Source organism: Streptomyces sp. NPDC102279 (genome assembly GCF_044766365.1).
Taxonomy (GTDB): Bacteria; Actinomycetota; Actinomycetes; order Streptomycetales; family Streptomycetaceae; genus Streptomyces.
Genome location: NZ_JBIWLU010000001.1, coordinates 515,138 through 570,708 on the forward strand (window position 1 = coordinate 515,138; position 55,571 = coordinate 570,708).

At 71.0% G+C, this 55,571-nt stretch carries 51 protein-coding genes (2 of these 51 running past the window's edge); 21 read left to right on the plus strand and 30 right to left on the minus strand.

Features of this window, described 5'->3' with window-relative positions; all coding sequences use genetic code 11:
* Positions 1–416: the 3' portion of an alpha/beta fold hydrolase gene (locus ACIRQH_RS02210; protein ID WP_388865507.1), read on the plus strand. The gene continues 403 nt to the left of window position 1, outside the view; the window shows 416 of its 819 coding nt (coding positions 404–819); its start codon lies beyond the left edge, outside the window; its stop codon occupies positions 414–416.
* A gap of 70 nt (positions 417–486) precedes the next feature.
* On the opposite strand, the gene ACIRQH_RS02215 is transcribed toward ACIRQH_RS02210, so the two are convergent.
* The 8 genes from ACIRQH_RS02215 to ACIRQH_RS02250 all read right to left on the minus strand — a co-directional run bounded on the left by ACIRQH_RS02215 (position 487) and on the right by ACIRQH_RS02250 (position 10,148).
* Positions 487–2,808 (minus strand): family 43 glycosylhydrolase, encoded by a 2,322-nt coding sequence (locus ACIRQH_RS02215; RefSeq protein WP_404223715.1) that lies wholly within the window; start codon positions 2,806–2,808, stop codon positions 487–489.
* A gap of 16 nt (positions 2,809–2,824) precedes the next feature.
* Positions 2,825–4,276: a sulfatase-like hydrolase/transferase gene (locus ACIRQH_RS02220; RefSeq protein ID WP_404223717.1), complete on the minus strand. Its 1,452-nt coding sequence runs from the start codon at positions 4,274–4,276 to the stop codon at positions 2,825–2,827.
* On the minus strand, positions 4,273–5,250 hold the full coding sequence (locus ACIRQH_RS02225) for an aliphatic sulfonate ABC transporter substrate-binding protein (protein ID WP_404223719.1): 978 nt from the start codon (positions 5,248–5,250) through the stop codon (positions 4,273–4,275). Before ACIRQH_RS02225 ends, ACIRQH_RS02220 begins: the two co-directional genes overlap by 4 nt.
* Before the next feature lie 60 nt (positions 5,251–5,310).
* A complete protein-coding gene (locus ACIRQH_RS02230) occupies positions 5,311–6,114 on the minus strand; it encodes an ABC transporter ATP-binding protein (RefSeq protein WP_388865499.1) in 804 nt (267 codons plus the stop codon).
* A complete protein-coding gene (locus ACIRQH_RS02235; RefSeq protein ID WP_358817424.1) occupies positions 6,111–6,917 on the minus strand; it encodes an ABC transporter permease in 807 nt (268 codons plus the stop codon). The genes ACIRQH_RS02230 and ACIRQH_RS02235 overlap by 4 nt, the downstream gene beginning before the upstream one ends.
* 31 nt (positions 6,918–6,948) lie before the next feature.
* Positions 6,949–8,265 (minus strand): ROK family protein, encoded by a 1,317-nt coding sequence (locus ACIRQH_RS02240; RefSeq protein WP_404223721.1) that lies wholly within the window; start codon positions 8,263–8,265, stop codon positions 6,949–6,951.
* Positions 8,266–8,461: 196 nt separating this feature from the next.
* Positions 8,462–9,454, minus strand: coding sequence for a formylglycine-generating enzyme family protein (locus ACIRQH_RS02245; protein ID WP_388865495.1), 993 nt, complete (start codon positions 9,452–9,454; stop codon positions 8,462–8,464).
* 85 nt (positions 9,455–9,539) lie between these two features.
* Complete coding sequence (locus ACIRQH_RS02250; RefSeq protein WP_358817426.1) at positions 9,540–10,148, minus strand: ATP-binding protein; 609 nt, start codon at positions 10,146–10,148, stop codon at positions 9,540–9,542.
* 220 nt (positions 10,149–10,368) lie between these two features.
* Between ACIRQH_RS02250 and ACIRQH_RS02255 the strand changes: the two genes are divergently transcribed.
* Positions 10,369–10,965 (plus strand): TetR/AcrR family transcriptional regulator, encoded by a 597-nt coding sequence (locus tag ACIRQH_RS02255; protein ID WP_404223724.1) that lies wholly within the window; start codon positions 10,369–10,371, stop codon positions 10,963–10,965.
* Between the two features lie 109 nt (positions 10,966–11,074).
* On the opposite strand, the gene ACIRQH_RS02260 is transcribed toward ACIRQH_RS02255, so the two are convergent.
* A complete protein-coding gene (locus ACIRQH_RS02260; RefSeq protein ID WP_358817428.1) occupies positions 11,075–12,733 on the minus strand; it encodes a sigma-70 family RNA polymerase sigma factor in 1,659 nt (552 codons plus the stop codon).
* Positions 12,734–13,198: 465 nt separating this feature from the next.
* On the opposite strand from ACIRQH_RS02260, the gene ACIRQH_RS02265 reads away from it, so the two are divergent.
* On the plus strand, positions 13,199–14,614 hold the full coding sequence (locus tag ACIRQH_RS02265) for a DEAD/DEAH box helicase (RefSeq protein WP_404223727.1): 1,416 nt from the start codon (positions 13,199–13,201) through the stop codon (positions 14,612–14,614).
* 106 nt (positions 14,615–14,720) lie between these two features.
* On the opposite strand, the gene metG is transcribed toward ACIRQH_RS02265, so the two are convergent.
* The gene (metG, locus tag ACIRQH_RS02270) at positions 14,721–16,244 is read right to left on the minus strand and encodes a methionine--tRNA ligase (RefSeq protein ID WP_404223729.1); all 1,524 of its coding nucleotides are present in this window, start codon (positions 16,242–16,244) and stop codon (positions 14,721–14,723) included.
* 472 nt (positions 16,245–16,716) lie between these two features.
* Between metG and ACIRQH_RS02275 the strand changes: the two genes are divergently transcribed.
* Positions 16,717–19,080 (plus strand): discoidin domain-containing protein, encoded by a 2,364-nt coding sequence (locus tag ACIRQH_RS02275; protein WP_404223731.1) that lies wholly within the window; start codon positions 16,717–16,719, stop codon positions 19,078–19,080.
* Between the two features lie 83 nt (positions 19,081–19,163).
* On the opposite strand, the gene ACIRQH_RS02280 is transcribed toward ACIRQH_RS02275, so the two are convergent.
* Positions 19,164–20,183, minus strand: a complete 1,020-nt coding sequence (locus ACIRQH_RS02280) for an aldo/keto reductase (protein ID WP_404223733.1) — start codon at positions 20,181–20,183, stop codon at positions 19,164–19,166.
* Positions 20,184–20,367: 184 nt separating this feature from the next.
* Between ACIRQH_RS02280 and ACIRQH_RS02285 the strand changes: the two genes are divergently transcribed.
* Positions 20,368–20,958 (plus strand): TetR/AcrR family transcriptional regulator, encoded by a 591-nt coding sequence (locus ACIRQH_RS02285; RefSeq protein WP_358817433.1) that lies wholly within the window; start codon positions 20,368–20,370, stop codon positions 20,956–20,958.
* Positions 20,959–21,046: 88 nt separating this feature from the next.
* On the opposite strand, the gene ACIRQH_RS02290 is transcribed toward ACIRQH_RS02285, so the two are convergent.
* Positions 21,047–21,700 carry a TetR/AcrR family transcriptional regulator gene (locus ACIRQH_RS02290; RefSeq protein WP_404223736.1) on the minus strand — a complete coding sequence of 218 codons (654 nt, stop codon included), beginning with the start codon at positions 21,698–21,700 and terminating at the stop codon, positions 21,047–21,049.
* A gap of 74 nt (positions 21,701–21,774) precedes the next feature.
* Between ACIRQH_RS02290 and ACIRQH_RS02295 the strand changes: the two genes are divergently transcribed.
* Positions 21,775–22,542 (plus strand): MBL fold metallo-hydrolase, encoded by a 768-nt coding sequence (locus tag ACIRQH_RS02295; RefSeq protein ID WP_388865479.1) that lies wholly within the window; start codon positions 21,775–21,777, stop codon positions 22,540–22,542.
* Positions 22,543–22,615: 73 nt separating this feature from the next.
* Here the strand turns inward: ACIRQH_RS02295 and ACIRQH_RS02300 are convergent, their stop codons facing one another.
* Positions 22,616–23,392 (minus strand): polysaccharide lyase family 7 protein, encoded by a 777-nt coding sequence (locus tag ACIRQH_RS02300; RefSeq protein WP_404223738.1) that lies wholly within the window; start codon positions 23,390–23,392, stop codon positions 22,616–22,618.
* Positions 23,393–23,894: 502 nt separating this feature from the next.
* Here ACIRQH_RS02300 and ACIRQH_RS02305 point away from each other — a divergent pair.
* Entirely contained in the window at positions 23,895–24,356 is a 462-nt protein-coding gene (locus tag ACIRQH_RS02305; RefSeq protein WP_404223740.1) for an SRPBCC family protein, read from the plus strand.
* An 8-nt stretch (positions 24,357–24,364) separates the two neighbouring features.
* Here ACIRQH_RS02305 and helR read toward each other — a convergent pair whose 3' ends face one another.
* The 3 genes from helR to ACIRQH_RS02320 form a co-directional block, all read right to left on the minus strand.
* Complete coding sequence (helR, locus tag ACIRQH_RS02310; RefSeq protein ID WP_404223742.1) at positions 24,365–26,521, minus strand: RNA polymerase recycling motor ATPase HelR; 2,157 nt, start codon at positions 26,519–26,521, stop codon at positions 24,365–24,367.
* A gap of 336 nt (positions 26,522–26,857) precedes the next feature.
* The gene (locus tag ACIRQH_RS02315; RefSeq protein ID WP_388865473.1) at positions 26,858–28,438 is read right to left on the minus strand and encodes a cation acetate symporter; all 1,581 of its coding nucleotides are present in this window, start codon (positions 28,436–28,438) and stop codon (positions 26,858–26,860) included.
* A gap of 290 nt (positions 28,439–28,728) precedes the next feature.
* Positions 28,729–29,523: an SDR family NAD(P)-dependent oxidoreductase gene (locus ACIRQH_RS02320; RefSeq protein WP_388865471.1), complete on the minus strand. Its 795-nt coding sequence runs from the start codon at positions 29,521–29,523 to the stop codon at positions 28,729–28,731.
* 244 nt (positions 29,524–29,767) lie between these two features.
* Between ACIRQH_RS02320 and ACIRQH_RS02325 the strand changes: the two genes are divergently transcribed.
* The 5 genes from ACIRQH_RS02325 (at position 29,768) to ACIRQH_RS02345 (ending at position 32,970) form a co-directional block, all read left to right on the plus strand.
* The gene (locus ACIRQH_RS02325) at positions 29,768–30,241 is read left to right on the plus strand and encodes a carboxymuconolactone decarboxylase family protein (RefSeq protein ID WP_358817441.1); all 474 of its coding nucleotides are present in this window, start codon (positions 29,768–29,770) and stop codon (positions 30,239–30,241) included.
* 130 nt (positions 30,242–30,371) lie between these two features.
* Positions 30,372–31,295 carry an RNA polymerase sigma-70 factor gene (locus ACIRQH_RS02330; RefSeq protein WP_388932083.1) on the plus strand — a complete coding sequence of 308 codons (924 nt, stop codon included), beginning with the start codon at positions 30,372–30,374 and terminating at the stop codon, positions 31,293–31,295.
* A 224-nt stretch (positions 31,296–31,519) separates the two neighbouring features.
* A complete protein-coding gene (locus ACIRQH_RS02335; protein WP_388865465.1) occupies positions 31,520–32,149 on the plus strand; it encodes an AAA family ATPase in 630 nt (209 codons plus the stop codon).
* A complete protein-coding gene (locus ACIRQH_RS02340; protein WP_358817444.1) occupies positions 32,146–32,388 on the plus strand; it encodes a hypothetical protein in 243 nt (80 codons plus the stop codon). Before ACIRQH_RS02335 ends, ACIRQH_RS02340 begins: the two co-directional genes overlap by 4 nt.
* Before the next feature lie 153 nt (positions 32,389–32,541).
* Positions 32,542–32,970, plus strand: coding sequence for an HGxxPAAW family protein (locus ACIRQH_RS02345; protein ID WP_388932086.1), 429 nt, complete (start codon positions 32,542–32,544; stop codon positions 32,968–32,970).
* A 14-nt stretch (positions 32,971–32,984) separates the two neighbouring features.
* On the opposite strand, the gene ACIRQH_RS02350 is transcribed toward ACIRQH_RS02345, so the two are convergent.
* From ACIRQH_RS02350 to ACIRQH_RS02360, 3 genes are all read right to left on the minus strand, one after another.
* On the minus strand, positions 32,985–33,497 hold the full coding sequence (locus ACIRQH_RS02350; RefSeq protein ID WP_404223747.1) for a MarR family transcriptional regulator: 513 nt from the start codon (positions 33,495–33,497) through the stop codon (positions 32,985–32,987).
* A gap of 181 nt (positions 33,498–33,678) precedes the next feature.
* Positions 33,679–33,939 carry a hypothetical protein gene (locus tag ACIRQH_RS02355; protein ID WP_358817447.1) on the minus strand — a complete coding sequence of 87 codons (261 nt, stop codon included), beginning with the start codon at positions 33,937–33,939 and terminating at the stop codon, positions 33,679–33,681.
* Between the two features lie 113 nt (positions 33,940–34,052).
* Positions 34,053–34,895 (minus strand): alpha/beta fold hydrolase, encoded by an 843-nt coding sequence (locus ACIRQH_RS02360; protein WP_388865462.1) that lies wholly within the window; start codon positions 34,893–34,895, stop codon positions 34,053–34,055.
* Between the two features lie 70 nt (positions 34,896–34,965).
* Here ACIRQH_RS02360 and ACIRQH_RS02365 point away from each other — a divergent pair, with 70 nt between their 5' ends.
* Positions 34,966–35,445 carry a MarR family winged helix-turn-helix transcriptional regulator gene (locus ACIRQH_RS02365; RefSeq protein WP_388865460.1) on the plus strand — a complete coding sequence of 160 codons (480 nt, stop codon included), beginning with the start codon at positions 34,966–34,968 and terminating at the stop codon, positions 35,443–35,445.
* Positions 35,446–35,491: 46 nt separating this feature from the next.
* Here ACIRQH_RS02365 and ACIRQH_RS02370 read toward each other — a convergent pair whose 3' ends face one another.
* A complete protein-coding gene (locus tag ACIRQH_RS02370; RefSeq protein WP_388865458.1) occupies positions 35,492–35,899 on the minus strand; it encodes a YrdB family protein in 408 nt (135 codons plus the stop codon).
* Between the two features lie 127 nt (positions 35,900–36,026).
* Between ACIRQH_RS02370 and ACIRQH_RS02375 the strand changes: the two genes are divergently transcribed.
* The gene (locus tag ACIRQH_RS02375; RefSeq protein WP_358817451.1) at positions 36,027–36,560 is read left to right on the plus strand and encodes a GNAT family N-acetyltransferase; all 534 of its coding nucleotides are present in this window, start codon (positions 36,027–36,029) and stop codon (positions 36,558–36,560) included.
* A gap of 38 nt (positions 36,561–36,598) precedes the next feature.
* Here the strand turns inward: ACIRQH_RS02375 and ACIRQH_RS02380 are convergent, their stop codons facing one another.
* Both ACIRQH_RS02380 and ACIRQH_RS02385 read right to left on the minus strand, forming a co-directional pair.
* A complete protein-coding gene (locus ACIRQH_RS02380; protein WP_388865456.1) occupies positions 36,599–37,792 on the minus strand; it encodes an MFS transporter in 1,194 nt (397 codons plus the stop codon).
* A gap of 205 nt (positions 37,793–37,997) precedes the next feature.
* A complete protein-coding gene (locus ACIRQH_RS02385) occupies positions 37,998–40,601 on the minus strand; it encodes a PA14 domain-containing protein (protein WP_358817453.1) in 2,604 nt (867 codons plus the stop codon).
* Between the two features lie 159 nt (positions 40,602–40,760).
* Between ACIRQH_RS02385 and ACIRQH_RS02390 the strand changes: the two genes are divergently transcribed.
* The 5 genes from ACIRQH_RS02390 (at position 40,761) to ACIRQH_RS02410 (ending at position 46,535) form a co-directional block, all read left to right on the plus strand.
* On the plus strand, positions 40,761–41,774 hold the full coding sequence (locus ACIRQH_RS02390; RefSeq protein WP_358817454.1) for a LacI family DNA-binding transcriptional regulator: 1,014 nt from the start codon (positions 40,761–40,763) through the stop codon (positions 41,772–41,774).
* A 143-nt stretch (positions 41,775–41,917) separates the two neighbouring features.
* Positions 41,918–43,018: an ABC transporter substrate-binding protein gene (locus tag ACIRQH_RS02395; RefSeq protein WP_358817455.1), complete on the plus strand. Its 1,101-nt coding sequence runs from the start codon at positions 41,918–41,920 to the stop codon at positions 43,016–43,018.
* A gap of 1 nt (position 43,019) precedes the next feature.
* Positions 43,020–44,561, plus strand: coding sequence for a sugar ABC transporter ATP-binding protein (locus tag ACIRQH_RS02400; protein WP_404223752.1), 1,542 nt, complete (start codon positions 43,020–43,022; stop codon positions 44,559–44,561).
* Entirely contained in the window at positions 44,554–45,516 is a 963-nt protein-coding gene (locus ACIRQH_RS02405; RefSeq protein ID WP_388865451.1) for an ABC transporter permease, read from the plus strand. Before ACIRQH_RS02400 ends, ACIRQH_RS02405 begins: the two co-directional genes overlap by 8 nt.
* Complete coding sequence (locus ACIRQH_RS02410) at positions 45,513–46,535, plus strand: ABC transporter permease (RefSeq protein ID WP_404223754.1); 1,023 nt, start codon at positions 45,513–45,515, stop codon at positions 46,533–46,535. The genes ACIRQH_RS02405 and ACIRQH_RS02410 overlap by 4 nt, the downstream gene beginning before the upstream one ends.
* Before the next feature lie 107 nt (positions 46,536–46,642).
* Here the strand turns inward: ACIRQH_RS02410 and ACIRQH_RS02415 are convergent, their stop codons facing one another.
* The 5 genes from ACIRQH_RS02415 to ACIRQH_RS02435 all read right to left on the minus strand — a co-directional run bounded on the left by ACIRQH_RS02415 (position 46,643) and on the right by ACIRQH_RS02435 (position 50,197).
* Positions 46,643–47,272, minus strand: a complete 630-nt coding sequence (locus tag ACIRQH_RS02415) for a class I SAM-dependent methyltransferase (RefSeq protein WP_388865447.1) — start codon at positions 47,270–47,272, stop codon at positions 46,643–46,645.
* A 153-nt stretch (positions 47,273–47,425) separates the two neighbouring features.
* A complete protein-coding gene (locus ACIRQH_RS02420) occupies positions 47,426–48,010 on the minus strand; it encodes an HIT family protein (protein WP_404223756.1) in 585 nt (194 codons plus the stop codon).
* A gap of 76 nt (positions 48,011–48,086) precedes the next feature.
* Positions 48,087–48,290 (minus strand): cold-shock protein, encoded by a 204-nt coding sequence (locus ACIRQH_RS02425; protein WP_037622929.1) that lies wholly within the window; start codon positions 48,288–48,290, stop codon positions 48,087–48,089.
* Between the two features lie 404 nt (positions 48,291–48,694).
* A complete protein-coding gene (locus tag ACIRQH_RS02430; protein WP_388932101.1) occupies positions 48,695–49,381 on the minus strand; it encodes a lamin tail domain-containing protein in 687 nt (228 codons plus the stop codon).
* 363 nt (positions 49,382–49,744) lie between these two features.
* Positions 49,745–50,197: an iron chaperone gene (locus ACIRQH_RS02435; RefSeq protein WP_404223758.1), complete on the minus strand. Its 453-nt coding sequence runs from the start codon at positions 50,195–50,197 to the stop codon at positions 49,745–49,747.
* A gap of 164 nt (positions 50,198–50,361) precedes the next feature.
* Between ACIRQH_RS02435 and ACIRQH_RS02440 the strand changes: the two genes are divergently transcribed.
* Positions 50,362–50,970: a TetR/AcrR family transcriptional regulator gene (locus tag ACIRQH_RS02440; protein ID WP_358817463.1), complete on the plus strand. Its 609-nt coding sequence runs from the start codon at positions 50,362–50,364 to the stop codon at positions 50,968–50,970.
* A 36-nt stretch (positions 50,971–51,006) separates the two neighbouring features.
* Here ACIRQH_RS02440 and ACIRQH_RS02445 read toward each other — a convergent pair whose 3' ends face one another.
* Positions 51,007–52,245, minus strand: coding sequence for an MFS transporter (locus tag ACIRQH_RS02445; protein ID WP_404223762.1), 1,239 nt, complete (start codon positions 52,243–52,245; stop codon positions 51,007–51,009).
* 380 nt (positions 52,246–52,625) lie between these two features.
* On the opposite strand from ACIRQH_RS02445, the gene ACIRQH_RS02450 reads away from it, so the two are divergent.
* Positions 52,626–54,134 carry a hypothetical protein gene (locus ACIRQH_RS02450; protein WP_404223764.1) on the plus strand — a complete coding sequence of 503 codons (1,509 nt, stop codon included), beginning with the start codon at positions 52,626–52,628 and terminating at the stop codon, positions 54,132–54,134.
* Between the two features lie 18 nt (positions 54,135–54,152).
* Here ACIRQH_RS02450 and ACIRQH_RS02455 read toward each other — a convergent pair whose 3' ends face one another.
* Positions 54,153–54,914: a hypothetical protein gene (locus ACIRQH_RS02455; protein ID WP_404223766.1), complete on the minus strand. Its 762-nt coding sequence runs from the start codon at positions 54,912–54,914 to the stop codon at positions 54,153–54,155.
* A gap of 55 nt (positions 54,915–54,969) precedes the next feature.
* Positions 54,970–55,571, minus strand: the 3' portion of a protein-coding gene (locus tag ACIRQH_RS02460) for a TauD/TfdA dioxygenase family protein (protein ID WP_388865433.1). 271 nt of this gene lie beyond the right edge of the window; only the last 602 of its 873 coding nucleotides appear in the window; its start codon lies beyond the right edge, outside the window — the gene reads right to left on this strand; the stop codon is at positions 54,970–54,972.

Genomic DNA, 55,571 nt, shown 5'->3' on the forward strand with positions numbered 1-55,571 from the left:
ACAAGATGGCCGACAGGCTCCTGGCCGAGGGGATGGACGGCTACGCGGGCGAGGTCATCGGCAAGATGCTCGCCGCGTACAACGTCACCTCGATGCCCGACGTGGCCGCGCGCGTGCTGGCCATGATGCGCTCCACTGATCCCCGGGGTGCCGCGGCGGCTCTGCGCGGCCGGGCCGAACGGCCGGACTACCGCGACACGCTCGCCGCCGTCCGGTCCCCTGTCCTGATCGTCGTCGGAGCCGACGACGTGTACACACCGGTCGCCGACGCCGAGGCCCTCCGCGCCCTCGCCCCGCACGCGGTGCTGACCGTCGTCGACGGCGCCGGCCATCTGCCGGGCGCCGAGCAGCCGGACCGGTTCAACTCCGCGCTGCTGGACTTCCTCACGACACGGGTGATCGCCGCCGCAGGGTGAGCGGCACGGTCGTGCGGGGGTGGCGCGCTTCCCCACGGGGAGGCGCGCCACCATCGGTCGGACACCCGGGTCAGGGGGCGTACGCGTACGTGCGCAGATAGTCGAAACGGGCCGTGGCGCCCGCCGTGTCGAGCGAGACGAGACCGATCCTCAGCGTCTGCTCCCGGGGCAGCGACCAGACACCCGTCCACGTCCAGTGCACACCGTCGGTACTGGTGGCGGACCGCACCTCGTGTTCCGTGCCCGCGGTGTCGGCGTGGTACGCGAGCCGCATCCAGAGCGTGTCCGCGGCGGGCCCCCCGAACATCGGCCCGTAGGCCACCGCGGTCGGCGGCGTGGTGGTCGGCCGGGCACCCTCCTTGGCGAACTCGGTGACGTGGGTGACCTCTCCGGCCGTGTGGCTCAGCGGCAGTACGGCGTCCACGAGCTTGAAGTACCGGTCGTCGTTCCCGTAGAGGACGAGCCCCGCCTGCTGGTTGCCCGGTCCGTTCGTCAGTCGCAGCCGCGTCTCCACGACGAAGTCACCGGGCGGCGCGTCCCGGGTGAGGACGGAGGCGGTGTTCGTGCCGAGGTTCAGTTCGGCGTTCTGGGTCGGCCACGACAGGGCACCGTCGCCGGTCGTGACCCCGGCGGCCGGACCCCGTACCCAGGTCCAGGCCGAGGACAGGGCCGCCGACCCGAACTCGTCGCTGTACGCGGGCAGCGGCGCGCCCGGCAGCGGGTCGGCGACCCGCCGGCCGACCGGGGTGTAGAGGGGCGCCGCGCCCACGTTGTCGGCGGCGGCACCGACGCCCCGGGCGGTCACGCCCACCTTCCCGGCCCGGACCGCGGCGGCCGGAACGCTACGGGTCTGGGTGGCGACGGCGTCGTGCAGCCGGTCGGCGCTGACCTCGACGGTGAGCCGGGTGCCGCGCAGCTCGGCGGCGACGTTGCGCCACGCGCTCCACTGGAAACCGGACGGCAGCGCCGTGCTCTGCTCCCCCGCGCTGACGCCGTTCACGCGAACGTCGGTGACCAGGGCGTTGCGGTTCCGGTCGAGCCAGGCCACGACGTGGTTGCCGGTGTCCCGGTAGGCGAGGACCAGGCCCGCCGCGCCACCCGTGCCCGTCACCCTCAGGTCGGCCTCGGCGCGGACCTGGGCGGGGGCCTGGGCGGAGGTGACCAGGTAGGCGGGGTCGGTGCCGGTGGAGTGGGTGACGAAGGTGCCGGAGTCCTGTTCGGTGGCCGTGGTCCAGTCGGCCGTACCGGTGCCCTCGGGCTGCCACGCGCCGAGCGACCCGTCGTTGAAGGTGGAGCCGGCCACCCAGGTGGTCACCGGGGCCCGTTGTGCGGTGGAGGAGGGTCCTGCTCCGGCTCGCAGGACGGGCCAGCCGTCGATCCAGTCGAGCCGGTCGATCGCCATGGGCCGCCTGCTGAGCGTGCGGTCGATGCCGGGCACCGGGTCGAGGTCGGGGTCGTTAGCGGGGATGGCGTGGTAGACGAGCCAGTCCTGTCCGGCCAGATCGGTCTGGAGGGCGTTGTGCCCGGGCCCGATCCAGCGGTCGCTGCCGCCGACGACGATGCCGCCCTTGCTGACGGGAGACATCAGGTCGACGCCCCGGTCGTCGGTGAAGGGGCCCGTCGGACTGGTCGCGCGGCCCACTTTCACCTGGTAGCCGCTGTAGGCGCCGTCGCAGCAGCCCGCGTCCGAGTAGAAGAGGTAGTAGTAGCCGTCGCGTCGGACGACGAAGCCGCCCTCCACGCGGCGTCCCTGGGCGACCTGGGTGACAGCGCCCTCGACGCGGGTGCGGTCACCGTTCATCCTGGCTACGCAGATCGTGTCGTAACTGCCCCAGTACAGATACGGATCGCCGCCCACGTCGGTGAACTGGGCTTCGTCGATGTCGCCGGTCGCGCATCCGCTGTCGGCGGGCAGGACCGCGCCGCCGTCGGTCCAGGGGCCGGTGGGGGTGGGGGCTGTGGCCACACCGACGGTGTCCTTGCCCGGCACGGAGTAGAAGAGGTTGTAGTGGCCGTCGGTGTAGCGGATGTCGGGGGCCCAGAGCCGGGAGCCGCCGTGCCAGGCCGGCTGGGTCTGCGGGGTGAAGACCTCGCCCGCGTACGTCCAGTGCGTGAGGTCGGCCGACTTCAGGACGGGAAGGATCCTTTCGGCGGTCTGGCCCCGCGTCTGGAACACCGGGTTCTGGGTTCCGTAGGCGTACCAGTAACCGTCCTTGCCGCGGATCATGGAGGGGTCGGGGAAAGTGTCGACGGTGCCTGCGGTCACGGGGTTCGTGTAGGTCGCGGTCGCGCTGCCGGCGGCGGTGGCGGTCCCGGCGGGCGGGAGCACCGCGAGGAGGAGACCGGCGAGTGCGGCGGCGACGGCGGCGGTGCGGCTCGTTCTTCGGTTCACGGTCGGCGGGGCCTCTCTACTCGAAGGAACTCAGGGTCGGGTCGTGGTCGGAGGCACCGATGTCGAACATGGGCGTCATCCAGTGGTAGAAGTTGTCGCCGCGCTCCCGCAGCAGGTCGTAGAGCCGGCGCATCAGGCGCCTTCGCACGGGGGCGAGTTCGGGGTGCGGGTAGCGGTTGGTGAGCTCGTGCGGGTCGGCTTCGAGGTCGTACAGCTCGTTGACCGACTCGGGGTTGACGACGAGCTTGAACCGGTCGTCGCGGAGCATGCGCTGCGGGTAGGGGAAGTGGTGGCCGTGGAACTCGGCCAGCAACTCCGCCGGCCAGTCGGGGTGTTCGCCGCGCACGAGCGGCAGCAGGGTGCGGCTGTCGGTGGCGGGCGCGGTGTCGCATCCGGCCAGGTCGAGGATGGTGGCCGTGCAGTCGGTCAGGCTGACGAACTCGTCACGCACCTGCGGCAGTTGGCCGGGGACACGGATGATGCCGGGGATGCGGTAGATGTCCTCGTACATCGCGGGGCCCTTGTCGTGCAGGCGGTGCGCGCCGGTGAACTCGCCGTGGTCGGCGGTGAAGAAGACGGAGGTGTCGTCACCGAGGCCGAGTTCGTCGAGCCGGGTGAGGATGCGGCCGATCTGCTCGTCGACGAGCGTGACGTATCCCCAGTAGACGGCGATGAGTTTGCGGGTCACCTCCAGTGGCATGGTGTCGAAGGTCCAGTGGGCGCTGTAGTTGCGCTGCACGGGTGGTTTGCCCTCGAAGGTCTCGGCGATGGACGCGGGCAGCTCGACGAGTCCGGGCTCGTACATGTCGTAGTAGGTGTCGGGGAGCAGGTAGGGCAGGTGCGGGCCGAAGAAGTGGGTGGCGAGGTAGAAGGGGCGGCCGTCCGCCGCGAACTTGTCCAACTGCTCGATGGCCCGGGTGGCGATGTAGTGCTCGAAGGTCGCCTCGGGCGGTTGCCGGAGGCGGGCCGCGAGCAGGTTGCCGGGATTGCCGTTGGGTGTCGTTCCGCGTACGGGATCGGTGATGCGGTACGGCGGCAGCCCCCGTTCCTCCAGGTAGGCCAGGTAGTCGGGGTGGTCCACGGGGTTGTGCCAGCCGGGCAGGTCGGGGCCCTCGAAGCCGTAGGAGGCGGCGTTGCGACGGGTGCCGACGTGCCATTTGCCGACCAGGCCCAGCTGGTAGTCCCGTTCGGCGAGTGCGCCGGGAAAGGTGAAGGCGTCCTCGCGGAGGTCCTCCAGATAGCCCACGTTCCGCTCGTAGTTGGCGAGCAGCCGGTGCCGGAAGGGCGCCTGGCCGGTGAGCAGGCTGGCGCGGGCCGGTGTGCAGATGGCGGTCGGGGTGTAGAAGCGGTCGAAGCGGGTTCCGGTGGCGGCGAGCCGGTCCAGGTTGGGGGTGGCGACGTGCGGGTTGCCGTAGCAGCCCAGCGTGTCCACCCGGTGCTGGTCGGTCATCAGGAACAGCAGGTTCACGAGGCGGCCTTCGTGTAGGCGGCGCCGGCGTAGAAGGAGTCGGCGGCGGGGGCCTTCTTCAGCTGGCCGGTGCTGACGAAGAAGTCCGTCATGCCGTCGAGCCAGGTGCCGACCGTGCCGTCCTTGGTCTTGGCGGCCAGTTCGGCGGTGGTGAGGGCCTTCACGTGGCTCGCGTCCGCCTTGACCTTGTCCTGCGGGACCTTGAGGAGCTTCGCGGTGAGGGCGACCGTCTCGTCGGGGTGGGCGGCCCGCCAGTCGTTGGCCTCCTGGAGCACCTTGACGACCTTGGCGTCGGTGGCCGCGTTCGCCTTCGCGCCGGTGACGAAGGCGGTGGGGAAGGATCCCCCGATGTCCTCGGTGCTCGCGACCTCTACGAGATCGGGCACCTTCTGCTTGATGGTGTCGATCAGGGGGTAGTTGATGCCGGCGCCGTCGATCTGCCCGGAGGAGAAGGCCGAGACGATGGTGGGCGCGTCCATGGCGACCTTCTTGATGTCGTTCATGGTCATGCCCGCCTTGCGCAGCGCGAGGTTGAGGATCATCTCGCCGGAGGTGCCTTCCGGCACGCCGACCTTCTTGCCCTTCAGCCCGGCCATGGAGGTGATCCCCGGCTTGGCGATCACCCGGTCCGCGTACGTGAGGGTGTCGATCGCGACGATCCGGGCCTTGCCCGAGGCGGGCAGCCAGATCGCGCCGGGGCCGATGTAGCCGTAGTCGAGGTCGCCGCTGCCGAGGGCCTGGATCTGGATCGGACCGTTGACGAACGTCTTGTACGAGGCGGACAGGCCGTGCTTGCGCCACAGGCCCCGCTCGTCGGCGATGGCGAGGAGGCCGGCTCCGTTGTAGTCGGCTATGTAGCCGAACCGGATCGTCGTCGCATCCCCGTCGCCGCCGTCGGAAGAGCAGGCGGACGCGGCGAGCGTGAGGGTCGTCGCGGAAAGTGACGCCATGAAGGTACGTCGGGACATGCTCATGACAGATATGCCTTTCGAGGCGGGTGTGCTGTGCTGGGCTCAGGGGGGGGTGACCGAACGTCAGGCCGCGGGGCCGGACGGGGTCTGGTGGTACACGGCGTGCCAGACCTCGTTGCGCAGCCGGGCGAACTCGGGGGACAGCCGCAGCTCCTCGGTGCGCGGATAGGGCAGGTCCACGTCCACGATCCGGTGGATCCGGCCCGGCCGCGCGGCCATCACGACGACCCGTCCGGCCAGGTAGACGGCCTCGTCGACGTCGTGTGTCACGAACAGGACCGTCCGGCGTTCGCGGGTCCAGGTACGCAGCAGCTGGTCCTGGAGCTGCACACGCGTCAGGGCGTCCAGTGCTCCGAACGGCTCGTCCATCAGCAGCACTTCGGGATCGACCGCGTACGCCCGGGCGATCGCGCAGCGTTGCTTCATGCCGCCGGACAGCGTCTTGGGCAGCGCGTCGGCGAAGTCGGTGAGTCCGACCAGCTCGATCGCGTGGTCGGCCTTGCGGCGGCGTTCGGCGGCGGACAGCGAGGTGAGTTTCAGCCCGAACTCGACGTTGCCGCGCACAGTGAGCCAGGGGAACAAGGCGTACTGCTGGAAGATGACGCCGCGTTCCGGCCCGGGGCCCCGGACCTGCCTCCCGTCCACCAGGACCTGGCCCACGCTCGGCTCGGTCAGGCCCGCCGCCATGTTGAGCAGGGTGGACTTGCCGCATCCGGAGGGGCCGACGACGGTGACGAACTCGCGGTCGGCGACGTCCAGCGACACCCGGTCGAGGGCGGTGAACTCCCCCGACTTGAGGGGGAAGGACTTCCCTGCCTGCTGGAAGGAGATCTTGGTGGTCCCGGTGAGGACGGCTTCGTGGGTCATCGGCGCTCCTGCCAGGCCGTCAGGTGACGTTCCGCGCGGAGCAGCAGACGGTCCATCACGAGTCCGATCAGCCCGATGGTGATCAGTCCGACGAAGATCGTCGGCAGGTCGTAGTAGGTCTGCGCGTGCATCATCTCGTAGCCCAGACCCTTGTCCGCGGCGATGAGTTCGGCGGCGACCACCGTCGCCCAGGACGCGCCGAGCCCGATCCGCATGCCGACGAGCAGGAACGGTGACGCGGCCGGGACCACCACCTTGAGGAAGATCACGCGGTCCGGGGCGCCCAGCACCCGGGCCGCGTTGATCAGCGTGGCGTCCACGCCGACCACTCCCTGGAACGCGGCGACCACGCTGGAGAGGAAGGCGGCCAGGAAGATGACGAACACCTTCGGGGTCTCACCGATGCCCATGAGCACGATCGCCAGCGGGATGATCGCCAGCGGCGGCACGGTCCTGAAGAACTGGACGTACGGTTCGAGCAGGGCGCGGGCGAGCGGGTACCAGCCCATCAGGAAGCCCACCGGCACGGCGAGCAGGGTGCCGAGCGCGAAGCCGAGGAACACCCGGCGCAGACTCGCCAGCGCGTCGTCCACCAGGGTGCCGTCCCGCAGCATCTCCGCGGCACGGGACGCCACCGACAGCGGGCCGGGGACGTCGACCAGGTGGGCCGTGGTGGCCAGGGCCCACACGGCGACGCCGAACACGAGCGCGGCGAGGTTCAGCAGCAGTGGCCGTACGGTTCGGCGCTCCCGGCGCGGTGCGGATGCCGGCGGCGTCTTGTCGGGGGCGGTGATCACGGCCATGTCGGCCTCGGCGGGGCGGGGGCGTTCACGTTCACTCCACGGATTCCGTTGCGGGATAGCGGGTCAGCAGGGGCGATTCGTGCAGGACGAGCGCGATGGCACCGAGCGCGCCCGCGGCCTCACCGAGCGCCGCGGCCCGCAGGTCGAGGAGCGGCCGGGAGACCGGCATGAGGTGGGCGGAGAGGGCACGTTCCACGGGGTCGAGGAGGGCGCGACCGGCCGCGGCCAGTTCTCCGCCGAGCACCGTGACCTCCGGGCCGAGCGCGTTGCAGACGGCAGCGAGGACCGTGCCCACCTGGCGTCCCACGTCGTCCAGCACCCGGCGTGCGCCGGGGTCGTCGGGGAGGGCCGCGAGGAAGGCGGGCAGGTCGGCGGCAGAGGGGTGGGCGTCGACCACGGCACCGATCGAGGCGACCGTCTCCAGGCAGCCGTGCTTGCCGCAGGAGCAGGGCCGGCCGTCGGGGTCGGCGGTGATGTGCCCGAGCTCGCCGGACAGTCCGTGCGCGCCCCGGTGCAGGGCGCCGCCGACGACGAGGCCGCCGCCCACACCGTGGGACAGCCGTACGTACAGGACGTCCTGGACGCCGGCGGCGGCGCCCCAGGTCGCCTCGGCCAGCGCGGCGAGCCGGGTGTTGTTGTCGAGGAGGACCGGGACGCCGAAGCGTTTGCGCAGCAGGACCGCCAGGTCGGCGTGGCTTTCGTCGGCCGCCCGTCGGGTCACGAACGAGTCCCCCTGGGGCGGGAGTTCAGCCCCTCGGCCCGTTCCCGCGGGCTGCCGGGCCGCAGGCGTCGTCCCGGGCGCGGCCGGCGACGCGACGCCCAGCCGCGGTGGTCCGGCGTCCTGAACCGTCCACCCGGTGGCGGCGCGGCGCTCGTTCACCGGTCCCACGACGCCGACGCCGATGCCGCTCAGCGCTCCGAGCCTGAGCCGGCCTCCGGCCAGTTCGCCCACCAGCCGTTCCGCGAGGGCGACACGCTCCTCCCGGCCCAGGTCCGCCGCGTGCGGAGCGCTCGCCGAACCGATGACCTCGTGGGCGACGTTGACGGCGGCGACGTGCACCGCGCGCCGGGCGAAGTCGATGCCGATCGCCTGCCCCGCACCCGGGTGCAGGCTCAGCGCGTCGACCGGCCGCCCGCGCCGTCGCTCGGCCGCGGCGGGCGGTGTGGCGACGACGGCACCGCCGTCCACGAGGGCGGTGACGATGTCGTAGAGCGTGGTGCGGGACAGTCCGCTCAGCCGCCCCAACTGGCCCCTGCTGAGCGGGCCGTGCGTGCGCAGCAGGCGCAGGACGAGCTCCTCGTGGCCCCGGCGCAGCCGTGCCAGCGGGCCGTCGTGGTCGTGTGGCATGAGGCACAGGATGGAAGCGCCACACCTTTACGTCAACAGCCCGGAAAAAATCAGAACCAAGGCTCCGGACCGGGCAGAAGACGGGAAAGGCCAGGTCATCCCTGGTACAGCGGCTGCTTCCCGGTCCGGGGAGCTTTCATGAGGCTGCAATGTTCCGGTGACAACCGGCGGGCCGGCGGCGGCGTCGGACCGCTCGTCACGCGTCCCAGGCGCAGCGGAATCCGAGGTTTCCGGTACTGCTGTCAGGGGTGTTGGCGGTGCGGGCCGCGACGCGGTAGCGGTTGCAGTACGAGTGGTGGCACAGGTAGGAGCCGCCGCGCATGACACGGGAGGAGCCTTGGGACGGCCCCCTGGGGTTGGTGCGCGGCCGCTCGGAGTGCCGGGTGCCCCACCGGTCGGCACACCACTCCCAGACGTTCCCGGACGTGTTGTACAGCCCGTACCCGTTGGGCTCGAACGCGTCCACGGGTGCCGTACCCCGGAAGCCGTCCTCGGCCGTGTTCCTGGTGGGGAAGCTGCCCTGCCAGATGTTGCACCGGTGTCCGCCTCCCGGGGTCAGTTCGTCGCCCCAGGGGTAGCGGCGCTGTTCGAGTCCGCCGCGCGCCGCGTACTCCCACTCCGCCTCGGTGGGCAGCCGCGCCCCGGCCCAACGGCAGTACGCCGCCGCGTCGTTCCACGAGACATGGACGACGGGGTGGTCCGCGCGGTCCGTCACCGAGCTGCCCGGCCCCTCCGGTGCGCGCCACACGGCGTCCTGGACGCCGCACCACCACGGCGTCTGCGGCGGGCGGGCCGCGCCGCGCCGCAGCGCGGCGGGCAGGAATCCGGCGAACACGTAGGACCAGCCGAATCGTTCGGCCTCGGTGCGGTGGCCGGTGGCCTCGACGAACTGGGCGAAGCGGGCGTTGGTCACCGCGTGGGCGTCGATGCGGAACGGTGAGACGGTCACCTTTCGCACCGGGCCTTCGCCGTCCTCGGAGAACCCGTCCGTGTCGCTCGTCCCCATGAGGAAGGTGCCGCCGGGGACCAACAGACTGGTGTCACGGTCGCGTTCCGTGGTGGATCCCCGGCCTCCAGGGTGCGCGGTGTCGCCGCGTCGGGGATCGCCGGCCGGGGGCGAAAGGGAGAGGCCGGTACCGCGCGGGCCGGCCGAGGGCGCGCAACATCCCGTGGATTCCGCCTCGTTCACCGGGCCTCCGCTCAAGAAGTGATCATCACTTCCGAGGCTACGGCACCGGTCGCGTCCCTCCACGGCACGGGATGCGTCCGAGGTGTCAGGGGGTCTGCATGGGTATCTGGAACCACATGGTCTTGCCGGTGGGGGTGCGCGTGCTCCCCCAGGATTCGGCGAGGAGGTCCAGCAGTTCCGTGCCCCGTCCGCTTTCCGCGTCGGCGTCGACGACGCGGCGCACGGGGCCGGTGGGGTCGGTGTCCTCCACCTCGCACCGCAGGTGCGGGCCACGTCCGCACAGGTTCAGCCGCAGGGGTCCGCGCGTGTGGCGCAGCGCGTTGGTGACGAGCTCACTGACCAGGAGTTCGGCGGTGTCGGTGAGATCGTCCGCCTTCCAGTCGTTCAGCTGCGCCGTGACCAGGCGGCGGGCCCGGCCGGCCGAGGTCAGCTCGCGCGGCAGGGGCCAGGAGGCGTCCCAGGCGGTGGCGCAGCCGCGCGGGGCGTCGAGCGGGCGCAGCGGTTCCAGGGTGCGGGACCAGAGCGCCTGGTTCCGGGTGATCCACGAACTCGGCCGCTCCTTCGCGGGCAGATCCGGATCCTTTACGGGTGCCCCTCCGCTCTCGCCGACCGTCTCCTGGGATCGGAGACGGGAGAACCGGCCGAAGCGTCCGCGACGGGAGACCGTCGCGGGGCCGATGGCCCAGGGGGCCATGAGAATCAGTCCCTTCTGAACTGCTGGCTACCGCGGCCACCCGGGCTGCGGAGGTCCATCGCCGGCAGAGCCGGGATGAAGCGGGGGACGCCTGCGCGTAGCCTGTGCCACGTCTACGGATATACATGTAGCGCCCGCTACGGTAAATATTCGTATCAACAGTATTTAACCAGACATACGGAAACTGTCAGGTCTCCTCCTCAGATCTCCGGGAATCTTGATGCCACGCCCCCCTGACCAGGCAAAACGGCGAGACCTCCTGGACCGGGTCCGGGACTACGTGGTGGGCAACGGCCTGGCCGATCTCTCCCTACGCCCCCTCGCCAAGGCCCTGGGCACCAGTGACCGCATGCTGCTCTACTACTTCGGGACGAAGGAGCGGATGGTCGCCGAAGCCCTCGCGCTCGACGAGCGAAGGCCGCTCCGGCAGGCCCGTGAGTTGCTCGCGGGCGCGGGCTCTCCCGGCGACCCGGCCAGGGTCCGGCGCTTCATGGAGGCGATCTGGCGGCGGTTCGCCAGGCCCGATCTGCGCGCCGCGCTCCCCCTGTATCTGGAGATCATGGCCGCCAGCCTGCTCCACTCGGACCGGTACGGCGCCGTCATGCGCGACGTGCTCGCCGAGTGGACCGACCTGCTCTCCCGCGCCTTCCGCGACCACGGCATGACCGAGGCGCGGGCCGGGGCGGAGGCCGACCTCCTGGTGGACGCGTGCCTCGGCCTGCTCATCGCTCCGCTGGCCGACGACGACTGGGACCGGGCCGACGCGGCCTTCCACGCCCTACTCGACCGCCTCGAACCCGCCTGGCGCGTCCCCTGACGCGAGCGCACGCGGCCACGGCCGGCGCACGGAGGCAGCCTCCCCGGCCGGGATCGGCGCGGTCACCGGCCGGGACACGTCGTACGGGGACACGGAGGGACACGGAGCGTCACATCTTGGCGCCGAAGTCCTGCGTCCACCACGGGCCGCCCGCGCCCTTGTGCACGCCGACGCCGATGTTCTTGAACGAGCAGTTCAGGATGTTCGCTCGGTGACCGGGGCTGTTCATCCACGAGTCCATCACCGATTCCGGGGTCTGCTGGCCCCGGGCGATGTTCTCTCCGTACGTGGACCAGCGGTAGCCCGCGGCGGTGATGCGCTCGCCGGGGTCCTCGCCGTCGGGGTTGCTGTGGTCGAAGAAGTCACGGGCGGCCATGTCCTCGGAGTGGTCCAGCGCCGCTTCCTCCAGGTCCGCGTTCTCCGTGAGCGGGCCGCAGCCGGCAGCGGCGCGTTCCTTGTTCACCAGCGCGACCACCTGGGCCACGGTGCCCGACGGGGCCGCCTGGGCCCGGGGTGTGGCGGAGGCCTGCCGGGTCGTGGGCGCAGCGGACGTCGAGGCGGGTGCGCTCGGCTCCGCGTGACGGGGGGCCTTGGACGCCTTCGGCTTCGCCGGCTTCGAAGCGGAGGGCGACGGGGACGTGGACGGCGACGCCGACGCGGAGGGTGAGGCCGAGATGCCGTCGGCGCCCGGCGCCGAGAGGTCCATGACGGGGTCGCCCGCGGTCCGCGCCGCCGTGGCTCCCTCGTTCGACGTCCCGGAGTCGATCGCGAAGTACCAGAGTCCCCCGCCCGCCACGCACGCGGCGACGACGGCGCCGCCGACCGCCCGGCGCCTCACGCGACGGCGCCGGCGCGCTTCCAGGCGTGACGCCGATCCGCCACGGGGGGCCCGGTGCCCGGCGCCCCCTGCATGCGAGTCGCCGCGGCCTGCGGCGTCCCGCAGCCGTGACGCCGATCCGGCGGCGACCATCCCGTCCGGGCCGGGCCGCAGCGCCGCGAGCAGTCCGGGTGACGCCGCGATCAAGGCCAGGCCGGCCAGCAGTCCCTCGGCGGGCATCAGCCCGTTCCACAGCCCCGAGCAGCGGACGCAGCCGCGCGCGTGCCGGGCTATTCGCTTGCGCCACAGCGCCGAGGGCCGGCCGTTCCACGAGCCGAGCAGACCGTGCAGCTCCGAACAGGGCGGCTGCGCGTCGAGGGCCCGCACGACCACACGTGCCGTCTCCAGCTGTGCCTTCATGCGCTGCACCTGCACCGCCGCGTGCTGCGGGGACAGCTCCAGCGCATCGGCGACCTCGGCGCGGGTCAGTTCCCCGGCGCACTCCAGCCACCACAGGGAGAGCGCCGCACGGTCGTCGGGTTCCAGCCAGCGCGTGGCGAGCGCGGTCTCCCGGCGCTGACCGGACAGCTGGAGCTGCCACATGGTCAGGTCCACGAAGTCGGCGCCCGGGTCCGCGAGGTGCTCGGCCTCCTCGACGGCGCCCGGGGCGAGCTGCCGGTCCTGCCAGTGCGCGCGCACCTGGTTCATGGCGATCGCCACGAGCCAGGAGCGGAAGTTCTCCGGAGTGCGCAGCCCGTCGAGGCCGTCCAGGGCGCGGAGCATGGTGTTCTGCACGACGTCGTCCACGTCGACCGAGCCGTTCAGCGCGCGTCCGACGACGTTGTAGACCAACGGGAGATAGGCCCCGACCAGGGCGTCCTGGGCCTCCGAGTCGCCCGCTCGGGCGGCAGTGACCAGTGCCGCCGGGTCCACCCCGTGCTGTCTCCTCATGAAAACTTCCCTGTCCTCGACTCCGAACGATGCTGCCGTCACATGGGAGACCGCCCCCAGAGCCCCGGATAACAGTTCTTCGGGGACTCGTTCCGGCAGACACTCGCCGCCTCGGCCCACCGCCCGCAATGGAGAAGGTCACATCCGGCCGCCTCATCGAGAACGGGCGGGTGGGTATGGCGCCCTTGCCCGGATTGCACCATGGGCCGGCGCCGCTCGGCGTCCGCTGCGCCGCCGTTCGGCGGACATGAGAGGCGGGCGTTCGGGCGACCGTCCCGTCCACGAGCAGGGCTGCGCCCGAGGGCACGGGCCGGACGGGCAGTCCGATGTCCCGCGCCCGACCGGCCCGGGAAGCGCCGGGTCGTCCGCTGGTAAAATGGGGTTCACGCTTCGACGTCGCCGGGGCCCGTACCCAGGGGTACGGGCCCCGGAGTGTTTCGGGCGTCGGACTGAGGAAGGTTCCCCATGAACGCGAAGCCTCCGGCTTCTGGACGGCACCGCACCGGCGAGCAGCGGCCGGTGGCAGCGCCGCAGAGCGAGGTCGCGATGCCGCAGACGGTCACCCCCGGTCTGCCGCCGGTCACGTCCTTCGACGAGCTCGGACTGCCGCCGGAGCTGCTGACGACGCTGACCGGCCTCGGGGTGACGGAGCCCTTCCCGGTCCAGTCCGTGACCCTGCCGAACGCGCTCGCCGGGCGGGACGTACTCGGCCGGGCGCGCACCGGTTCCGGCAAGACGCTGGCCTTCGGGCTGGCCCTGCTCGCCCGGACCGCGGGACGGCGGGCGGAGTCCAAGCAGCCGCTGGCGCTGGTGCTGGTGCCCACGCGGGAACTCGCGCAGCAGGTGAGCGACGCCCTCGCACCGTACGCGCAGGCGCTGGACCTGCGCCTGACGACCGTGGTCGGTGGCCTGTCCATCAACCGGCAGACGGCAGCGCTCCGCACCGGCGTCGAGGTGCTCGTCGCGACACCGGGCCGTCTCGCGGACCTCGTCTCACGCCGGGACTGCTACCTCAACCAGGTGCGGATCGCGGTGCTGGACGAGGCCGACCAGATGTGCGACCTGGGGTTCCTGCCACAGGTCTCGGCGATCCTGGACCAGGTGCACCCGGACGGGCAGCGTCTGCTGTTCTCGGCCACCCTCGACCGCAATGTCGACCAACTCGTCCGCGAGCACCTGCACGACCCCGTTCTCGCCTCCGTCGACAAGATGGCGGCCTCGGTCACCACGATGGAACACCACGTGCTGAACATCCACGGCGCCGACAGGTACGCGACGGCGACCGAGATCGCCGCGCGGGACGGCCGGGTGCTGATGTTCCTGGACACCAAGACCGCCGTGGACCAGTTCACCCGTCACCTGCGGGTCAGCGGCATCCGGGCATCCGCCCTGCACAGCGGGAAGTCGCAGCCGCAACGCACGCACACGCTCGGCCAGTTCAAGGACGGTGAGATCACCGTCCTGGTCGCCACCAACGTCGCGGCACGGGGCATCCACATCGACGACCTGGACCTCGTGGTCAATGTCGACCCTCCTGCCGACGCCAAGGACTACCTGCACCGGGGTGGGCGCACCGCCCGTGCCGGTGAGTCCGGGCGGGTGGTCACCCTGGTCGCGCAGAGCCAGCGCCGCGACGTGAACCGGATGATGTCCGACGCCGGGATCCGGCCCAAGGTCACGCAGGTCCGGTCGGGAGAGGCGGCGCTGTCCGAGATCACCGGCGCGAAGCGTCCGCCGACTCCGCCGAAGGCCACCGGCAACGAGCCGTTCCGCGGCATGGGCACCCGGCCGGGACGCCCGGCGAAGGAGACCCGTAAGGCCGCCGACGCCCGGAAGGCGGCGGAGGCCCGCGCGGCGGCCCGAGTGCGCAAGGGCCGCTGACGCGCGTTCCGCGGCGCTCCCGTCGCGGAACACACAGCGCACCAGCCGGGCAGGTCCGGGCGCCGAAGGTGGAGTCGCCCTTCGGCACCGTGCGGTTCGCGCCGGACTACCCGCCCTCGCGGAGCTGGGTGAAGAGCGGTGACGCGGGCGGGAGCGTCCCGTTCGCGCTGGGTCCGACCTGTTCGGAGATCCGTGCGGCGGCACCGGGGACGAACGGCGCGAGTTCGTCGGCGAGCAGACGGCACGCCGACACCAGCGCGGCGAGGACGTCGTCCAGGCGCCCGCCCGCCGCACCGTCTCCACACCCTTCGGCACGCGCCAGTTCCCACGGGCGCGTGGTGTCGACGCAGCGGTTGGCGGCTTCCACGATCTCCCAGGCGGCGCGCACGGCCCGACGGAAGTCGTAGTCCTCCAGGGCGGCGTCGATCCGGCCGGGGACTCTTCGGCACACGTCTTCCAGGGGTGCCACCGCGGGCTCGACGCCGCTGGGGGCCGGGACCCTTCCGGCACGGTAGCGGTGGACCATGGTCACGACACGATGGACGAGGTTGCCCAGCCCGCCGGCGAAGTCCGCGTCGGCACGGGCGGTCAGGCGTTCCGGGGTGAAGTCGGCGTCTCCGACGCGGGGCACGTCCCGCAGCAGCCACCAGCGGACGGCGTCGGTGCCGTACGCGTCGGTGAGCGCGACCGGGTCGACGGTGTCCGGTCCGGATTTACTGATCTTGCGGCCGCCGACCGTGAGGTAGTCGTGGACCAGGATGTCCGTGGGCAGCGGCAGTCCGGCCGACAGCAGGATCGCCGGCCAGTGGACGGCGTGGAAGCGCACGACGCCCTTGCCCACCAGGTGGACGCGGCGTCCGTCGCCCGCCCACCACCGCTCGTACGCGGCCTCGCCGGTGCCGTATCCGAGGCTGGTGACGTAGTTGCCGAGCGCGTCCCACCAGACGTAGACGACCTGGCCGGGGTCGTCGGGCACGGGGATGCCCCAGCCACGGGCGCGGACCTGGGAACGGGAGACGGAGAAGTCGTGCAGGCCGCTCTCGATCAGGGCGAGGACCTCGTTGCGCCGGACGGCGGGTTCGACGCGCAGGACTCCGTCCGAGATCAGTTCGTGGAGTCGCTCGGCGTGGCGCGAGAGACGGAAGAACCAGTTCTCCTCGGCGACGAGTTGGGGCTCGGTGCCGTGCTCGGCGCAGCGGCCCTCAACCAGTTCGCCGGGGGTGTAGAACTGCTCGCAGCCGACGCAGTACAAGCCCTCGTACTCCCTGCGGTACAGGTCGCCCGCGGCGGCGCAGCGGCGCCACAGCCGTTCCACCCCGGCCCGGTGGCGGGGGTCGCTGCTGGTACGGATGAAGTCGTCCAGGGTGAGGTCGAGCGGGCCGCGCAGGGCGGCGAACGCGTCGGCGTTGCGGTCGACCAGCACCTGCACGTCGAGGCCCTCGGCCTCGGCGGCGAGGACGTTCTTGAGGGAGTTGTCGTCGGTGCCGCCGAGGAGGCGGACCTCGCTCCCCCTTCGGCGCCAGTGGCGGGCCAGTGTGTCCGCCTGGACGAGTTCCAGGGCGAAGCCCAGGTGGGGGCTGGAGTTGACGTACGGGATGGTCGTCGTGACGTAGTGGCGTGATGCGGTCATCGGTCCTCCTACCGGGGTGGGACCGATCCGCAGCGCACGTCGGGGCCCCGTCCCGGGGCCTCGGAATGCGGTACGCGTCCGTGCTCAGCAGCCCCGTGTGCGGGGCATCATCCGGTGCTGGAGCGAGGGCGTGATCATGTCGGCGATGCTAACAACAAGGGCTGAGCACGGGCATGCGATTTTTCGGCTCCCGCCGGGAGGAGACGAGCACGGGGCTTCCCCGTCCGCCCGCGGCCGCGCCGTGCGGTCGACGGGTGGGGACCCGGTCACGGGGCGCCTCGGTCCGCGGCGCCGCGTCGGTCGTGGCGCCCCTCCGGCGCTCTCCGATCGCCGGCTCACGAGGCCCCATCGCACGTCCGTCGATTATTTGCGGCGCTCTGTATCAATCTTGCGCACGTTCATAGACTTCCCTTGCCGTCGCTTCTAGCCTTCTTGCGTCCGCTCACCCCACGAGCCCTGAGGACGCACGCCTGTGAATTCATCCCCCAATGGCAGACCCCTGCGCCGAGGACTGGCGGCGACCGTGTCGCTGGCACTCGCCGCAGCCGGCACGGTCGTGGCCGTGGCACTCGCACCCAACGCCGTCGCAGCAGGAGTGCCGGCCCCTTCCCCTGTCGGCATATCCGGCCGCGGCGCAACCGTCCCGTTCAAGGAACAGGAGGCCGAATACGCCGCCACCAACGGCACTCTGATCGGACCGGACCGGCTCTACGGCCACCTCCCCTCCGAGGCGTCAGGCCGGCAGGCGGTGACGCTGGACGCGACGGGCGAGTACGTCGAGTTCACGCTGACCGCGCCGGCCAACGCGATGTCCTTCCGCTACTCGCTGCCCGACAACTCCGCGGGCACCGGACGTGACGCCAGCCTCGACCTGAAGGTCAACGGCACACAGCTCAAGAGCATCCCGGTGACCTCCAAGTACAGCTGGTACTACGGCGGTTATCCGTTCAACAACAATCCGGGCGACACCAACCCCCACCACTTCTACGACGAGACCCGCACCCTGCTCGGCTCGACGCTGCCGGCCGGCACGAAGGTGCGCCTGCAGGTGTCGTCCACCAGCGACTCCCCGACGTTCACCATCGACCTCGCCGACTTCGAGCAGGTGGGCGCGGCCATCGGCAAGCCGTCCGGAGCGCTGGACGTCGTCGGCGACTTCGGGGCCGACCCGACCGGCGCGGCCGACTCGACCGCCAAGATCCAGGCGGCCGTCGACGCGGGCAAGGCGCAGGGCAAGACCGTCTACATCCCCCAGGGCACCTTCCAGGTGCGCGACCACATCGTCGTCGACCAGGTGACGCTCGCCGGCGCCGGTCCCTGGTACAGCGTCCTGACCGGCCGTGACCCGGTGAACCGGTCGAAGGCGGTGGGCGTCTACGGCAAGTACGCCAACCAGGGCGGCAGCAAGAACGTCACGCTCAAGGACTTCGCCATCCTCGGGGACATCCGCGAGCGCGTCGACGACGACCAGGTGAACGCCATCGGTGGCGCGATGTCCAACTCCACGGTCGACAACGTGTGGATGCAGCACACCAAGTGCGGGGCCTGGATGGACGGCCCGATGGACAACTTCACCATCAAGAACAGCCGCATCCTGGACCAGACCGCGGACGGCGTGAACTTCCACATGGGTGTCACGAACTCCACGGTCACCAACACGTTCGTGCGGAACACGGGTGACGACGGTCTGGCGATGTGGGCGGAGAGCGTCCCGAACGTCAAGAACAAGTTCACCTTCAACACGGTGATCCTGCCGATCCTCGCCAACAACATCGTCACGTACGGCGGCAAGGACATCACCATCTCCGACAACGTGATGGCGGATACCATCACCAACGGCGGCGGCCTGCACGTCGCCAACCGCTATCCGGGCGTCAACTCCGGCCAGGGAACGGCCGTCTCGGGGACCACCACGGCTGCCCGCAACACCCTGATCCGGACCGGCAACAACGACTACAACTGGCAGTTCGGTGTCGGCGCGGTCTGGTTCAGCGGGCTCAACGAAGCCCTGGACGCGACGATCAACATCACGGACAGCGAGATCCTCGACAGTTCCTACGCCGCCATCATGAACATCGAGGGGGCGACGAAGGGGCTGCACTTCGAGAACGTTCGGATCGACGGGGCGGGCACCTACGCCCTGCAGATCCAGGCGACGGGCACGGCCTCCTTCACCAACGTCACGGCCACGCACATCGCCCAGTCCAACCCGATCCACAACTGCGTCGGTTCCGGCTTCGTGATCACGCGCGGCGCCGGCAACAGCGGCTGGTACGCGGACCCGCCGGCCTGCACCGGCAACTGGCCGGCCCCGCAGTGGACCAACGGCGGTGTACCCGGCGGGGGCACCACGCCGCCGACCGACCCGCCCACCGATCCTCCGACGGACCCGCCGACCGACCCGCCCACGGACCCGACCGTGAACCTCGCCAAGAACCGGCCGGTCACCGAGACGAGTCACACCGACGTCTATCCCGCCTCCAAGGCCGTGGACGGCAACGCGGACACTTACTGGGAGAGCGCCAACAACGCCTTCCCGCAGTCCGTCACCGTCGACCTCGGCGCCGCCAAGGCCGTCAAGCGCGTCGTGCTCAAGCTGCCCCCGGCGACCGCGTGGGCCACGCGCACCGAGACGCTGAGCGTGCTCGGCAGCACCGACAACTCCGCGTTCAGCACGCTGAAGTCGTCGGCGGGATACACGTTCAACCCGTCGAGCGGCAACACCGTGACCATCAACCTGACCGGCACTGCGACCCGCTACCTCCGGCTGACCTTCACCGGCAACACCGGCTGGCCGGCGGGGCAACTGTCCGAACTGGAGGCCTACACCGGCTGACGGCCCCCTTCCGCCCATCGATTCCTGGCGACCCCGCTCCCGACCTGACCCGGGGCGGGGTCGCCAGGCCACTTCCCAGGGCGTCAGCGACGGCGCAGCGCCGCGTCGAGCAGCGCGGGCGGGGTGTCGAACTTCTCGTGCGCCGCGAGGTCGGTCCCCGGGGCCACGATCGCGTCGATCGCGTCGAGCACGTCCGCGGAGAGCACGGTGTCCGCGGCGGCGAGCTGCGCGTGCAGGTGGTCCGGCGTACGGGGGCCGATGAGCGCACTCGTCACGGCGGGATGCGCGGTGACGAAGCCCAGCGCGAGCTGGATCAGGGTCAGGCCCGCCTCGTCGGCGACCTTCGCGAGCCGTTCCACGGCGTCGAGGCGCGCCTGGTTGGAGGGGACGGAGAGGTCGAAGCGCTGCGGCATGAACGCCGAGCGGCTGGTGGCGATCTCCCGGCCCGCACGGACCGCGCCCGACAGCCAGCCCGAGGCCAGCGGGCTCCACACCAGCACGCCGAGACCGTACTCCTCGGTGACGGGCAGGACGTGGGCCTCGACACCGCGTTGCAGGATCGAGTAACTGGGCTGCTCGGTGACGTAACGGCTCAGGTGGTGTTCACGGGCGGCCCACTGCGCCTGAACGACACGGTGCGCGGGGAAGGTCGAGGAGCCGAAGTACCTGATCTTCCCGACGCGTTGCAGGTCCGTCAGCGCCGACAGCGTCTCCTCGTCGGCGGTCTCCGGGTCCCATCGGTGGATCTGATAGAGGTCGACGTGGTCGACGCCGAGCCGGCGCAGGCTGTTGTCCAACTCGGTGATCAGCCAACGGCGTGAACTGCCACGGTGGTTGGGCTCGTCCCCCATGGGCAGGCCGGCCTTCGTGGCGAGCACGATGTCGTCCCGACGGCCGGCGATGGCCTTGCCGACCATCTCCTCCGATTCGCCGTCCCCGTACATGTCGGCCGTGTCGACGAGGTTGATCCCGCCTTCCAGGGCGGCGTCGACGATGGCGGTGGCCTCGTCCTGCGTGGTGCGTCCGATGCGGCCGAAGTTCATCGCGCCGAGCGCGAGTGAGCTGACCTGTACACCGGTACGGCCCAAGGTGCGGTACTGCATGACCTGACTCCTCGATCGCTGTGAAGCGTGTGTCACTGCGTGGCTTGGTCGACGGGCCGCGGTCTGCCATCATGAGCAAACGGAACCCCGTCCCGTTTGACGATACGGAACAGTGTCCCGTTTATCAACCTCGATCCGGAACGATGTCCCGTTCCGCTATTCGGCAGTGGAGGGAACGGCGCGGATGAACGACAGCGACGAGAGCGCGGCGCGGGCGCCCCGGGCCAAGCGTGCCGACGCCCGGCGGAACCAGGAGTCCCTGCTCGACGCGGCCGCGGCGATCTTCGCGGAGGCCGGCGTGGAGGCGCCCGTACGCGATGTCGCCGCACGGGCCGGTGTCGGGACGGCGACGATCTACCGGCACTTCCCCACGCGGGCGGACCTGATCATCGCCGTCTACCGGCACCAGGTCGAGGCGTGCGCCGAGGCGGGACCGGCCCTTCTGGCCGGCGGCACGTCCCCGCACGCGGCACTGGCGCAGTGGATCGACCTCTTCGTCGACTTCCTCGTCACCAAGCACGGCCTCGCGGCCGTCCTCCAGCCCGACAACACGGCCTTCGACGGGCTGCACACCTACTTCCTCGACCGTCTCCTGCCCGTGTGCACCCAACTCCTCGACGCGGCCGCGGAATCCGGCGAGATCCGACCGGACGTGAAGGCCTACGAGCTGATGCGCGGCGTCGGGAACCTGTGCATCGGCGCGGGCAGCGACCCGCGCTACGACGCGCGACGACTGGTCGCCCTCCTGATCGCGGGCCTGCGCCGACCCGAGTGAACCGCCGCAGGGTATGGCCGAAGGCCCCACGACGCCGGGGCGCCGGGCCGGGCGCCGCGCAGGGCTGAAGCGGGCCCGGCGCCCACGCTCAGTCGTGCCCGGGTGACGGCTCCAGGAGCGTGGCGGCGAGCAGGGCGGCGAGCCAGCCCTCGTAGGCCTCGGCGGACCAGCCACGCTCCGCGGTGAGCCGGGTGAAGGGGCCCGGTCCGGTCAGGGTCCAGACGGAGTCCGCGAGGTGGGCCCGGTCGGCCCCTGAGCGCACGACACCTGCTTCGGCGAGGTGGGCGACGAAGGCGGTGACGCCGGTCAGGCGTTCGCGTTCGCCGGCCTCCAGTACCTCCCCCACCGCGGGCCCGGCCTGCACGAGCAGCGCGAACAACGCGGCCAGCCGCTCGTGGACCCCGCGGACGAACGCCGCGTAGAGCCGGAGTTTGGCGTGCGGGTCGCCCGTCGCCCACACCTCCTGGAGCTGGGGGCGCTCTGCCACGGCCAGGGGATCGTCGTCACCGGCCAGGGTGACGTCCCAGAGGGCCTTGACCAGTCCGGGCTTGCCGCCGAACGCCTTGTACACGGTTTCGACGGAGACGCCCGCGCGGTCCGCGACGGCACGCAGCGTCGTCGCCTGATATCCGTCCCGGAACACCAACTCCCGGCAGGCAGAGAGGACTTGGGCACGGCTCCGGCGCGCGGCATCACGCCGGCGTCCGCCGTCGTAGGCCCGCCGGGTTGGGTCGCTCGCCATCGGACGCACTCCTCCTTATTCCGTTACAGTTGACTGTACCGAAATAGTTCCGCCGCTCGCCACCGGAGGACCGCATGCCCCGTCCCACCGCCCAGCAGGTCGCGCCGGGCGTCCACCGGCTCGGCGACCACGTCGTCAACTTCTACGTCGTCGAGGAGCCCGGCGGCCTCGTCCTCATCGACGCGGGGCTCCCCGCGCACCTGGCGGGACTGCGCGACCACCTGGCTCTCGCGGGTCACTCCCCCGCCGGGATCCGTGCCGTGCTCCTGACCCATGGCCACCCCGACCACACCGGCCTCGCCCGGACCGTCCAGCAGGCCGGCGCCGACGTCTGGGTGCACGAGAGGGACGCCGCCATCCTGCGCGACGGGCCGCGCAGCGCGCTGCGCCACGCCAGACCGGAGCGCTCCGCGGTCCCCTACCTGCTGCGCAGGCCCGGCGCGCTCGGCACCCCCGTGCACCTCGCCCGCACGGGCGCCTTCACCGCTCCCGCCGTTCCCGACGTGCTCGTCTTCGACACCGACCGACGGCTGGAGGAGGTTCCCGGCGCCCCCCTCGCGGTCGCCCTGCCGGGGCACACTCCGGGCAGCGCGGGCTACTTCTTCCCGGAGCGAGGCCTGCTCTTCACGGGCGACGCCCTGGTCACCCACGACGGCCTGACCGGCCACACCGGACCCACGCTGGTGTGCCGCGGCTTCACGCACGACAGCCGCGCCGCACTGGCCGCCCTGGACCGCATCGACGAGCTGGGGGCGACGGTCATGCTGCCCGGGCACGGTGCCCCGATCACCGGCGACCTCCGCACGGTCACCGCGCAGGCACGGCGGGCCGGCATCCGCTGAACGGCGACCAGGACGGGCCCCGTGACGGCGTCGAGGTCGCCACAGAGCCGCGTCCAGAGGGCGGGGTGACGCGTCAGCCGTGCGAGACGGTCAGACCGTAGAAGCCGACCCGCGCACCCTTCGTCGTGCTGTCGGAGGACGACTGGTTGTAGGAGCCCGCCTTGAAGTACTGCTTGTACGGGAAGAACGACGACGGTATCGGGTAGTGCGTCGTACTGCCGTTGACGGTGAGGTCGATGGTGTTCCCGCCGGACACGGCGATGGTGTAGGTCCACGTCTTGCCGACCGACACGTGCCCCACCGTGTGGGTCGTCTGGCCGCCCGACGGGGAGTTCTCGGTGCCGACGACGATGTCGCCGCTGGAGCGGTAGTAGAGCTCCACCAGCGGCTTCGTGGACGAGCCTCCCGAGCCGAGGTGGATCTGGCCGACGCACACGTTGGACGTCACCGACACCACCCTCAGCGTCGCGCTCAGCCGGTGACTGCCGCTGAGCGACCAGTCCGCCGCGCTGCCGCTGCGGTTCATCTCCCGCAGCTCGGAGCGCGCGTAGTTGGAGTTCGGCGTGGTGACGCCCTTCTCCGGCGCCCAGAACGTCATCGCACCGTCGCGCGTGTCGGTGTAGAAGTACGAGTCCTGGAAGCCGCTCGCTCCCTGCAGCCGGGACGAGGAGATCGTCGTCGGCGAGCCCGGCGAGCCCACCGGCTCCTGCAACTGCCAGACGGACAGGTCGAAGTTGCCGCCGGGCGCGACCTTCGGGTCGGCCGCGCCCGCGCTGGACGTGCCGAGCACGGTCACCGCGGTGACGAAACCGGCGACGGTCACCGTCGCGAGAATCCTGGAACGGGTCATGTTGACGTCCTTCGTCGATCGTCGGGAGGAGAGAGCGGTGCGGTGGATCGGCCCACAGGGGCGGCCCGTTGTCACTGCGGCCGCCGAAAGGGAGCGCCCGGCATCCGACAGCGGCGGCGCCACGGCAAGTCCGCTGCCTGCGGCGGACGTTCGGGTATGTGGTTGCCTCTTCAAGATGACGATCACGGCCTTTCGTCTGGTCGTGCCGAACAGACGGTGGGGGAAGGCATCGTTCACGTAGATGAACTTTAAGTTCACCTGTGAACTACGCGTGTCGCGACGTTAAAGGTCTGAACCACAGCCGTCAAGAGGGTGCGCCGCCGCGGCCCGTACGGAGGACCCGTCAGCGCCGCCCTCGCGCCGGACGTCCAACGCCCCTACGACGACGGGGTGTTGCTCGGACCGGGCGATGGGCTCCGGGGAAACGGCGGCCCCGGACGCGCGGCGCACGACACCACGGCCTGCCGCGCCTCCCCGGGCTCTCCTCTGTAGCCTGGATCGCGTGTACACGACGCGAATGACGGGGCGCGTGAACGCCCCACGAGCTGCCGTCTACCGGGCCCTTCTGGATGCGGACGCGGTCGCGCGGTGGCGGGCACCGCACGACATGCGAGCCGAGGTGCACGTCTTCGACGCCCGCGAGGGCGGCGCGTTCCGGGTGTCGCTCACGTACGACGCACCGGACGCCACAGGCAAGTCGGCGGGGCGCACCGACACCTATCACGGCCGTTTCGCTCAACTCGTCCCCGACAAACGGGTGGTGGAGGTGCTCGAGTTCGAGACGGCGGATCCCGCGCTGGGTGGCGAGATGGTCATCACCACGCAACTGACCGAGGCGGACGGCGGCACCGAGGTCGTCATCGTGCACGAAGGGGTGCCGGACGCGGTGCCGGCCGCGGACAACGAGGCCGGGACGCGTATGGCGCTGGACAACCTGGCACGGCTGGTCGAGTCCGGGTACTGACCGACCGGTCACGGACGCGTGAGAACCACGAGTTGCCGGGTGGCCCGGGTCATCGCGACGTACCGGTCGACGGCTCCCTCGACGCCCTCGCCGAACGTCTCCGCGTCGACGAGCACGACCAGGTCGAACTCGAGCCCCTTCGACAGCTCCGGGGTGAGCGAGCGGACGCGGGCCGTCGGCCGGAACGTGGGGTCGCCGATGACGCAGGCGACTCCCTCGTCGTGCGCGGCGAGCCACCTGCCGAGGATCGTGTCCCTCTCACCGACGGATCCGTGGACGACGGGGATGCCGCTGTCGCGCACGGAGGTCGGCACGTTGGCGTCCGGGAGCACCGCGCGGATGACCGGCTCGGCCTCCGCCATCACCTCCTCCGGCGTGCGGTAGTTGATGCTCAGGGAGGCCACCTCGACCCGGTCGAGCCCGATCCGTGCGAGACGTTCCCGCCACGACTCGGTGAATCCGTGCCTCGCCTGAGCCCGGTCCCCGACGATGGTGAAGCTCCGCGAGGGACAGCGGAGCAGCAGCATCTGCCATTCCGCGTCGGTCAGTTCCTGGGCCTCGTCCACGACGATGTGCGCGAACGGGCCCGCGAGGGGTTCCGGGTCGGCGCCGGGCAGCGCGGCCTCGTCGATCAGGGTCTCCTGCAGGTCCCGTCCGCGCAGCATCCCCATCGCGCCCTCGCTCTCGTCGATCACGACGTTCTGGAGCAGGCTGTCGATGACGTCGGCCCGGCGCGCGCGTTCGGCGGCGACGGAGGCTTCGCGGCGCTGCCTGCGGACGGAGGCCTCGGGGTCGCCGAGCCGTTGACGCGCCGCGTCCAGGAGAGGCAGGTCGGACGCCGTCCAGGCGTGGGCGTCCGCGCGCTGCAGCTTCCGTACGTCGTCGGGTCCGAGCCAGGGAGCGCACATTCGCAGGTAGGCGGGCACGGACCAGAGGTCTCCGACGAGGTCGGCGGGCTCGACGATCGGCCAGGCGCGGTGGAGGGCGCCCACCAGTTCCTCGTCGTGCCGCAGCGCCCCGCGGAACAGGTCGGGCGCGACGTCGTCGTCGTGCTTGTCGAGCAGGATCGTGAGAAGTTCCTCCCAGATCTGGTCGCGCGCCTCGTTGTGCGGCGTGCCCGGTCCGGGTGCCTCGAACGCCTCGGCCCAGTCGTCGGCGCTCAGCCGGACGTCGGCCCAGGGCGTCGAGACCGTCATGCCCCGGGTGGGCGGTGTCTCGTAGAACCGGGCGGCCTTCTCGATCGCCTTCACCATGTCGGCGGAGGACTTCAGGAGGGCGACGTCCGGATTTGGCTCGGCCGTCGCGGCGGCGCCCTCCGGGACCAGGTCGCGCAGGGTGCAGATCTGCACGCCCTCCTCGCCGAGGCTCGGGAGGACGTCGGCGACGTAGGCCAGGTAGGGCTGGTGCGGGCCGACGAACAGGACACCGCCGCGGCGGTTCCGGCCGAGCCGGGGGTCCGCGTAGAGGAGGTAGGCGGAGCGGTGCAGCGCGACGACGGTCTTTCCCGTGCCCGGACCGCCGTCGACGACGAGCGCGCCGCGTGATCCGGCGCGGATGATGGCGTCCTGGTCCGCCTGGATGGTGGCGAGCACGTCCCGCATCCGGTCCGACCGGTTGGCGCCGAGGCCGGCGATGAAGGCGGACTGGTCGTCGAGCGCCGCGTGCCGGTCCAGGCCGTCGGCGGCGAACACCTCGTCCCAGTAGTCGCTGATCCGGCCGCGCGTCCAGCGGTACCGGCGACGGCTCGTCAGCCCCATCGGGTTGGCGTGGGTGGCCGCGAAGAACGGCGCCGCCGCCGGTGAGCGCCAGTCTGTGAGCAGTCGGCGGCCCGTGCTGTCGGTGAGGCCGAGGCGTCCGATGTACAGAGGCCCGGTGTCGTCCGGACCGACGGTGTGCCCGAGGCACAGGTCGATACCGAAGCGCCGCAGGGCGCGCAGCCGGCCGGTCAGCCGGTGGATCTCGGCATCCCGCTCCATCGCCTCCCGGCCGATGCCGCCGGGCTCCCTCCGCAGCGCGTCGAGACGGTCGGACAGTTCGTGGATCGCCTGATCAAGGCTCTCCGCGACGGCCGCGAAGTGCCGCTCGTCGGCTGCGATCAGCGCCGGGTCGGCCTTGGGGGCGAGGTGCTCGGGCAGAGCGAACGCGCTGGTGGTCAAGGGGGTCATCACATCAGCTCCGTTCCTGGGCGACCGCGCCAGGCCCGAGCGGTCGCGCGCACGGCGACACCCCGGTCGCGACGGCGTCGCACAGGGCTGCACGCGGCGCGCATTCCGTCCCGGGTGCGGCGCCGTCGCACCGCTCGTCCACCAACTCATCCGAACGCACTGAGCGAATCTCCGTTTCCGCAGGTCCCTGGCCTTGCCGGGAGATTCTGCGGCACCACGGGGGCCTTGCCGCAAGCCCCCCTGTGCGCTATAAGTTGAGAGTGGCGAGAGGTGTGGTGTCCCTCTGCGTCCCCCTCAGCGGCCCGTTCCGCCTCAGGTGTCCGGCCCGGGCCGCGCTCACCCTCGATGGACGAACTGACGGTCGCGCCGCGGCTGTTGGCGTGGCGTGCGTGAGCGGTGGCGGCCCACGAGACCGAGCAGGAAACCGGCCGGGATCGTGATCAGGCCCGGCGTCTGGAGCGGGAACCAGTGGACGTCGTGGTCGGGGAAGATCGCGGTCGGTATGCCCGAGACCGCCGGCGAACCCGTCAGCAGCAGCACGATCAACGGCATGGTCCCGTAGACCGTCCAGCGCACCCCGGTGGCCGAGTGGCCCGGCAGGAACAGCGCGTACAACAGGACCGGAGCCAGCACCGAGGCCGCGACGGTGAACGACAGTGAGATCAGGGTGAGCCTGCCGCGGTCGGCGAGGGCGGCGGAGAGCACGACCGCCGCCGCGCCGACCAGGACGATGGCCACCCGCGCGCGCCGGATCTCCCTGGCCGGCGAACCGCCCGCGGCGCCGTGCGCCGGCCGGTTCCGGAAGTCGCGGGCGAGGCTGGAGGCCGCGGCCAGTGTGATGCCCGCGACGGCAGCGAGCGTGGTCGCGAACACGGCGCAGGCGACGATCGCGAAGAGCATGCTGTGCCGCGCGACGCCGTCGGCGGGATCGAGCGCTCCCGTCACCATGAGCAGGGCTGTCCCGCCTCCCGGGTCGGCCGCGCGCAGTGCCTCCCGGCCGATCAGGGCGCAGGCCCCCAGCCCGGCGACGACGACTCCGGCGCACACCAACGCGACGGGCCCCACGGCCCAGCCGACGGCCCGCCGCGCCGTGCGGGCGTCGCGGAGCGGGTGGAGGCGCATGGTGATGTGCGGCAGACAGGCGGCGCCGACCAGCAGAGTCGTCTGAAAGCTGATCAGGTCGAGGCGTCCGGCGAGGGAAGGCCCGAAGTGGAGCCCGGGGCGCGCGTATGCGGTGCCCGCTCCCGAGTGCTTCCGGGCGGCTTCGAACAGGGCCGGTGGTGACCATCCGAACCGCGCGAGGACGATTCCGGCGACCAGCACCACGGCGGTCACGGTCACTCCGACCTTGAGGATCTGTACGTAGCCGGTCCCGCGCATCCCGCCGAACGCCGCGTAGCAGACCATGAGGGCACCGCCGGCCACCGTGCATCCGGTGAGCGCTCCGTCGGGGAGGCCGAACATGGCCGCCATGATGTGCCCGGCGGTGCCGAGTTGCACCAGGAGCAGCGGGGTGAGGACGACGAGGGTGGCGACGCCCAGAGCACGGCGCACCGTGGGGTCCCCGAGCCGGTCGGCGAGGAAGTCCCCGAGTGTGAACACCCCACCGCGGCGCAGGGGTTCACCCAGGATGCGCAGGACCAGGTAGAGCGATACGACGGTGGCGCCGGCGAAGAGCATGCCGTCGGCGCCGTCGAGGGCGACCGAGCCGGTGGTGCTGAGCAGGGTGGCGGCCGAGATGTAGTCGCCCGCGATGGCGAGCCCGCCCCCGACCGGGCCGAAGGCCGCGCTGCCACCCGCGTAGAAGTGCTCGGGGTCGTCCAGGTCGGCCGCCGCGAGTCCGCACAGCAGCAGGGACACGGCGACGAAGCCCAGGAAGACCACGACGGCCAGCGACTGCCCGTCGCCGCCGCTCACGGTCTGCGCTCCCGTCCCGTGAGGACGTCCTGCACGAAGCACGCGCCGGCCGGCTGCGTCGGAAGTGATGATCGGGATGCGGGAGACATGCCGGGCATGGCATCAGCCGTCCGCCGCCGCGTACAGGGGGCGGAGTGTTCGGAAGGCCGTCGCACAGCGGAAGCGCGGCGGTGCTGTGCGACGGCACAGCTTCACGGGCTGTCGAGCGCGTGGAACCCGCGGGCCGCCTGCGGCTCCGCGCCGACGGGCACGCGGGTCCGCACCCCGTCCGCGCACCGGGGAGGCTGCCCCTAGGGAAGGATCGAGTCGACGTAGCCACCGTCGACCCGCACCGCGCCTCCCGTCGTGGCGGACGCCTGCTCCGAGCTGAGGTAGACCACGAGGTTCGCGATCTCCTCGGGCTCGATCAGCCGCTGCAGCAGGGACTGGGGGCGGTACTCGCGCATGAAGGTGCGCTGTGCCTCGTCCCAGGGGAGGTCGCGGTCCACCAGCTCGTAGACGAAGTCCTCGACGCCGCCCGTGTGGGTCGGTCCGGCGATGACGGAGTTGACCGTGACGCCCGTGCCCGCCGCCTCCTTGGCGAACCCCCTGCTCACGGCCAGCAGCGCCGTCTTGGACATGCCGTAGTGGATCATCTCGGCGGGGATGACGACCGCCGAGTCGCTGGCGATGTACTGCACGCGGCCGAAGCCACGGGCCATCATGCCCGGCAGGTACATGCGGGTGAGGCGGACGGCGGCGAGGACGTTGATCTCGAAGTAGCGCCGCCATTCGTCGTCGCTGATCTCCAGGGCCGGTTTGGAGCCGAAGATGCCGAGGTTGTTGACCAGGATGTCCACCTCGGGGAGGACCTCTCGTGCTCGGGCCGCCCCCTCCTCCGTACCGAGGTCGGCCGCCACGGCCACGAGGTCGGCCTGAGGCGCTTCCTTGCGAGCCTGCGCGACGGCCTCCTCCACCCGGCCGGGGTCGCGCCCGTTGATCCCGACGCGGGCACCGGCCCGGGCCAGCCCCAGGGCGATCGCCGCGCCGATCCCCTGCGTCGAGCCGGTGACGAGCGCGGTCCGTCCTGCGAGATTCAGCTCCATCGGATCACCACTTCGTTGACTGCGTGATGGGTCGGGATCCTGCTCGTGACGAGTCGGGGTCGTTGCCGCGACCCCTTTCGATCATCACGGATGAGTCGGGTACCCGCACGGCGTCCGGCTCACGCCGCAGGCGGTGCGGCCTCGGAGCGAGGAGGAGACGCGGGTCACAGCCCGCGATGTCACAGGCGGCCGGGCTGCCTCGTCTCGGGGGGTACAGCCACTGACGATCAGAGAGAAGGCCACCATGGACGCGCGACTGAACTACTTCGCCAACCCGACCGCCGGCACGCCCCTCAAGCACTTCATGTCGGCGGGCAGGTCGCTCAAGGACTCCCCGCTGCCGTCCGCGACCCAGGAGCTGGTGGCCCTGCGCGTGAGCCAGATCAACGGCTGCGCAGCCTGCCTCGACATGCACACCAAGGACGCCGCCGCCGCCGGCGAGAGCGCGGTGCGGCTGAACCTGGTCGCGGCATGGCGGGAGGCCACGGTCTTCACCGAGGCCGAGCGGGCCGCGCTGGAACTGGCGGAGCAGGGGACCCGGGTCGCGGACGCGTCGACGGGTGTCAGCGACGAGGTGTGGGCGACCGCCGCCAAGCACTACGACGAGGACCAGCTCACCGCCCTGGTGATCCTGGTCTCGTTCATGAACTCGGTGAACCGGCTGAACATCATCACGCGACAGCCGGCCGGCGCCTACGAGCCCGGACAGTTCCACTGACGGGATCGCCGACCAACCCCGGGCCAGACGCCGTTACGCTGACCTGCCGACGGCCCCGGACGATCATCGGAAGCAGCCCCTTCCCGCAGGTACCGCGCGGCGGAAGGGCTCGGGGCGGAAGGGACTTGGTGTGAGCAAGGTCGAGGAGTTCGAGGAACTGCGACCGCTGCTGTTCTCGATCGCCTACCGGATCCTCGGCAGCGTGAGCGAGGCCGAGGACGCCGTGCAGGAGACGTGGCTCCGCTACGACGGCTCCGCCACCCGCCCCACGTCGGCCAAGGCGTTCCTTTCGGCCACGGTGACGCGGATCGCGATCGACGTCCTGCGGTCCGCGCGGGTGCGCCGGGAGGCGTACGTGGGTCCGTGGTTCCCCGAGCCGCTGCTGAGCGATCCGTACGAGGACCCGGCGCGCTCGGTGGAACTGGCGGATTCGGTGTCGATGGCGGCACTGCTCCTGCTGGAACGGCTCAGCCCCCTGGAACGCTCGGTGTTCGTGCTGCGGGACGTGTTCGCCTTCGAGTTCGACGAGATCGCCCGGGCGGTGGGGCGTTCGGAGGCGGCCTGCCGGCAGTTGCTCGTCCGGGCGCGGCGGCACATGGCGGACGGGCGGCCGCGGTTCGCGGCGGACCGTGAGCAGCGGCAGGAACTGGCGACGCGGTTCTTCGACGCGCTGAAGGACGGCGACGTGGGCGCGCTGCGGAACCTGCTGGCGGCCGACGTCCAGCTGGTCGGGGACGGCGGCGGGAAGGCACCGCAGCTGTCCCGGGCCGTCGTCGGGGCCGAGAACGTGGCCCGGCTGCTGGCCTCCGTCTTCCCTCACCTGGCCCTGATCGACGTGACGTTCGAGACGCACGAGGTCAACGGCCAGCCGGGCGCGGTCTTCCGGACGCGGGACGGCGAGGTCCTGCACACCATGGCCCTCGACGTGGTCGACGGCCGGATCCTGACCATTCGCTCGGTGATCAATCCCGACAAGCTCGGCCACCTCGGACCGGTCGCGGACGCCTGGGCGGTCGACCGCGAGGTGAGGGGGGCCCGTCGGCGGACGAGTTGAGACGGGGGCGATACCGAGCAGCCCAGTGGCGGCTCACGTGAAGGGCCGACGGACGGGGTCCGGTGCGTCCGTCCGGGTGCCTCACGGATCGTCAGCCCGCCGTCCCGGTCCGGGCGTTGATCCATCGGAATGATTCGCGGGCGCTCCAGGGTGAACGAGAGGGCAATGCGCCCCGCCTCGGCGGCGGTGGTCCCCCGCACTCACTAGCGTCGCTTCTTGTGTCGATGAGCTATGCCTTTGTGAACCTGAAACCCGGAGTGGGCAAGACGACGAGCGCGGTGTGGTTGGCTCACGCACTGCACGAGTCGGGCTACTCCCCTCTGCTGGTGGACAGCGACCCCGCGTCCTCGGCGCTGCGGTGGAGCGAACTGGCGGGCGGCTTCCCGTTCCCGGTGTTCTCCCTGCCCGTGGGTGACGTGCACCGACGGGTGAACGACTTCCTCGGCGACCGGCGTGCCGTGGTCTTCGACGCCCCGCAGATGGAGGACCACGCCCACATCGCCCGGAGCGTCATGCGGTACGCGAGCGAGTGGATCGTGCCGGTCACCCCCTCCCCCATCGAGCTGGACCGGATGGCGCCGATCGGCGGCGAGATGGGCGACGTCCAGTCCCTGCGTGCCCAGCCGGCCCGCTCCGCCGTGCTCCTGAACCGTACGAACCGCCCCGACGCCACGCGGACCGGGCCCGACGCCGACGCCCGCGAGGCGCTCACCGAGCGGGGCTTCGACGTGTTGGCCACCCACATTCCACGACTGGACCTGTACGCCCAGTCGTTCGGCAGCTCTGTCGAGGTCAAGGGCTCGGCGTACATGGACCTCGCGGACGAACTCATCAAGCGTCAGGAAACGAAGTGAACCAGCGCAGGGACACCTACCGGGCCGCCTTGCAGCGCGAGCCGGACACCGCCGCGCCACGCCCCGCCGCCGCCCAGCGCCACTCCTCGGTCACCCACCTCGACCTCCGGTACGTCCGCGTGACGATCGAGCTCGACCCGGCCGTTCCGCGCGAGGTGACGCGGTGGGTCGGCCCTCCGGTGTCCGCCCTGCTGCGCGTCGGCGCGGCCGTGCTGCGTCCCCTCACCGGCACCGCCTGACCGATCAGCGACTCGGCCGTCCGGGCCGACACAGAACGGGCCGCGTGCGAACGCGGCCCGTTTGCCGTCTCCACGGACCGCCTCTACGATGACTGGCATATATTTTAGCTCGCGAGATAAATCTTCTCGCGCCTCGCCTCTTCGAGGAGCCTCATGAGCGGTCTGCACGGAAACCACGACCTGGGACACACCGTCGCCGGATGGACGGGAACGGCCGTCGCCGTCCTCGGCTTCTGCGTCGCGGGCGCGGCCCTGACGAGAGGGTCGTCCGCCGGCATCTCCCTCGGAGCCGCGGTGATCGTCGCCGCCGCACTGGTCACGTGGGTGCTGCACCTGAGCGGCTGGGGCAAGCCGAGTGGTCCACGCCCCGTCGGTGAACAGAGCTGGCGGGCGAAGGACCGGGCAGCGGCCGAGGGGCACCCCGGCTGCCTCGGGTGCCGTATCGCCGGCCGATCGGGGGCGCGCCGTTCCGCGGCGAAGAGGAGCGTGTCCTTTCCCGTGTCGCGCCCGGCGGAGCTGGGCGAACCGCGGGCGGCCGTTCCGGCAACCGCGTCAGCGGTACGGGGCGGCAGTGGGCGATGAGGCCGACCGCGCCCTCAGGCCTGGGCGGCCGACGAGCCCTCGTCGCGGGGAGCGTCCCTGATGTCGTCCAGGCTCTCCTGCATCACGGTCCGCGCCTTGCCGAACCAGTCGGCCAGGACGGCCACCTCGTCGGCCGTGTAGTCGGCGAAGAGCAGGCGCAGCCGCTCGTAGAACGGGCCGTACACCTCCAGGATGCGGGCCTGCGCCGACTCGTCCATCACGACCCAGACGCGCCGGCGGTCCTTCAGGTCGCTTTCCCTGCGGATGAAGCGGGCCTTCTCCAGCCGGTTGAGCACTCCGGTCACGGCGCCGGTGCTCAGCCGGGCCCGGGCGGCCAGGTCGCTGGCGCCGAGGGACCGGCCGGCCATGGACGACTCGATCACGAATCCGAGGCAGGTCAGGTCGGTGACGTTGAGCCCGAGCTGTCCGGCGATGTCCTGCTGGCCGAACTGTGCGAGCGCGATCAGACGGTCCATCTCGAACAACGCCTGGTCGGCGGTCGCCTCGGGACGCGCCTTGCCCTCCATGCATCACCTATGACCCACGAGATCACTACGCCAAGCCGAATCGGACAGGACGAACCCTAACGTTCATCCGTCCGGGCCACGGACCATGGCGTGGGCCCCACGCACGGCACCACGGGCAGGTCGGGCCCCCGGGGGGCTCGACGGCGCCGGCCGCTGAGGGGGCCGACGGCCCGACAGGCGCTCAGGCCTCCAGGGGGTGGCCGCCGTCGCCCTCGACCACGACCCGGTCCACGCCCGGCTCGTCGGCCCGCTCGACCATCGTGACGTCGATCTCGCCGTCGCCGGTGGTGTCGAACTGGTAGAGGTCGGCCTTGCCGTCGCCCGTGGTGTCCGTCATCCAGACGTCGGTCCTGCCGTCGCCGTTGGTGTCGGCGCTGAGGAGGACGTTGTGCTCGTCCCCCTGGGTCTCGACCGCTTCCTGCGTACCCTCATTCGTCTCCATGACGGCCGGTTGCCCCCGGCCGGGGGTCCGAAACAACGGACCCTCGCGGCAGTCCTCGACGCCGCGATCCGCCTCTCGCGGCGGGCGGGCCGACCCAGGCCGCCCGGCGGCGGTCACCCGGCCAGGAAGTCGGCCAGCAGGCGGTTGAGTTCGGCCGGGCGTTCCGTCGGCAGGGAGTGGTGGGAGGCCTCCGGGAGGACGACGACGGTCGCCTCGGGCAGCAGCCGGCGGGCTTCCGCGGCCACCCGCCGGGCGTCGTGGACACGGCTGCGCCCGGCCGCCAGGACCAGCGTGGGCACGGTGCAGGCCCGCACGTCCTGCGGACGGGGGCGACGCATCGCGACGACGTTCGATCGGTGCGCGGTCGCGGTGCTGCCGAGGAACTCCCGCCAGACGGGTTCCCCGGGGACGCCGCCGGTCTCCCACGCGTGGAAGGCCTGTACGCGCTCGGCGGTGGGCCGCAGCAGCATCGGCACAGCTCGGAGCAGGTATCCGGGGTTCATCCCGGCGAAGCACTTGGTGGGATCCAGCAGCGCGAGCCGGCGGAGCCGCCGGGGAGCGTGCACGGCGTAGTTGAGGGCGATCCAGGCACCGTAGGAGTGGCCGCACAAGTCCGCGCCGTCCAGCGCGAGTTCATCGAAGAGCGCGTCGAGCCAGGCCGTCAGGTCGTCGACGCCGCGCAGCGGTGCCCCGTCGTGCCGGCTGCGGCCGATGTCGCCCATGAGGTCGGGCGCGTGGACACGATGGGTGGCGGCGAGGGCCCCGACGGTGGCGAACCACACAACGGAGGTGGTGCCGCCGCCGGGCAGCAGCACCAGTGGGGGCCCGTCCTCGGGACCGGCGATCTGGACCCGGGTCGTCCCGTACCGAGACGGCACGTCGACGCTGTCGACGTCCACGGGCCACCGCCGCAGCACGGCGTCGTACGCGGAGCGGAACGCGTTCTCGCCAACCATGATCGCCGCCTATGATTGCTCGACCAACGATAGTCTCGATGGTCGAGATATTATCATCGGGAGGGACGTCATGGACGATCGGGACCCGGAACTCCGGCTGGTCCATCTGCTGCGCTCCGTCGCGGTGGAACTGGACCTGTTCGCGGGCGAGTTCGCCGGGCTGCACGGACTGCATCCCACCGACGTACGGGCGCTGATCCACCTGCTGGACGCCGCGCGCGCGGAGACGCCCGCGACGCCGGGGTGGCTCGGTGCGCAGCTCGGGCTGAACTCGGCCTCGACCACCGCTCTCGTCGACCGGCTGGAGCGACTGGACCTGGTCCGCCGGGAGCGCGACACGAGCGACCGCCGTCGGGTCCTGCTGACGGTCACCGACGGTGCCGTGACGCTGGGCTGGTCGTTCTTCGGTCCGCTGATCGCGGAGATGGTCGCCTCGATGAGGTCCTTCGACGAGCGGGACCTCGCGGTCGTCCGACGCTTCCTGCTGGCCATGCGCGACGTCGCCGCGGCGGGTCGACGGAGTCAGCGGGACGGCGGGGACGAGGGGTGAGGAGCAGGAGGTGGTGGCCCGGTTCCCGTACTCCGTCGGGGATGTCTCAGACCGCCGCCGGTGGCTCGGGCCGAACCGGACGACGGCGGCGGAAGGTCTCCGCGACCGCCGTGTTCGCGACCACGACGACCGCCATGACGATCGCGGCGACATGGTGCCCCAGCGCGTACAGCGCCGCCGCACTGCCGACCAGCACCAGCGCCTTCACCAGCAGGACAAGGGGCAGAGCAGGCCTCAGCCGGGCTTTCGGAGCGGCGAACAACCCCCACAGGACGATCGCCGCCAGCGGGACCCCCACGCCGAGCACGATGCGAAGGGCCGCGTTCCCTCCCGTGCCGAATCCCCACCAGCTCAGGAAGGCCAGCGCGGCCAGTTCCAGCAGGAACGCCAGCAGCTCGTTGGCCGTGAACCACCACGGGCCCGTCAGGACATTGACCTCGGGGGCTTTCGGCATGACGTCCTCTCGGCGTGACCGGGAGATCAGCATGACAGGAGACGACGCGTGACGTGCGCGTTCCCCCGGACTCCTCAGGGTGCCGGGTGGCGCTCCGGTACTCCGTCCGTCGGGCAAGATGGGGCCCATGACCGAGATCCGCACCCCCCGCCTGCTTCTGCGCCGCTGGTACGACGACGACCTCGCCCCCATGGCGGAGATCAACGCGGACCCCCAGGTCATGCGCTGGGTCGACGACGGCTCGGTCCTCGGTCTCGACGACACGGCCGAGGCGATCGAGCGGTGGGAGGACGAGTGGGACGAGGAGGGCTTCGGACTGTTCGCGGTCGAGCTGCTCGCGTCGGGTGAGCTCGCCGGCTTCGCCGGACTGTCCGTGCCCGAGTTCCTGCCGGAGATGGCGTCGGACGTGGCGATCAGCTGGCGACTCGGCACACCGTTCTGGGGACAGGGCTACGCGTCCGAAGCCGCCCACGCCACGCTGGAGTTCGCGCTCCAGGACCGTAACCTCGACCGTGTCATCAGCATCAACCGTGTGGGCAACGAAGCCTCGGAGAACGTCGTCCGCAAGCTTGGCATGAAGCTGGAACGCGAGGCGGAACACCCGGAGTACGGCTTCCCTCTGAGCGTCCACACCATCGACCTGACCGAGTTCGAGGGCTGAGACGAGCCCGGCACTCCCCGGCGGACACGGCCGTCCTGTCAGCCGTTCGCCGGGGCCGGTCGCCGGAGCAGGTAGACGCCGGCGACGGAGACCAGGACCGCCATACAGGCGATGAACACCAGGCCAGCCCCCTCCAGGCCGATGGGACCGACCAGCAGTCCCACCCCGATCACCGGCAGCGAGATACCCGTGTAGGCGACCACGAACAGGGTGGAGATGACAGCCGCCCGCTGGTCCGCGGGGGACGCGCCGGCCACGGTGGACAGCGCCCCGCGGAACGCCAGCCCCTGACCTGCGCCGCCGACCAGCGCGCTGAGCACCACGAGCACCATCAGGTCCCAGCGCAGCGCGCCCGCGAGCAGCGCCAGGCCGACGAGGAGCGCGGCGCAGCCCAGGGGGAGCGATCGGGTCGGTCCGACCCGGCCGACGGCGAGCTGGCCCGCGGTCGAGGCGAAGAAGGCGAGGGCGACGACCAGCCCGGTCACGGCGTGGCTGGTGACGTTCAGGGACTCCGCGAGGAACGCCGGGCTGACCGAGGTGAACACCCCGAAGAGCGCGAATCCCACGAACGCGGCGACGGCGGGCGGTCCGAACACCGCCCGCACCTCTCGGGGCAGGCGAGGCCTGTGCGGTCGTACGCTGCTGAGCGGGCTGCGCTGCTCCACGGTCTCCCGGAGCCACAGCACGACGGCGGCCGAGCAGGCCACCAGGGCGAGGTGCACGATGAACGGCAGGTACAGGGGCCAGGGGGCGAACTGGGCCAACAGCCCGGCGAGCAGCGGCCCGCAGCCCAGACCGCCCATGTTGGCCGCGGTCGCCACGAAGGTGGCCTTGGCCGAACCGCCGCGGGGTGCCAGTTCCATCACGTAGGCCGTGGCGGCTCCGGTGAACAGACCTGCGGACAGACCTGACATCAGCCGTCCCGCGTAGAGCCAGCCCAGGCCGGTGGCGCACAGGAAGCAGACGGCGCTCAGCGCGGCGAAGCCCAGGCCGCACAGCAGGACGGGGCGTCGGCCGACCGAGTCCGAGGCGTTGCCCGCCAGGAGCAGCACGCCGATGACCCCGAAGGCGTACACCGCGTACACCACGGTGACCATCAGCTCGGAGAAGTCGAACTTGTCCTGGTAGAGGCCGTACAGGGGGGTGGGCAGCGTGGTGCCGGCCATGCACACGGCGAACACGGCACCGCTGAGCAGGCATGCACGCCACCCTTGGCGATCATCACCTTCCATGTCGCCGACACTAACCGTGCCGACCGGCGTCGGCCCCGCCCGACGTGCCGGGCGGGGTCGGACGGCCGTGGACGGGAGGCATGGGTCGCGTCCCGGAACACGGTCCGCCTCCCCCCGTACCGGAGGCGGACCGTGCCGTGGTGACCCGGCGGTGGGCCGGGGCGGGGCGCACACGGACTGCGGGGAGGTGTGTGCGCCCCGTCCGTCAGGAGCAGCCGGCGGGTGTCGGCTGTGACGCGTCGTGGATCAGCGCGGTGTGGGCGGCGTTGAGGCGCTTCACATCGGGCTTGACCACCTTGCGGTCGTAGGTGACGAGTCCGTTCAACTCGCCCTCCACATCGGATATCTGGGTGTAGACGGCGCCGTTGCCTCCCTTGCAGGCGAGCTGGTGCACCTCGGCCAGCCGGGCCAGGTAGTCGTCGGTGTACGTCGAGGGGTCGACGTCCACGTAGGACTGCTGGACGGACCAGGCGTGTCCGGGTACCGCGAGGCCGAGGCCGCCGTACTCGCCGCTGACCAGGGCCCGTTTCCCGTCGGGGTTGGGTGGGAGTGCCGGGCTCGGGTAGCCGTGCTCGTCGATGATGTCGCCGGTGCCTCCGTCGACGCCGAGGTTGATGCCCGACATGGAGTTGACGAGCCGGGTCGGGTCCCAGGACTTGGCCTGGTCGGCGATGCGGGCCTCGTCGTACTGGCCCCAGCCCTCGTTGAAGGTCACCCACATGACGACCGACGGGCTGCTGATGTGCTCGTCGATCATCTGCTTCATCTCGCGCTCGTACTCGGCGCGGGACGCGGCGTTCGGATCGACTCCGGCGGTCATGGCGGGCATGTCCTGCCAGACCATCAGGCCGAGCCGGTCCGCCCAGTAGAACCAGCGGTCGGGTTCCACCTTGATGTGCTTGCGGACCGCGTTGAAGCCCATCTCCTTGTGCATCTTCAGGTCGTACGCCAGTGCCTCGTCGGTCGGCGCGGTGTGCAGACCGTCGGGCCAGAAGCCCTGGTCGAGGGTGGCCATCATGAAGACGGGTTTGCCGTTGAGGACGGTGCGCGGGGTTCCGTTCACCTGCTCCACGGCGATGGACCGCATCCCGAAGTAGCTGCCGACGCGGTCCGCGCCCACGCTGACCTTCAGGTCGTAGAGGAACGGGTCGTCCGGCGACCAGAGATGCGGGTTGCTGATCCTCAGGGTGAGCGGCTGTCCGGTGCGGCCGGTGACCGTGGCGACCTTACGGTGTCCGGCGTACGCGGTCGCGGAGACCGGCAGGCCGTCCTTGACGCCCTGCGGCTCGACGGTGAGCCGGCTGTTCTTCACGTCGGGGGTGAGCTTGAGCGAGTCGACGTGGTCGGTGGCCACCGGTTCCATCCACACCGTCTGCCAGATTCCGGAGGACGGGGTGTACCAGATGCCGCTGGGGTCGAGGCGCTGCTTGCCGACCGGCGGGTTCTCGCCGCCCTGCGCGTCGGTGGGGTCGTAGACGCCGACGATCAGTTCCTGGGTGCGGCCCGGCTTCAGCGCGGCGGTGACGTCGGCGCTGAACTTGTCGTAGCCGCCCTGGTGTTCGGTGACCTTGGTGCCGTTGACGTACACCTCCGCCCGCCAGTCGACGGCGCCGAAGTTGAGCTGGAGGTGCTTGCCGGATCCGATCCTCCAGTCGGACGGGACGGTGAAGGTGCGGCGGTACCACATGCGGTCCTCGTGACGCTCGATGCCGGAGAGCTGGGACTCCACCGGGTAGGGCACGAGGATCTTCTCGGCGAGGTTCTTGCCCACGGGCGGCTTGTCGCCGGAGGCCGCGGCGGCGAACTGCCACGAGCCGTTCAGGTTGCGCCAGTTGTTTCGGGTCAGCTGCGGACGGGGGTATTCGGGAAGGGCGTTGGCCGGCCCGACGTCGTCCGCCCACTTCGTGCGCAACTGGTACGTGGAGTGGTTGGGGCCGCTGCTCCAGAAGGCGTTGACAACGTTGCCGTCCTTGCCGGAGAGGCCGCCCTTTCCGTCGTAGCGCAGGTCGGCGGTGCCGCGGGCCGTGCCGGTCTTGTTGCCGACGACGGGTTCCTTCAGTCCGACGATCAGTGACTTGGGGTCGGCGGGGTCGAGTTTCGCCGTGGACAGGGGCCACTTGGCGCCGCCGATGACCGCTTCGACGTGGTCGGTGAGACCGGCCGGGGGCGCGGTCAGGGTCTGGGCGAAGTCGAGGCGCAGGGTGCGTCCGTCCTTCTCGACCGTGGTCGCGATGGCACCGTCGTAGGCGTAGCCGTCGGGCAGCCGGAGAGCCGACTGCGGTACGGCGGCCTTGGTGCCGCCCGGCGGGGTCCAGCGCAGGTGGAGGTTGGAGCCACCGAAGTGCTCGAAGTACTCGACCTTGATGTCGTAGGCCTGTCCGGCGGTCAGGTCGATGGGCTGGGAGGTCTGTTCCCTGTCCCAGTCGTCGACCCAGTGGTCGATGGCGAGGTGTCCGTCGATCCACACCCGGAAACCGTTGTCGCCGATGACCGAGAAGGTGTGGGCGCCGGTCTTCTCCGGCACGATGCGGCCGGTCCAGCGGACGTTGACGTCGTCCGACTGTCCGGTGGCGAAGGCGAGTCGCGGCTCCAGGTTGTCGAAGTCGAGGTTGGTGTCGAGGCCGGTGGACTTGAGCTCGTGGAAGTCGAAGGCGCCGGGGGCGGACTGGGTGTAGTACTCGCCCTTCAGGCCGTGGACCTCCACGGGGTCGTCGGCGGCTGTGGCGGCGGGGACGGCCGTGAGTCCGGCCATGCCGAGCAGCACGACGACGAGGAGTGTCAGGTGGGTTCGGAGTCTGCTGATGCGCACGGATCCTCCTTGGCTGAGGAAGGGTGGCGGCTCGTTGCTTCAGTCTGTACAACGTTGGAAGGAACGGGAGTTGGCATCACAGCACGGGTCCCGGCCGCTGTCCAGGGTCATGACAAACACCCAGGTGGCTGCGGCGCACATCGATGAAGAGGAGATCCCTTGCGGGTCAGCCTGAAGGACGTCGCCGAGCGGGCCGGCGTCTCGATCAAGACGGTTTCGAACGTCGTGAACAACTATCCGCACGTCACCCCGGCCATGCGGGCCCGGGTCCAGGAGGCCATCGACGCGCTGGGCTACCGGCCGAACCTCACGGCCCGCCACCTGCGCAAAGGCCGCACGGGCATCATCGCCCTCGCCGTTCCCGAGCTGGGCAACCCGTACTTCGCGGAGCTGGCCGGAGCCGTCATCGACGCGGCCGCCGAGCACGAGTTCACGGTGCTCCTCGACCACACACGCGGCGACCGCGAGCAGGAGGTGCTGGTCAGCCAGGGCTTCCGGGCCAACGTCATCGACGGCCTGATCCTCAGCCCGCTGGAGCTGGAGGCGGAGGACCTGCGGTCGCGGACCGACGACGTGCCGCTCGTCCTCCTCGGCGAGCGGGAGTACGAACTGCCCTACGACCACATCGCCATCGACAACGTGGCCGCCGCGCGGAGTGCGGTACGCCATCTGCTGAGCCGCGGGCGCTCGCGGATCGCCTATCTGGGCGCCCGCACCGACGCGGCCAACCAGCCGGCCCACCTGCGGCTCGCGGGCTGGCGCGAGGAGCTGACGGAGGCGGGGATTCCGGCGCCGGACGACCTGGTCGTGCCGGTCGGCGGCTGGGACCGGGACGAGGGCGCTCGGGGCATGGCCCATCTGCTGGACTCCGGGGTGCGTCCGGACGCGGTCTTCGCGTACAACGACCTGGTCGCGATCGGTGCGATGCGGGTGCTGCACGAGCGCGGACTACGGGTGCCGTGGGACGTGGCGGTGGTCGGTTTCGACGACATCGAGGAGGGGCGGTTCGGCGCCGTCACGCTGACGACGATCTCGCCGGACAAGCAGGCGATCGCGCGGATGGCGGTGGCCTCCCTGCTGCGCAGTCTGTCGGGTCGCACGGAGCCCGGCGGACGTGAACTGACCGCGGATTTCCGGCTGGTGGAACGTGAGAGCACGCTGGGGCGACGCTGACGGGATTTCGGAAGGAGGGCTTTACAGCCCTCTTCCAACGATGTAAAAACCTCCCGGGAACGCCAAGTACGCAGAGTTGACCGCAAGAGCCGATCATCCCCGGGAGCGCAATCAGCGCCGGGGCCGCGCCGTTTGGGGACTCCATGAAGCCACTCACACCTCGCCATCGCACCGCTGCCAGGACCCTTCTCGCCACCGGCCTCATCACGAGCCTCGCGCTCGTCTCCGGATGCGCGAAGTCGGAGGACGACAAGGCCGACACGGACAAGAGCTCCGCGAGCCAGGACGACCAGGGGCAGGTCGTCGCCTCTCCGTCGACGGGTTCGGGGCCGACCTGCGCCATCGACGCCTACGGCGCGAAGAAGATCGACCTGAAGTCGGCCACCGTCGGCTTCTCCCAGTCCGAGAAGGAGGCCAACCCCTTCCGGATCGCCGAGACCGCGTCCATCAAGGCCGAGGCCAAGAAGCAGGGCGTGAAGCTCCTGACGGCCAACGCCCAGTCGCAGTTCTCCAAGCAGATCAGCGACGTCCAGGACCTCATCGCCAAGGGCGCCGACCTGCTGGTCATCGCGCCGCTCAACTCGGACGGCTGGGAGCCGGTGCTGCGCTCGGCGTCCGCCAAGCACATCCCGATCATCACGATCGACCGCAAGATCAACGCGGCGGCCTGCAAGGACTACGTGAGCTTCATCGGCTCCGACTTCGTGGAGCAGGGCAAGCGGGCCGCCGACCAGATGATCGAGTCGACCGGCGGCAAGGGCGAGATCGCCATCCTGCTGGGCGCCGCGGGCAACAACGTGACGACCGAGCGCACCAAGGGCTTCGAGGACCGCCTCAAGGAGAAGGCCCCCGGCCTGAAGATCGTCTTCAAGCAGACCGGTGACTTCGCCCGGGAGAAGGGCCAGTCGGTCACCGAGAACCTCATCCAGTCCAAGCCCGGCATCACCGGCATCTACGCCGAGAACGACGAGATGGGCCTCGGAGCGGTCAACGCCCTCAAGGGGGCGGGCAAGCAGCCGGGCAAGGTGAAGATCGTGACCATCGACGGCACGCGCAACGCCGTCCAGGGCATCGTCGACGGCTGGATCGACGGGGTCATCGAGTCGAACCCGCGCTTCGGTCCGCTGGCCTTCCAGACGCTGGACACCTTCACCAAGGGCGAGAAGGTCTCCCAGAACATCGTCATCCAGGACAGCGCGTACACCAAGGACAACGCCAAGTCCGACGTGGGCAAGGCCTTCTGACATGTTGTCGGTCTCCGGCCTGTCCAAGACCTTCCCCGGCGTGAAGGCCCTGTCCCATGTGGACTTCACGGCCCGCGCCGGGGAGGTGCACGCGCTCATCGGGGAGAACGGCGCCGGCAAGTCGACGCTCATCAAGGTCCTCACCGGCGTCTACCAGCCGGACGAGGGCGAGGTGACGTACGACGGCGCCCCGGTCCGCTTCGCCGCGCCGCTCCAGGCGCAGCACGCGGGCATCTCCACGATCTACCAGGAGGTCAACCTCGTCCCGCTGATGACCGTGGCGCGCAACCTCTTCCTCGGCCGTGAGCCCCGGAACAGGCTGGGGCTGATCGACTTCCGGCGCATGCACCGGGAGGCGGACACCGCGCTCCGCGACCTCGGTCTGCGGGTGGACGTGCGCCGCCCGCTGCGCGAACTGGGCGTCGGCGCCCAGCAGATGGTGGCGCTGGCCCGCGCCGTCTCCGTCGACGCCCGCGTGGTCGTCATGGACGAACCCACCTCCTCGCTCGAACCACGCGAGGTACGGACCCTGTTCGGCGTGATCCGCATGCTGCGCGAGCGGGGCATCGCGGTGATCTACGTCAGCCACCGGCTCGACGAGCTGTACGAGATCTGTGACGCGGTCACCGTGCTGCGCGACGGCAACGTCGTGCACACGGGTCCCATCGCCGAACTCGACCGGCTCCGGCTGGTGGCCCTGATGCTGGGGCGGGAGATGTCCGACGTGCGGGAGGCCGGACTGACCAAGTTCGCCGGCCACCACGACACGGAGGCCGAACCGATCCTCCGTGCAAGCAAACTGACGGTCCGCCACCAACTGGACGAGGTGTCGGTGTCGGTACGCCCCGGAGAGGTGGTGGGCCTCGGCGGGCTGCTCGGTTCCGGCCGCAGCGAGACCGCCAAGGCCATCGCGGGGGCGCTGCCCACCGACTCCGGTCAGGTCGTGGTGGCGGGGGTGCGGGTCCGCACCGGCTCGACCCCCGCCGCCATCCGCGCGGGCATCAGCCTGCTGCCCGAGGACCGCAAGGCCGAGGGCATCGTGCCGGGCCTGTCGGTCCGCGAGAACATCGCGCTCGCCGCCCTGCCCGGGCTCTCCCGCTTCGGCCTGGTCGACGAGGCCCGTATCGACCGGATCGTCGACACCTTCATCAAGCGGCTGCGCATCAAGGCGGCGAGCCCGCACCAGAAGGTCGGCGAACTGTCCGGCGGCAACCAGCAGAAGGTGCTGCTGGCCCGCTGGCTGGCCATGCAGCCGAAGGTCCTGCTGCTGGACGAGCCGACCCGGGGCATCGACGTGGGCGCCAAGGCGGAGGTGCAGAAACTGATCGACGAACTCGCCGACGACGGACTCGGCGTCCTGCTCATCTCCTCGGATCCGGAGGAACTGATCGAGGGCAGCGACCGGGTGATCGTCCTCAAGGACGGAGCGGTGGTGGAGGAGCTGACCGGCGACGCCGTCACCGAGGACCGGCTGATGCGCGCCATCGCCGCGGCGCCCGCCGCCACCGCCGTCGGCACCGGCCCGGGAGGCCACGATGACTGACCTGACACTCGGCCGGGTGACCGCGGACCGCGACCGGCTGCTGGGCCTGCTCCAGGAGTACGGCGTCTACCTGGGCGTCGTGGTCCTGCTCCTGGTGAACACCGTCTTCACCCCGCACTTCCTGTCCACCGAGAACTTCCGCACCCAGGCGGTCCAGGTCGCCCCGGTGATGATCGTGGCACTGGGCATGGCGCTGGCGATCGGCAGCGAGGGCGTCGACCTGGCCGTCGGGTCCGTGATGGCCCTGTCCACCTCGCTGCTCTCCCTCTATCTCGGGTACGGACCCTGGCTCGCCATCCTGATCGCCCTGGTGGGCGGCGTCGTCGTGGGTGCTGCCAGCGGGTCGCTCATCGCGTTCGTGGGCGTGCAGCCCATCGTCGCGACGCTGGCCCTGATGGTCGCCGGACGAGGGCTCGCCCTGGTGCTCCTCCCCCAGCTCAAGGACGTCCGCGACCCGACCATGGCGGATCTCGGCTCGGGCGATGTGCTGGGCGTCCCGTATCTCGTGCTGATCGCGGCGGCCCTGGCGCTGCTCGTCGCGTTCGTCGTGCGACGCACCACCTTCGGCCGTCAGCTCCTGGCGATCGGCGACAGCCGCCCGGCGGCCAAGCTCGCCGGACTGCCGGTACGGCGTGTCCTGATCCTCGTGTACGTCTGCTCGGGAGTCCTCGCCGCGATCGCGGGCGTGCTGGCCACCGCGCGGCTGACCGCGAGCGACCCGACGTCGCTCGGCAACCTGATGGAGCTCTCCGCGATCACCGCGGTCGTCGTCGGCGGCACCCCGCTGAGCGGCGGCCGGGTCCGGATCGGCGGCACGGTCGCCGGCGCCGTCCTGATCCAGCTGCTCACCACGACGCTCATCAAGCACGATCTGCCGCCGTCGTGGACCCAGATCGCCCAGGCCGTGGTGATCGTCCTCGCCGTCTACGCGGCACGGGAACGAGGAAAGCGATGACGACCGACGTGGACACTCCGGTGAGCGACAGGACCACGGCCGAGGAGGAACCGCTCGGCGCCACCCGCTCCGAGCGGATCAGCGCCCTCGCCCAGCAGCACGGCGCGCTGGTCACCCTGATCGTGGCCATGATCGCCGCGACCCTCAGCTTCGACACCTTCCTGACGTCGGACAACCTGGAGAACATGGCGTTGTCCTCGGCGTTCCTCGCCGTGGTCGCGCTGGGCATGACCTTCGTCATCGTCACCGGCGGCATCGACCTCTCGGTGGGCTCGCTCTTCGCGCTCGGCGGAGTCCTGGCCGCCTGGGGATCGCAGTACGGGACCGTGGTCGCGCTGCTGCTCCCGCTGGCGGTGTGCGGGCTGATCGGCCTGGTCAACGGGCTGCTGATCGCCCGTTCGCGACTGGCCCCCTTCATCGTCACGCTCGCGTCCATGCTCGGCGCCCGCGGGATCCTGCTCTCGGTCACCGACGAGGGGTCCAAGACCTATCTGGTGGACAAGGGGTCGTTCTTCGCGAAGCTGGGGCAGGGCACGCTGTTCGGCGTCGGCCTTCCCGTGTGGATCACGCTCGCGCTGTTCGTGCTCGGCGCTGTGGTGCTCCGGCGCACCCGTTTCGGACAGTACGTGTACGCCGTCGGCGGGAACGAGGACGCGGCGGCGCTGATGGGCGCCCCCGTGGCCCGTACGAAGATCTCCGTCTACGTGCTCTCGGGTCTGTGCGCCGGGCTCGCCGGAGCGCTCAACGCGGCCTGGCTGGTGTCGGGCGTGACGATCCTCGGCTCCGGCATGGAACTGGAGGCGATCTCCGCGGTCGTCATCGGCGGGACGCTGCTGACCGGAGGGTTCGGCTTCATCAGCGGCTCCCTGGTCGGGGTGCTCCTGCTGAAGGTCATCCAGAACGTCATCAATCAGATCGGCTCCCTGGACTCGGCCTACCAACAGGTGGTCAGCGGGGCGTTCCTGGCCGTCGTCGTGATCGCGCAGACCTGGCTGGGCCGCAGGCGTCGGGTGCTCTGAGGGCGTGTCGAAGTACTCCGGTCCGTCGGACGCGGGAGTGCGGGCGCGTCGGCCGGGCGGGCGTCCGCGGTGTTCACCGCGGGCGCCCGTTCGCTGTTCGCGTCGGCTCACACCCTCGTCATGGCCACGCGCCAGGCGCGGATGCCCACCTCGTCCAGGGTGATCTCGATGGTCGCCGGCTCGATGGCGTCGATCCGCAGGGCGTCCTCGAACGTCTCCGTGATGTCGTCCCGCGACAGCCGGTGCGGTCCCCTGCGGCCCGACTCCGGTTCCCTGTCGCTGAAGCAGAGCATGAAGTAGCGGCCGTCCCGGCGCAGGATCTCGCGCAGCCCGCTCGTGAAGGCGGGGCGGTCGTCCGGGGCGAGGAGATGGAACAGGCCGGAGTCGAGCACGGTGTCGAACCGCTCTCCCAGATCGGTGAGCCGCCGGGCGTCGTGATGCAGGAACCTTACGGTGGCCCCGCGCCCGCGCGCCTTGTCCTCGGCCGCCCTCAACGCGGTGGCGGCGAGGTCGATGCCGGTGACGTCGAGGCCGAGGCCGGCGCACATGAGGGCGTGCTCGCCCGTTCCGCAGCCGACGTCCAGCACCCGTCCCCGGATGGCGCCCGACCGGGCGAGATCGAGGAGGGCCGGCTGCGGACGTCCGATCTCCCAGGGCGGCCGGACGGCGTACAGATCGTCCAGTTCCTGCCAGGGGTCGGGGGGTCCGGGGTCTTCGGGCGAGGGCTGTTCGGTCATGCCATCGGCCTTCCATCGCCGCCGCTGCCCGGCTCCATTCCGGCGCGTGTCACGGCAGCGCTCAGGCGGCCGACTCTACGCCGAGGGTGCTCGTCGTGCCGCTCGTGACCGTCGAGTGGTGCGGGTCGTCGCGTGCCGCGGGGAGTGAACGCCTCAGGGCTGTGTGGTGCCCGGCGGGCGGGTCGTGCCGCGGACCTGCGTCGTGGACGATCGGACGCCGTCGGCCGGCCCGAGGAGCTCCCTCAACCGGTCGCAGACGCGCCCTACTTCGGGAGCCGGGGGCAGCTGGCCTGCCTCGCCCATGGCCAGTTGCAGCGCGGGCCCGAAGGTGCCGAAGCGGTCCATGTCGGCGCGGGTGACCGGCTGGACGACGAAGTGGATGTGGCCCGGCACCCCGCCGACGTGCGACCACAGGCACACGTACACCTGCTCAGGGTCCATGACCGCGGTGACGGCGGCGCTGACCCGCTGCAACAGCGGGCCCAGTTCGGCGGACTCTCCCGCCGTCAACTCGGCGACGTGCAGGACGTGCCGCGCCGGCTTGACGACGACGGTTCCCAGTCCGAAGGGGCCGACGCAGTGCTCGACCACCCATGCGTCCGTACGCAGGACGGCCCCACCCGGCAGAACGGCGTCGCCCGTCATCAGGTCGCACGCGAGACAGCCGCGCACCGGGCCGGGCTCCTCGCCCGACGGGGCTCCGCCCATCCCGTACCCCGGCCTTTCGTGCCTGGTCACGTGCGTGGTCCCCGGCCGGGCACGGTGTCTCGGGCGTGAACGCTCCTTGAGACACCGTGCCGGTGTTGTGCCGGGATCAGGCGGGGGTGATGTTCTCCGCCTGCGGGCCCTTCTGGCCCTGCGTGATGTCGAACGTCACGGCCTGGCCTTCCTGGAGCTCACGGAAGCCGGTGGCGTTGATGTTGGAGTAGTGGGCGAAGACGTCGGGGCCGCCCCCGTCCTGCGCGATGAAACCGAAGCCCTTTTCGGCGTTGAACCACTTCACGGTTCCGCTGGCCATGCCAATGCCTCTCAATTCAATGACGGATCCGCACCACGCGGACCCGGAGGTGGTCGTCCTGGTCCTCGGGCACTGCACAGCAAAACGCCCGCACCAAAGCGCGGGCGAGGACTGCGAACCACGACATCTGCCGGAGACGTTACACGGAGACTTCACCCCTCACCAGAGAGCAAGGACCCTCAGGTGAAACAGTGTTGCCCGGGGTTACGGACATTTCGGCGTGAGCCGTCACAGGACCCCTCCGACGCTCCCGTACGCCCGAAACGGGGAAGACCCGCACCGGGGGGTGCGGGTCTTCCGAGGCGAGGCCGTCGACCGGGTTCCGGTCCGGTGGACGCAGGGCCTGGCAGAGCCCTGGTCGGTTCCGGACGGCATCCTTGGGCGGCCTCGCTGCCAGGAGGTGCTCAGTGGCCGTCGTGCCCGCGGCCGCGGTCACGGTCGTGGTCGTGACCGTGGTCCTGCCCGCGGCCGGTGTTGCGGTCGTGGTCCTGCCCGCGGCCGGTGTTGCGGTCGTGGTCACGGTCGCGGCCGGTGTTGCGGTCGTGGTCACGGTCATGGCCCTGTCCGCGGTCGTGGTCACGACCGTGGTCCTGGCCGCGGCCGGTGTTCCCGTCGTGGTCACGGTCGTGGCGCTGGCCCCACGAGACGCTGTCGACGAAGCGGCCGTGGTCGGTCTTCAGCGTCGCGACGTCGGAGCGGTTGTCCCACACCTCGCGGCGGCGGTCCTGGAACAGGTCCTTCGAGGTGTCGTGACCTACTCCGGTGTGGACGCGGACGGTGGAACGGGCCGCCAGGCGGTACTGGTGGAACGTGTAGCGGTTGCCGTCCCGGTCCGAGAGCGTCCAGCCGTTCAGGCTGACGGCGCGCCACGTGGAGTTGGTGACCTCCACCCACTCGCCGTTCAGCGAACGGTTCGAGCGGCTGTCGACGCCGGGCGCGTCGCTCTGCACCCGGCTGATGGCGACGGGCGACCGCTCGGCACGCGGTCCCGGGGCGGCGGAGGCCGACACCGCGGCCGAGCCGACCAGCGCGCCGGCGGCCAGAGCCGCGGCCACCAGACGACGGACCGGGACGGACGTGTAAACAGACATGAACGCTCCTAGAGGTGCGAGAGCCGGCCACACCCCACGACATCGCCCCTGGAGAGGGGTTGAAGGGTGCGGCCTGTGCGAATCCCGGCCCACTGGCCGAGGACCCACAACTTCCTCCTCGCACCCGCCGCACGGCGGGCGACACGGGAGCGCTGTTACCAATTGCGCACATATCGGTTACAGAAGGCTGCATCGTCAATTTATGCACTGAATAAGGATGAATAGCCCACTCCGGGCGTCAACTCCCGTACACCTCACGTCATCCGGTCGCCGCCGGTTCGACCCCCTCCCCCGTGCCCGCCCGGCCGCCACCCGAAAGTGGGTAACAGCGCCCGGGCCAGGTTCGGGCACCGCCGGGGGGTCTCAGCCCAGCGCCTGCTTCACGAGGGCCTCGATGCGCTTCTCCACCGCGTCCGTCACCTCGGTGAGAGCGAAGGCGGACGCCCACATCGTTCCGTCGTCCAGCTTCGCCTGGTCGCTGAACCCGAGCGTCGCGTAACGGGCCTTGAACTTCTCCGCACTCTGGAAGAAGCACACGACCTTGCCGTCCAGGGCGTAGGCGGGCATTCCGTACCAGAGCTTCGGCGCGAGGACGGGCGCGCTCTTCGTGACGACGGCGTGGACGCGTTCGGCCATCGCCCGGTCGGCGTCCGACATCTCGGCGATCTTCGCGAGCACGTCCCCCAGCGCCTCGGCGGCCTTGTCCGCACGCGAACCGCGGCGCGCCGCCTTCTTCAGCTCCTGGGCGTGATCCTTCATCGCGGCCCGCTCCTCGGCCGTGAATCCCTCGTGCTTACCGCTTTCGGTGCTGCTCATGGCAGATCATCCCCTTGAGAATTCGACGAGGCGGGATCGTGGGCGTCCGCATTGCTGACGCACCACCGTCCGGTCAACGACACGCACCGTGCCGATCGAGACTGAATACTGTTCGCCGTGACCGCCGTTGTCAACGGCACGCCACGTGTCGATAGAGTGTCGTCATGACCGACACGCCTCCCACACCACGGCGCCGGGGTTCCGTCCGCACCGAGGAGCTGCTGAAGGCGACCCTCGACCTGGCGGCGGAGGTCGGCTACGCGGGCCTGAGCATCGAGGCGGTCGGGCGACGCGCCGGGGTCGGGAAACACACGATCTACCGGCGCTGGCCCTCGAAGGCGGCGCTGTTGCTCGACGCGCTCAGCCGGGTGTGGACGAGCGACCTGGACTACCGCGACACGGGGGACGTCCGCGCGGATCTGCGGGAGCAGTTCCTGCGCTCCGGACAGGCCCTCTCCATGCCTCCGATCGGCCCGGTGTACCGAGCGGTCATCGCCGAGGCACAGGCCGACGCCGGTCTGCGGGCGACACTCCACGAACGGTTCCTGGCCACCGTGGAGCGCAGCACCCTCGACCGGATCACCCACGCGCAGGCCACGGGCGAACTCGCCCCGGACGTCGACCTGGAGTTCGCCGCCGAGGTGCTGTGCGGTGCCCTGTACTACCGCAGCCTGCTCTCTGCGCGACCGATCGACGAGGCCGCGGTCGACGGCCTGCTGGACATGTTCATGGCCGCATACGGGACGGCCGGCCGGGCAGCCCACGGCCCCTAGCGGTCCTGCCCGCCGTCGACTTGGACACGAACGGCGTCAGGCGGCGCGGGCCGTCTGCGCACGGGTGAGGGACGACGGTCGCGCGCTCCGCTGACGCTGGGCCCAGCGGACGGCGAACGGCGCGGCCAGCCCCGCCACCGCGAACAGGGCCCCCACGACGTACCAGCCGGGGCGGCCCCAACTGACGCAGAGCGCGATGAGGAGAGCCGGACCTACGGCCTCGGCCAGTCCCGCACCCAGGCCGAAGACCCCCAGGTACTGGCCGGTGGCATGGGGTGGAGCGAGGGTGAAGGAGACTTCGAACCCGGCTGCGGAGTGCCACAGTTCGCCGAGCGTGTGGACGATCACGGCGGCGATGAGCAGCGTCGCGGCAGCCCACGCCGGTACGCCTGCGGCCAGCGGGACCATCGAGCAGGAGACGAGGAACGCCACCCCGGCCCGGCGGTAGGCGTGGCCGCCCGCCGTCGGTGAGTCGACGCTGCGGCCGGCCCGCACCTGGAGGGCCACGACCATGACCGTGCCGGTGAGCATGGTGCCCGAGATGAGCCAGCGGGGGGCCTCGGTGGCGCCGACCAGCCAGAGCGGGATGGCGACGGTGAGCACCTTGAACTGGATGGCCATGACGCCGTCCACGGCGGTGAGCAGGAGATACGGACGGTCTCGGAGGGCGCTCCAGCGGGGCCCTCCGACGGGCTCGGCGACGGGCGCGACCGGAGGGAGAAGGAACAGGAGTGCGGCCGCGACCAGGAAGGCGACGGCGTTCCCGATGACCATGAGCTGGTACGCGGTGAGGGTGCCGACCTGCACGACCCATCCCGCGGCGAGGGCGCCGAGGGAGACGCCGACGTTGGTCACGGCGCGGAGGTAGGCCCGGAACTGCTGCGGCCGGTCGCCGCCGTAGTGCCTGATGAGCGGGGACCGCGCGGCCGTTCCCGCGGCCTTCGCACCGGTGGCCGCGCAGACGGCGAGCACGAACGGCCAGAAGCTGTCCGCCAGGACGAAGGCGGCCGTGGTCAGGGCCTGGATCAGGAGGGTGGCCATGTACACACCGCGCGCGCCGTACCGGTCGGCGAGATGACCGGCGGTGACACCCAGGGCCAGCGCGACGATCCCCGCGATGCCGAGTCCGAGTCCCACCCGGCCGGCCGGAAGGTGAACGGCCTGCGTGAAGTACAGGACGCCGGCGGTCAGATACATGCCGCTGCCGACGGTGTAGACGAAGTTCGAGGACGCGAGAACGCGCTGCGGTCCGGTGTCCGGGATCAGGCGGGGCATGGCAGAACTCCACGTCACGGGGCAGCAGATGCGGAAGGTAAGGACCAGTAAAGCTTGTTGGGTATTACCTGCGCGAGCAAGAGGCGTGTCGTCAACGGGTAGATCTCCCGACCCGACCCGACCGGACCGGACCGGACCGGACACGTCCGACCGCAGCGCCCGTTCAGCACGAAGGGGCCCGAACCGTACGGCAGTTGAAACGCTCGGGGCGGCCGGGGTGGATGGTGTCGGGCGACACGCGCACGCGGTGGCGCACCCTCTGTCGCCGCTCGCCGACTGACCGTACGCTGACAAGTCCTGGAACATCGGGCGTGATTGACGGGGGGAACGTCATGTCCTGGGATCAGCACGGATCAGGTGACCACTTCGTCGTTCCACCGATGCCGACGGCACCGCCGCCCGCCCCGGCCGACCCGTGGCGGGCCGTCGGGGTGGCACTGCTCAACCTCTCGGGGCTCGGGCTCGGTTACGCCGTCCTGCGGCGCTGGGTTCTGATGGCCGTGTGCTGGGTCGCGACGGCCATCCTCCTCCTGGTGGCCCTGCCCGCGGACCCGGACGGCATCCCGGGCGCGGCGGTCGTGATCTATGTTCTCTTCCTGCTGCTCGCGGCCGCTCACGGCGCCTCGGTCGGCCTGCGGACGCGGCTCGCCTTGCTGCCGAGTGCCCTGATCGCTGCGGTGCTCGGCCTCGTGCTGCTGGCCGTCCCGGCCGGAGGAGTCGCCCTGTACGGCGACGCTCGCGACGAAGCCACCGAACAGATGCTGCTGGACCGGCTGGAGCGGGCGGACCACCTGGTCGAGCAGTCCGGGAAGCAGCCGTTCCGGACGGTGGAGGCCGACTACCGCCGCGCCCTCGCCGTCTACGACGGGCTCAGCGACGACCACCCGGGGTCACGCGCGGCCCAGCATGTCCCCGACCGCCTCAAGACGTACTACGCCACGGTCGCCGCCCCCTACGAGCAGAAGGACTACTGCGCCGCCGTACCTCCGTTGACGTACCTCCGTACGGTCCCGCGCACGATGGCCAAGAAGGCGCTGGGCGACCTGACCACCTGGCCCGACGACCGGCTGGCCACCTCGCTCTACACCTGCGCGGCGACGGCACTCGGTGCCGGAGCGGGCGACTGGACGACGCCGTTCGGCGAACTCCTGTCCACGTTCCCGAAGTCCGAGCAGGCGGGCAAGGTGGAATCCGCCGTGCGGGGCGCGGTCGACAAGACGGTCAAGTCGGTGGGCGGTGACGACCCCTGTGCGGCGGTCGACCGGTTGGAGAGCCTCAGTACGCAGGTGCGGGGGCTGCACGGCAAGGAGGCCGGGCTCGACGACGCCTTCGGCAAGGACGCCGACAGGGCGGCGCGGAGCGCGAGTTCGGGTACGTACGCCTGCGGGGTGGACCAGTACAAGGACCGGAACTACAGCGAGGCCGTCACCACGATGAACGACTTCGCCAAGAACAACCCGCACGACAGGAACCGGGCCCGCGCGCAGAAGATCGCCATCGCCGGCGAGGTGGCCCAGACGGTGCCCGCGGCCGGCAAGCGGCTGCCGGGTACGGCCTCGGGCGGCAGCATCGCCGTGACGGTCAAGAACGACAGCCCCGACGACATCACGGTCCTCTACACGGGACCCGTGACCGGCAGCTTCACCCTCAAGGCCTGCGGGAAATGCTCCACCTACTCGCTCGGCAGCACCATCACCATCGGCTTCAAACCGTGCAGCGACAGCAGCAGGAACTACCCCCAGAAGACCATCCGCCTCCCCGTCGGCACCACCTACTTCGTCCACAAGTCCCACACCGCCACAGCCAAGACTCCGGCCTCGGACACGGCAAAACTGCGGTCGGGGTACGTGTACACCGAGTGCGCGTATACGACGAGTTACGGGTACTGACGCCGGCGGCGACCGGACTCAGAGGGCGACCCCTTCGGCCTTCCACCACCTCACGGCTGCTACCAGGCCACTCGCGAGGTGGAGGAAGGGCGGCGGGTGTTGGGTCTTCCCGGAGGCGGATGCGGCGCGGGCCGTGGCTCGGGTCTGGGAGGACGGGAACGTGGCCGTGTAGGCGGCGGGGTCGGCGCGGGCGTAGGCGTGGGACAGGGCCGGGGTGAGGACGTCGGCGTGGGTGGTGGCGAACGACTCGGCGTTCGTGGCCGTGCTGAGGCGGGCGTACGTGTGGCCGTACTCGTCGGCTTCCGTGGCGGTCCGGCCGTTGGCCAGGGTGTAGTCACGGGCGTTGGCGTGCGCCTCGGCGTAGGCGCTCGCGTGCGGGTAGGCCCTGCGGTAGGTGGCCAGGAGCACCGGGTGGAGGGCGGTGGCCCAGTCGGGTGCCGGGGCGAGGGTGCCCTCGGCGGCGCGCAGGTGGAGGTCGATCAGCGGTTGCACCGGGATGGGAGTCCGCCCTGGCTCGGTGCGGCCGGTCGGATCGGTGGCGGCCAGGAGGGGCAGGGTTGTCCGGGCGTGCCAGTGGTGGAGTGCCCGCAGGCCAGCGTGCCGGAGCGCGTCCGGGCTGGGGACGAGGTCCTCGTCCGTCGCGAGACCCTCCCGCAGTGCCGAGGTCAGTTGTTCGGTCCAGTGTGGTGGGGTCGCCGGGACGGGTGCCTCCCCGGAGCCGGCGGTCGCCGGGGCCTTCGCTGTCGTCCCGGGCGGTTCGGTGGCGGGCGTCGTGTGCATGGACGGTGTCCCTCGGTCCGGGGAGGCGTACGCGGTCGATCGGCCTTGGGTGACGTCAGGCCTGTGGGCGGGTGCCGTTGATGGCGACGCGGCGCCCGTGGCGGCTGTGCGGGAAGTAGTCCCAGACCGCGTGGTGCTGCACGCAGCGGTTGTCCCAGAACACGAGGGTGCGCGGCTGCCAGCGGACGCGGCACTGCAGCAGCGGGGTGCGGGCCATGTGTGCGTAGAGCATGTCCAGGAGAGCCGTGCTCTCGGGACGCGACAGCTGGGTGATGTGCGACGTGTAGGGGCCGTTGACGAACAGCAGCTTGCGGCCGGTGTCGGCGTGCCGGACGACGACGGGGTGTTCGGTGCGCGGGACGTCGTACTCGGGCGGTATGGGCTGTCCCATCCAGGGCAGCGCGCCGTCGTGCACGGCGGTCAGACCGTCCAGGAAGGTGCGCATGGCCGGGGACAGCAATTCGTAGGCGAGGTGCATGTTCGCGAACAGGGTGTCGCCGCCGCTGCCGCCCTCGGGGACGGTCGTGATGTGCAGCATGGATCCGAGGGAGGGCTCGGCGTCGGCGGTGCCGTCCGCGTGCCATCCGTTGCCGGCGACCGCGCGGGACTCCTTCGTGGCCCTGATCTCCAGCACGTGGGGGTCGCTGCCCTCCTCCG

What these genes read in the sequence shown, in the direction of transcription:
- ACIRQH_RS02225 (WP_404223719.1), bottom strand. Translation starts at nt 5,250, where the DNA reads ATGAGCATGTCCCGACGTACCTTCATGGCGTCACTTTCCGCGACGACC.
- ACIRQH_RS02230 (WP_388865499.1), bottom strand. Translation starts at nt 6,114, where the DNA reads ATGACCCACGAAGCCGTCCTCACCGGGACCACCAAGATCTCCTTCCAG.
- ACIRQH_RS02235 (WP_358817424.1), bottom strand. Translation starts at nt 6,917, where the DNA reads ATGGCCGTGATCACCGCCCCCGACAAGACGCCGCCGGCATCCGCACCG.
- ACIRQH_RS02240 (WP_404223721.1), bottom strand. Translation starts at nt 8,265, where the DNA reads ATGCCACACGACCACGACGGCCCGCTGGCACGGCTGCGCCGGGGCCAC.
- ACIRQH_RS02250 (WP_358817426.1), bottom strand. Translation starts at nt 10,148, where the DNA reads ATGGCCCCCTGGGCCATCGGCCCCGCGACGGTCTCCCGTCGCGGACGC.
- ACIRQH_RS02255 (WP_404223724.1), top strand. Translation starts at nt 10,369, where the DNA reads ATGCCACGCCCCCCTGACCAGGCAAAACGGCGAGACCTCCTGGACCGG.
- ACIRQH_RS02260 (WP_358817428.1), bottom strand. Translation starts at nt 12,733, where the DNA reads ATGAGGAGACAGCACGGGGTGGACCCGGCGGCACTGGTCACTGCCGCC.
- ACIRQH_RS02265 (WP_404223727.1), top strand. Translation starts at nt 13,199, where the DNA reads ATGAACGCGAAGCCTCCGGCTTCTGGACGGCACCGCACCGGCGAGCAG.
- metG (WP_404223729.1), bottom strand. Translation starts at nt 16,244, where the DNA reads ATGACCGCATCACGCCACTACGTCACGACGACCATCCCGTACGTCAAC.
- ACIRQH_RS02280 (WP_404223733.1), bottom strand. Translation starts at nt 20,183, where the DNA reads ATGCAGTACCGCACCTTGGGCCGTACCGGTGTACAGGTCAGCTCACTC.
- ACIRQH_RS02285 (WP_358817433.1), top strand. Translation starts at nt 20,368, where the DNA reads ATGAACGACAGCGACGAGAGCGCGGCGCGGGCGCCCCGGGCCAAGCGT.
- ACIRQH_RS02290 (WP_404223736.1), bottom strand. Translation starts at nt 21,700, where the DNA reads ATGGCGAGCGACCCAACCCGGCGGGCCTACGACGGCGGACGCCGGCGT.
- ACIRQH_RS02295 (WP_388865479.1), top strand. Translation starts at nt 21,775, where the DNA reads ATGCCCCGTCCCACCGCCCAGCAGGTCGCGCCGGGCGTCCACCGGCTC.
- ACIRQH_RS02300 (WP_404223738.1), bottom strand. Translation starts at nt 23,392, where the DNA reads ATGACCCGTTCCAGGATTCTCGCGACGGTGACCGTCGCCGGTTTCGTC.
- helR (WP_404223742.1), bottom strand. Translation starts at nt 26,521, where the DNA reads ATGACCCCCTTGACCACCAGCGCGTTCGCTCTGCCCGAGCACCTCGCC.
- ACIRQH_RS02320 (WP_388865471.1), bottom strand. Translation starts at nt 29,523, where the DNA reads ATGGAGCTGAATCTCGCAGGACGGACCGCGCTCGTCACCGGCTCGACG.
- ACIRQH_RS02325 (WP_358817441.1), top strand. Translation starts at nt 29,768, where the DNA reads ATGGACGCGCGACTGAACTACTTCGCCAACCCGACCGCCGGCACGCCC.
- ACIRQH_RS02335 (WP_388865465.1), top strand. Translation starts at nt 31,520, where the DNA reads ATGAGCTATGCCTTTGTGAACCTGAAACCCGGAGTGGGCAAGACGACG.
- ACIRQH_RS02345 (WP_388932086.1), top strand. Translation starts at nt 32,542, where the DNA reads ATGAGCGGTCTGCACGGAAACCACGACCTGGGACACACCGTCGCCGGA.
- ACIRQH_RS02350 (WP_404223747.1), bottom strand. Translation starts at nt 33,497, where the DNA reads ATGGAGGGCAAGGCGCGTCCCGAGGCGACCGCCGACCAGGCGTTGTTC.
- ACIRQH_RS02355 (WP_358817447.1), bottom strand. Translation starts at nt 33,939, where the DNA reads ATGGAGACGAATGAGGGTACGCAGGAAGCGGTCGAGACCCAGGGGGAC.
- ACIRQH_RS02360 (WP_388865462.1), bottom strand. Translation starts at nt 34,895, where the DNA reads ATGGTTGGCGAGAACGCGTTCCGCTCCGCGTACGACGCCGTGCTGCGG.
- ACIRQH_RS02365 (WP_388865460.1), top strand. Translation starts at nt 34,966, where the DNA reads ATGGACGATCGGGACCCGGAACTCCGGCTGGTCCATCTGCTGCGCTCC.
- ACIRQH_RS02370 (WP_388865458.1), bottom strand. Translation starts at nt 35,899, where the DNA reads ATGCCGAAAGCCCCCGAGGTCAATGTCCTGACGGGCCCGTGGTGGTTC.
- ACIRQH_RS02375 (WP_358817451.1), top strand. Translation starts at nt 36,027, where the DNA reads ATGACCGAGATCCGCACCCCCCGCCTGCTTCTGCGCCGCTGGTACGAC.
- ACIRQH_RS02380 (WP_388865456.1), bottom strand. Translation starts at nt 37,792, where the DNA reads ATGGAAGGTGATGATCGCCAAGGGTGGCGTGCATGCCTGCTCAGCGGT.
- ACIRQH_RS02395 (WP_358817455.1), top strand. Translation starts at nt 41,918, where the DNA reads ATGAAGCCACTCACACCTCGCCATCGCACCGCTGCCAGGACCCTTCTC.
- ACIRQH_RS02400 (WP_404223752.1), top strand. Translation starts at nt 43,020, where the DNA reads ATGTTGTCGGTCTCCGGCCTGTCCAAGACCTTCCCCGGCGTGAAGGCC.
- ACIRQH_RS02405 (WP_388865451.1), top strand. Translation starts at nt 44,554, where the DNA reads ATGACTGACCTGACACTCGGCCGGGTGACCGCGGACCGCGACCGGCTG.
- ACIRQH_RS02410 (WP_404223754.1), top strand. Translation starts at nt 45,513, where the DNA reads ATGACGACCGACGTGGACACTCCGGTGAGCGACAGGACCACGGCCGAG.
- ACIRQH_RS02415 (WP_388865447.1), bottom strand. Translation starts at nt 47,272, where the DNA reads ATGACCGAACAGCCCTCGCCCGAAGACCCCGGACCCCCCGACCCCTGG.
- ACIRQH_RS02425 (WP_037622929.1), bottom strand. Translation starts at nt 48,290, where the DNA reads ATGGCCAGCGGAACCGTGAAGTGGTTCAACGCCGAAAAGGGCTTCGGT.
- ACIRQH_RS02430 (WP_388932101.1), bottom strand. Translation starts at nt 49,381, where the DNA reads ATGTCTGTTTACACGTCCGTCCCGGTCCGTCGTCTGGTGGCCGCGGCT.
- ACIRQH_RS02435 (WP_404223758.1), bottom strand. Translation starts at nt 50,197, where the DNA reads ATGAGCAGCACCGAAAGCGGTAAGCACGAGGGATTCACGGCCGAGGAG.
- ACIRQH_RS02440 (WP_358817463.1), top strand. Translation starts at nt 50,362, where the DNA reads ATGACCGACACGCCTCCCACACCACGGCGCCGGGGTTCCGTCCGCACC.
- ACIRQH_RS02445 (WP_404223762.1), bottom strand. Translation starts at nt 52,245, where the DNA reads ATGCCCCGCCTGATCCCGGACACCGGACCGCAGCGCGTTCTCGCGTCC.
- ACIRQH_RS02450 (WP_404223764.1), top strand. Translation starts at nt 52,626, where the DNA reads ATGCCGACGGCACCGCCGCCCGCCCCGGCCGACCCGTGGCGGGCCGTC.
- ACIRQH_RS02455 (WP_404223766.1), bottom strand. Translation starts at nt 54,914, where the DNA reads ATGCACACGACGCCCGCCACCGAACCGCCCGGGACGACAGCGAAGGCC.